The organism is Sporomusa sphaeroides DSM 2875 (assembly GCF_001941975.2).
Taxonomy (GTDB): Bacteria; Bacillota; Negativicutes; order Sporomusales; family Sporomusaceae; genus Sporomusa; species Sporomusa sphaeroides.
The window spans coordinates 1,211,200-1,268,870 of record NZ_CP146991.1 but is presented as its reverse complement, the minus strand read 5'-3'; the positions used below and the strand labels follow the sequence as shown (position 1 = coordinate 1,268,870).

52 protein-coding genes and 1 riboswitch (2 of these 53 only partly in view) are annotated in these 57,671 nt (G+C 48.7%); of the genes, 20 read left to right on the top strand and 32 right to left on the bottom strand.

The annotated features are described in order from the left end of the window. The 7 genes from SPSPH_RS05505 to SPSPH_RS05475 form a co-directional block, all read left to right on the top strand. Positions 1 to 35, top strand: the 3' end of a protein-coding gene (locus tag SPSPH_RS05505) for a malate dehydrogenase (protein WP_075753995.1). 871 nt of this gene lie to the left of the window's left edge; only the last 35 of its 906 coding nucleotides appear in the window; its start codon lies off the left edge, out of view; it ends in the stop codon at positions 33 to 35. A gap of 497 nt (positions 36 to 532) precedes the next feature. Then, on the top strand, positions 533 to 2,470 hold the full coding sequence (locus SPSPH_RS05500) for a TonB-dependent receptor plug domain-containing protein (RefSeq protein WP_233138666.1): 1,938 nt from the start codon (positions 533 to 535) through the stop codon (positions 2,468 to 2,470). A 147-nt stretch (positions 2,471 to 2,617) separates the two neighbouring features. Further along, a complete protein-coding gene (locus SPSPH_RS05495) occupies positions 2,618 to 4,345 on the top strand; it encodes an ABC transporter ATP-binding protein (protein WP_075753993.1) in 1,728 nt (575 codons plus the stop codon). Between the two features lie 44 nt (positions 4,346 to 4,389). Next, the gene (locus SPSPH_RS05490; protein WP_075753991.1) at positions 4,390 to 5,487 is read left to right on the top strand and encodes a FecCD family ABC transporter permease; all 1,098 of its coding nucleotides are present in this window, start codon (positions 4,390 to 4,392) and stop codon (positions 5,485 to 5,487) included. An 11-nt stretch (positions 5,488 to 5,498) separates the two neighbouring features. After that, positions 5,499 to 6,275 (top strand): ABC transporter ATP-binding protein, encoded by a 777-nt coding sequence (locus SPSPH_RS05485; RefSeq protein WP_075753989.1) that lies wholly within the window; start codon positions 5,499 to 5,501, stop codon positions 6,273 to 6,275. A gap of 12 nt (positions 6,276 to 6,287) precedes the next feature. Then, entirely contained in the window at positions 6,288 to 7,328 is a 1,041-nt protein-coding gene (locus tag SPSPH_RS05480) for an ABC transporter substrate-binding protein (RefSeq protein ID WP_075753987.1), read from the top strand. Between the two features lie 117 nt (positions 7,329 to 7,445). Continuing rightward, entirely contained in the window at positions 7,446 to 8,093 is a 648-nt protein-coding gene (locus SPSPH_RS05475; protein ID WP_233138665.1) for a TetR/AcrR family transcriptional regulator, read from the top strand. 139 nt (positions 8,094 to 8,232) lie between these two features. On the opposite strand, the gene SPSPH_RS05470 is transcribed toward SPSPH_RS05475, so the two are convergent. Further along, positions 8,233 to 8,997 (bottom strand): sulfite exporter TauE/SafE family protein, encoded by a 765-nt coding sequence (locus SPSPH_RS05470; protein WP_075753985.1) that lies wholly within the window; start codon positions 8,995 to 8,997, stop codon positions 8,233 to 8,235. Positions 8,998 to 9,169: 172 nt separating this feature from the next. Between SPSPH_RS05470 and SPSPH_RS05465 the strand changes: the two genes are divergently transcribed. Next, positions 9,170 to 10,078: a LysR family transcriptional regulator gene (locus SPSPH_RS05465; RefSeq protein ID WP_075753983.1), complete on the top strand. Its 909-nt coding sequence runs from the start codon at positions 9,170 to 9,172 to the stop codon at positions 10,076 to 10,078. A gap of 130 nt (positions 10,079 to 10,208) precedes the next feature. Here SPSPH_RS05465 and SPSPH_RS05460 read toward each other — a convergent pair whose 3' ends face one another. Together SPSPH_RS05460 and SPSPH_RS05455 are read right to left on the bottom strand one after the other, a co-directional pair. Continuing rightward, entirely contained in the window at positions 10,209 to 10,913 is a 705-nt protein-coding gene (locus SPSPH_RS05460) for an aspartate/glutamate racemase family protein (protein ID WP_075753981.1), read from the bottom strand. A 90-nt stretch (positions 10,914 to 11,003) separates the two neighbouring features. Then, positions 11,004 to 12,251, bottom strand: coding sequence for an NAD(P)/FAD-dependent oxidoreductase (locus tag SPSPH_RS05455; protein WP_075753979.1), 1,248 nt, complete (start codon positions 12,249 to 12,251; stop codon positions 11,004 to 11,006). A 229-nt stretch (positions 12,252 to 12,480) separates the two neighbouring features. On the opposite strand from SPSPH_RS05455, the gene SPSPH_RS05450 reads away from it, so the two are divergent. From SPSPH_RS05450 to SPSPH_RS05435, 4 genes are all read left to right on the top strand, one after another. Next, positions 12,481 to 14,469 (top strand): methyl-accepting chemotaxis protein, encoded by a 1,989-nt coding sequence (locus SPSPH_RS05450; RefSeq protein ID WP_083945418.1) that lies wholly within the window; start codon positions 12,481 to 12,483, stop codon positions 14,467 to 14,469. Between the two features lie 136 nt (positions 14,470 to 14,605). Further along, positions 14,606 to 15,067 (top strand): peroxiredoxin, encoded by a 462-nt coding sequence (locus SPSPH_RS05445; RefSeq protein ID WP_109298225.1) that lies wholly within the window; start codon positions 14,606 to 14,608, stop codon positions 15,065 to 15,067. Positions 15,068 to 15,370: 303 nt separating this feature from the next. Then, complete coding sequence (gene dnaK, locus SPSPH_RS05440) at positions 15,371 to 17,239, top strand: molecular chaperone DnaK (protein ID WP_075753975.1); 1,869 nt, start codon at positions 15,371 to 15,373, stop codon at positions 17,237 to 17,239. A gap of 38 nt (positions 17,240 to 17,277) precedes the next feature. After that, a complete protein-coding gene (locus SPSPH_RS05435) occupies positions 17,278 to 18,309 on the top strand; it encodes a DnaJ C-terminal domain-containing protein (RefSeq protein ID WP_075753973.1) in 1,032 nt (343 codons plus the stop codon). Between the two features lie 114 nt (positions 18,310 to 18,423). On the opposite strand, the gene SPSPH_RS05430 is transcribed toward SPSPH_RS05435, so the two are convergent. Next, positions 18,424 to 19,827 carry a PLP-dependent aminotransferase family protein gene (locus SPSPH_RS05430; RefSeq protein ID WP_075753971.1) on the bottom strand — a complete coding sequence of 468 codons (1,404 nt, stop codon included), beginning with the start codon at positions 19,825 to 19,827 and terminating at the stop codon, positions 18,424 to 18,426. Between the two features lie 133 nt (positions 19,828 to 19,960). Between SPSPH_RS05430 and pdxK the strand changes: the two genes are divergently transcribed. After that, positions 19,961 to 20,770, top strand: coding sequence for a pyridoxine/pyridoxal/pyridoxamine kinase (gene pdxK / locus SPSPH_RS05425; RefSeq protein WP_075753969.1), 810 nt, complete (start codon positions 19,961 to 19,963; stop codon positions 20,768 to 20,770). Positions 20,771 to 20,967: 197 nt separating this feature from the next. On the opposite strand, the gene SPSPH_RS05420 is transcribed toward pdxK, so the two are convergent. The 4 genes from SPSPH_RS05420 to SPSPH_RS05405 all read right to left on the bottom strand — a co-directional run bounded on the left by SPSPH_RS05420 (position 20,968) and on the right by SPSPH_RS05405 (position 28,663). Further along, entirely contained in the window at positions 20,968 to 25,791 is a 4,824-nt protein-coding gene (locus tag SPSPH_RS05420) for an S-layer family protein (RefSeq protein WP_338737027.1), read from the bottom strand. Between the two features lie 40 nt (positions 25,792 to 25,831). Continuing rightward, complete coding sequence (locus SPSPH_RS05415; protein WP_075753961.1) at positions 25,832 to 26,779, bottom strand: YadA-like family protein; 948 nt, start codon at positions 26,777 to 26,779, stop codon at positions 25,832 to 25,834. A gap of 393 nt (positions 26,780 to 27,172) precedes the next feature. Further along, positions 27,173 to 28,012, bottom strand: coding sequence for a Cof-type HAD-IIB family hydrolase (locus SPSPH_RS05410; RefSeq protein ID WP_075753959.1), 840 nt, complete (start codon positions 28,010 to 28,012; stop codon positions 27,173 to 27,175). A gap of 51 nt (positions 28,013 to 28,063) precedes the next feature. After that, on the bottom strand, positions 28,064 to 28,663 hold the full coding sequence (locus SPSPH_RS05405) for a flavodoxin family protein (RefSeq protein ID WP_075753957.1): 600 nt from the start codon (positions 28,661 to 28,663) through the stop codon (positions 28,064 to 28,066). Between the two features lie 236 nt (positions 28,664 to 28,899). Between SPSPH_RS05405 and SPSPH_RS05400 the strand changes: the two genes are divergently transcribed. Continuing rightward, on the top strand, positions 28,900 to 29,100 hold the full coding sequence (locus SPSPH_RS05400; protein ID WP_075753955.1) for a hypothetical protein: 201 nt from the start codon (positions 28,900 to 28,902) through the stop codon (positions 29,098 to 29,100). 176 nt (positions 29,101 to 29,276) lie between these two features. Here SPSPH_RS05400 and SPSPH_RS05395 read toward each other — a convergent pair whose 3' ends face one another. Together SPSPH_RS05395 and SPSPH_RS05390 are read right to left on the bottom strand one after the other, a co-directional pair. Beyond that, positions 29,277 to 29,969: an HAD family hydrolase gene (locus SPSPH_RS05395; RefSeq protein ID WP_075753953.1), complete on the bottom strand. Its 693-nt coding sequence runs from the start codon at positions 29,967 to 29,969 to the stop codon at positions 29,277 to 29,279. A gap of 20 nt (positions 29,970 to 29,989) precedes the next feature. After that, positions 29,990 to 32,602: an EAL domain-containing protein gene (locus tag SPSPH_RS05390; protein WP_075753951.1), complete on the bottom strand. Its 2,613-nt coding sequence runs from the start codon at positions 32,600 to 32,602 to the stop codon at positions 29,990 to 29,992. 577 nt (positions 32,603 to 33,179) lie between these two features. Here SPSPH_RS05390 and SPSPH_RS05385 point away from each other — a divergent pair. The 5 genes from SPSPH_RS05385 to SPSPH_RS05365 are packed head-to-tail and all read left to right on the top strand — an operon-like array spanning position 33,180 to position 37,088. Beyond that, positions 33,180 to 33,611, top strand: coding sequence for a DUF134 domain-containing protein (locus SPSPH_RS05385; protein ID WP_075753949.1), 432 nt, complete (start codon positions 33,180 to 33,182; stop codon positions 33,609 to 33,611). 54 nt (positions 33,612 to 33,665) lie between these two features. Continuing rightward, positions 33,666 to 34,517, top strand: coding sequence for a P-loop NTPase (locus SPSPH_RS05380; protein ID WP_075753947.1), 852 nt, complete (start codon positions 33,666 to 33,668; stop codon positions 34,515 to 34,517). Then, entirely contained in the window at positions 34,514 to 35,431 is a 918-nt protein-coding gene (locus tag SPSPH_RS05375; protein WP_075753945.1) for an ATP-binding protein, read from the top strand. Before SPSPH_RS05380 ends, SPSPH_RS05375 begins: the two co-directional genes overlap by 4 nt. A gap of 50 nt (positions 35,432 to 35,481) precedes the next feature. Next, positions 35,482 to 35,835: a NifB/NifX family molybdenum-iron cluster-binding protein gene (locus tag SPSPH_RS05370; RefSeq protein ID WP_075753943.1), complete on the top strand. Its 354-nt coding sequence runs from the start codon at positions 35,482 to 35,484 to the stop codon at positions 35,833 to 35,835. A 47-nt stretch (positions 35,836 to 35,882) separates the two neighbouring features. Further along, positions 35,883 to 37,088, top strand: coding sequence for an iron-sulfur cluster carrier protein MrpORP (locus SPSPH_RS05365; RefSeq protein WP_075753941.1), 1,206 nt, complete (start codon positions 35,883 to 35,885; stop codon positions 37,086 to 37,088). A gap of 164 nt (positions 37,089 to 37,252) precedes the next feature. Here the strand turns inward: SPSPH_RS05365 and SPSPH_RS05360 are convergent, their stop codons facing one another. From SPSPH_RS05360 to SPSPH_RS05255, 22 genes are all read right to left on the bottom strand, one after another. After that, positions 37,253 to 37,981: an MIP/aquaporin family protein gene (locus SPSPH_RS05360; protein ID WP_075753939.1), complete on the bottom strand. Its 729-nt coding sequence runs from the start codon at positions 37,979 to 37,981 to the stop codon at positions 37,253 to 37,255. A gap of 32 nt (positions 37,982 to 38,013) precedes the next feature. Continuing rightward, on the bottom strand, positions 38,014 to 38,565 hold the full coding sequence (locus SPSPH_RS05355) for a BMC domain-containing protein (protein ID WP_075753937.1): 552 nt from the start codon (positions 38,563 to 38,565) through the stop codon (positions 38,014 to 38,016). Between the two features lie 16 nt (positions 38,566 to 38,581). After that, the gene (locus SPSPH_RS05350) at positions 38,582 to 39,916 is read right to left on the bottom strand and encodes an SLBB domain-containing protein (protein WP_075753935.1); all 1,335 of its coding nucleotides are present in this window, start codon (positions 39,914 to 39,916) and stop codon (positions 38,582 to 38,584) included. Positions 39,917 to 40,016: 100 nt separating this feature from the next. Then, the gene (locus SPSPH_RS05345; RefSeq protein ID WP_075753933.1) at positions 40,017 to 41,456 is read right to left on the bottom strand and encodes an aldehyde dehydrogenase family protein; all 1,440 of its coding nucleotides are present in this window, start codon (positions 41,454 to 41,456) and stop codon (positions 40,017 to 40,019) included. A gap of 213 nt (positions 41,457 to 41,669) precedes the next feature. Continuing rightward, the gene (locus tag SPSPH_RS05340) at positions 41,670 to 42,647 is read right to left on the bottom strand and encodes a cob(I)yrinic acid a,c-diamide adenosyltransferase (protein WP_075753931.1); all 978 of its coding nucleotides are present in this window, start codon (positions 42,645 to 42,647) and stop codon (positions 41,670 to 41,672) included. Between the two features lie 6 nt (positions 42,648 to 42,653). Continuing rightward, positions 42,654 to 42,938, bottom strand: a complete 285-nt coding sequence (locus SPSPH_RS05335; protein ID WP_075753929.1) for a EutN/CcmL family microcompartment protein — start codon at positions 42,936 to 42,938, stop codon at positions 42,654 to 42,656. A 54-nt stretch (positions 42,939 to 42,992) separates the two neighbouring features. Continuing rightward, positions 42,993 to 43,781: a flavoprotein gene (locus tag SPSPH_RS05330; RefSeq protein ID WP_075753927.1), complete on the bottom strand. Its 789-nt coding sequence runs from the start codon at positions 43,779 to 43,781 to the stop codon at positions 42,993 to 42,995. Between the two features lie 12 nt (positions 43,782 to 43,793). Next, positions 43,794 to 44,441 carry a phosphate propanoyltransferase gene (locus tag SPSPH_RS05325; protein WP_342353235.1) on the bottom strand — a complete coding sequence of 216 codons (648 nt, stop codon included), beginning with the start codon at positions 44,439 to 44,441 and terminating at the stop codon, positions 43,794 to 43,796. A 43-nt stretch (positions 44,442 to 44,484) separates the two neighbouring features. Further along, a complete protein-coding gene (gene eutM, locus SPSPH_RS05320) occupies positions 44,485 to 44,763 on the bottom strand; it encodes an ethanolamine utilization microcompartment protein EutM (protein ID WP_075755971.1) in 279 nt (92 codons plus the stop codon). A gap of 2 nt (positions 44,764 to 44,765) precedes the next feature. After that, positions 44,766 to 45,356 carry a BMC domain-containing protein gene (locus tag SPSPH_RS23505; RefSeq protein ID WP_075753923.1) on the bottom strand — a complete coding sequence of 197 codons (591 nt, stop codon included), beginning with the start codon at positions 45,354 to 45,356 and terminating at the stop codon, positions 44,766 to 44,768. Further along, entirely contained in the window at positions 45,338 to 45,892 is a 555-nt protein-coding gene (locus tag SPSPH_RS05310; protein WP_075753921.1) for a glycerol dehydratase reactivase beta/small subunit family protein, read from the bottom strand. Before SPSPH_RS05310 ends, SPSPH_RS23505 begins: the two co-directional genes overlap by 19 nt. Before the next feature lie 5 nt (positions 45,893 to 45,897). Then, the gene (locus tag SPSPH_RS05305) at positions 45,898 to 47,721 is read right to left on the bottom strand and encodes a diol dehydratase reactivase subunit alpha (protein WP_075753919.1); all 1,824 of its coding nucleotides are present in this window, start codon (positions 47,719 to 47,721) and stop codon (positions 45,898 to 45,900) included. Positions 47,722 to 47,734: 13 nt separating this feature from the next. Further along, entirely contained in the window at positions 47,735 to 48,259 is a 525-nt protein-coding gene (locus SPSPH_RS05300; protein ID WP_075753917.1) for a diol dehydratase small subunit, read from the bottom strand. A gap of 20 nt (positions 48,260 to 48,279) precedes the next feature. Continuing rightward, complete coding sequence (locus SPSPH_RS05295) at positions 48,280 to 48,915, bottom strand: propanediol/glycerol family dehydratase medium subunit (RefSeq protein ID WP_075753915.1); 636 nt, start codon at positions 48,913 to 48,915, stop codon at positions 48,280 to 48,282. A 23-nt stretch (positions 48,916 to 48,938) separates the two neighbouring features. Further along, positions 48,939 to 50,609: a propanediol/glycerol family dehydratase large subunit gene (locus SPSPH_RS05290; protein ID WP_075753913.1), complete on the bottom strand. Its 1,671-nt coding sequence runs from the start codon at positions 50,607 to 50,609 to the stop codon at positions 48,939 to 48,941. 19 nt (positions 50,610 to 50,628) lie between these two features. Then, entirely contained in the window at positions 50,629 to 51,420 is a 792-nt protein-coding gene (gene pduB, locus SPSPH_RS05285; RefSeq protein ID WP_075753911.1) for a propanediol utilization microcompartment protein PduB, read from the bottom strand. Between the two features lie 23 nt (positions 51,421 to 51,443). Beyond that, positions 51,444 to 51,722: a propanediol utilization microcompartment protein PduA gene (gene pduA, locus SPSPH_RS05280; RefSeq protein ID WP_109298133.1), complete on the bottom strand. Its 279-nt coding sequence runs from the start codon at positions 51,720 to 51,722 to the stop codon at positions 51,444 to 51,446. After that, positions 51,723 to 52,154 carry a EutP/PduV family microcompartment system protein gene (locus SPSPH_RS05275; protein ID WP_075753909.1) on the bottom strand — a complete coding sequence of 144 codons (432 nt, stop codon included), beginning with the start codon at positions 52,152 to 52,154 and terminating at the stop codon, positions 51,723 to 51,725. It abuts the gene before it with no gap. 7 nt (positions 52,155 to 52,161) lie between these two features. Beyond that, positions 52,162 to 52,503 carry an ethanolamine utilization microcompartment protein EutS gene (gene eutS, locus SPSPH_RS05270; protein WP_075753907.1) on the bottom strand — a complete coding sequence of 114 codons (342 nt, stop codon included), beginning with the start codon at positions 52,501 to 52,503 and terminating at the stop codon, positions 52,162 to 52,164. A 280-nt stretch (positions 52,504 to 52,783) separates the two neighbouring features. Continuing rightward, positions 52,784 to 54,442: a response regulator gene (locus SPSPH_RS05265; RefSeq protein ID WP_075753905.1), complete on the bottom strand. Its 1,659-nt coding sequence runs from the start codon at positions 54,440 to 54,442 to the stop codon at positions 52,784 to 52,786. Positions 54,443 to 54,463: 21 nt separating this feature from the next. Further along, positions 54,464 to 55,678, bottom strand: a complete 1,215-nt coding sequence (locus SPSPH_RS05260) for a sensor histidine kinase (RefSeq protein ID WP_075753903.1) — start codon at positions 55,676 to 55,678, stop codon at positions 54,464 to 54,466. A gap of 134 nt (positions 55,679 to 55,812) precedes the next feature. After that, positions 55,813 to 56,847, bottom strand: coding sequence for a nicotinate-nucleotide--dimethylbenzimidazole phosphoribosyltransferase (locus SPSPH_RS05255; RefSeq protein ID WP_075753901.1), 1,035 nt, complete (start codon positions 56,845 to 56,847; stop codon positions 55,813 to 55,815). Between the two features lie 150 nt (positions 56,848 to 56,997). Further along, a riboswitch (cobalamin riboswitch) is annotated at positions 56,998 to 57,194 on the bottom strand. A gap of 332 nt (positions 57,195 to 57,526) precedes the next feature. On the opposite strand from SPSPH_RS05255, the gene SPSPH_RS05250 reads away from it, so the two are divergent. Then, positions 57,527 to 57,671 carry the start of an iron-containing alcohol dehydrogenase gene (locus SPSPH_RS05250; protein ID WP_075755969.1) on the top strand. It continues 989 nt past the right edge of the window, so 145 of the gene's 1,134 nt are visible here — the first part of the coding sequence; its start codon is at positions 57,527 to 57,529; its stop codon lies off the right edge, out of view.

Below are 57,671 nucleotides of genomic sequence, written 5' to 3'. Positions count from 1 at the left end.
ATATAAAAAGATATGTCGATGAATTAGAGGTATAATCTCCTTGTCTGGTGCAGCTGCCCCTTTGCTTTATCTGCCGGCAGCTGCACCGTCCTTTTAATGTCGGCAAACGAATGTCAACAAGCTATATAAAAACAGGTTCAAAACCCTTTCAGTAAATCGCAAAAAATGTCCAAAAAAAAGTATTGCCAATTTGACGAATGGCAGTTATAATCTTAATGATAATGATTTTCATTCCATGTAATACTTTATTTTATATTTGACTGTTGTCAGTCAAATATAAAATAAACCTGGTGACGCCCACCTATAAGTGCGGAAATCCTTAGCACGGGCTAGTCACCGGATATACACTGTGCACGGCGAATGCTTAAGAGAACCTGTTGCACCAAAAGCCCCGGCAACAAGGCTACCAAATGAAACAAGAAAGGAGTTTGAAAGTTGGCAGAGATGTTTTTTCAGGGAATTCATTGACTGATGTCAGTCGTTTTATCTTTTGATATTATACGTAATCCTAAAATCCTGGGAGGAATTTGTTATGAATAAGCGACAACGCCAAGTTATGTGTTCCCTTTTGAGCAGTGCCTTATTATTAGGGACACCGTTAGCCACACCGGCCGAGGAAGCCGCCGACCAGCACGAGTATGCCCTGGATGAATATGTTGTTACCGCCAACCGCATTCCTGTAAAACAGACAGAAATAGCGGCAAATGTCACGGTTATTACCCGTGAAGAAATTGAAAAAGGCGGCTACAGCAGTGTGCCTGATGTATTAAGGAAAAGCAGCATAACCTTAGAAAAAAACAGTGGGGCTACTATCCCTTTACTCAATGGTGACGAACGGGTGCTGGTATTGATTGACGGCCGCCGCATGAATTGGAGTCATCTTGTTGCCAGCGGCAGCAACTCAGGTGCAATCCTGGATCTGCTGGCCGTTGAAAATATTGAACGCATTGAAATTGTCCGCGGTCCGTCTTCCTCGCTATACGGCAGCGAAGCGGCAGGCGGAGTCATTAATATCATTACCCGCAAAGCCGGTGAAACCCGGACATCGGTGGCTTCTGAATTCGGCAGCTGGGGCTTTAAACGCTATAATCTTACCAGCCAGGGTAAATCCAGTGATATCAGTTATTTGCTGACAGCAGAAAAGAAACAGCAAGATAGCTTTGAGTACAAAGACTTCCGGACAGGTAAAATCAGAACCCATAACGATAGCCAGCTGGACCGGGAGTTTTTGACCCTGCGTCTGGACAAGGAGCTGAAGGGCGGACGCTCTCTGTCTTTGCAATTCGAGCATACCGAAGATGAGTCAGGATTTGCCGGTTACATACATCCGGACGGCAGATCAGAATACCCCGGGGGTTACCGTACCAGCCTGGACAACAACGTGGCACTTACCTACCAATGGGGAAAAGATACCGGAGCCAACAATTTGCTGCGCGTATATCGCAACCACTATGAAGCCACATATTATAATTCCCTGTTTGCTATCGATGAGTTGGAGGCTACCGGCCTTGACTGGCAGCAAAGCTGGAAACTAGGAGAAAAACACACCTTGGTTGGCGGTGGTGAATGGCGGCAGGAAACAATAAATGACAATAGCTCTATTGATGAAAGCGTTACTACCGGAGCCGTTTTCGCCGAAAATCGCTGGAGCCTCCCCAGCAATTGGACACTATCGGCCGGAGCGCGCTATGATCATCACAGTGTAGTCGGCGGCCACTTCACCTCACGGTTGACGGCTAACCGTGAAATTAATTCCACAACCAATCTTTATGCCTCCTGGGGGCAATATGTCAAAAACCCGACTATTGCACAGATGTACAGCAATACCATATACTGGAAAGGCAACCCTGATCTGGACCCGGAGAAAGGCCAGACAATAACTCTGGGTCTAAACACCGAATTGGGGCATGGAACAAAACTGCAGACCAGTGTTTACCGCAGCCAAATCGATAATGCCCTTGACTGGGCTTGGCGGGATTGGGATAACAATGGCATTGAATATACCAAATATATAAATGTGAATAAGCAAAAACGTCAGGGCTTTGACCTCACGCTGTCGCGGCAGTTATCGCCACAGTGGAATATAGCCGCCGGTTATACGTATGTAAAGATCCAAAACCAATCCAGTACGGAAACTGCTTATTCGAACGATCCGCGCACCAGTCAGCCTAACGGCTACCGTCTCAATGTTGAATATGATCAGGATAAGCTCAATACCGGCCTTACCCTCAGGAGCGTCACCGGCCGCGATACCAGTGTTTTTTCCGGCAAATCGTACCTGACTTTGGATATGACGGTCAATTATAAGTGCAATTCCGACACCCGCATCTATTTCAAAGGCTATAACCTGACCAATAAGGCGTACGAATCAGCAGCCAGCTATTGGTCTGACAGCTTCGGCCAACGCCATCCGGGACAATTCCCTATGCCGTCACGCAGTTTCTATTTTGGCCTGGAACACAAAATTTAGCCCTAAAGCAAACAGGAGATTGCCCCACAATCTCCTGTCCCCATGCCCGGCTGCCATTCTAAAATTAACCTGTGACATAGCTGAGTGGAGCAGCGTAACGGTGCTTACAAAAAATTAACCTCAATTACAGAGGAGAGCATGCATTTTATGAAATATATCGGAAGATTACTTTACGCATCAAAGGAATATTATTGGATGCTTGCCAGCGCAGTTGCCAGTATTGTCATCTACACCGCGCTCAACCTGATTGGTCCCGGTTTAATCAGTAATCTCATCGACTTACTGACAGGCAATTTCAGCAAAGCAAATATTCCCGAGGTTCAACGCCTCGCCCTATTGCTGTTCTGTACCTATCTGCTCCGGGCATTTTTTCGTCTGGGCAGTGACTATTGGGCACATTGTGCCGCCTGGAATATCGTTGCCAAAATGCGGATCAAGGTATATGATCATTTGCAGAAACTATCATTAGGCTATTATAGTGACAAACAAACCGGACAGATTATGAGCAGGGTGATGAACGACACAGCTCAGTTTGAATTGCTTATCGCCCACGCCATTCCTAATATTTTAAGCAGTGCACTTATTGTAGCCGGAGTTGCTATTTTGCTGGTACTGCTTAACCCCTGGCTGGCTCTTTTGACCTTTATCCCGGTTCCCTTTATGGTGGCTTTCAGCCTGTACTACAGTAAAAAAATTTATCCAGCCTACAGCCTGCATCAAACCTGTTTGGGCGACATGAATGCCGTACTGCAGGATAACCTCACCGGATTAAAAGAAATTCAGCTTTTTGGCCGGCAAAACAGCGCGTCAGAAGTCTTTAGTTTCCAGACATACAGATGGCGGGACGCAGTTATGAAGGTTGTCTGGCTAGGCGGTATCTATCATCCGACTGTGGAAGCCGTTCTATCACTGGGCACAGTCGTGGTGGTTGGTTTTGGCGGCATCATGGCATTAGAAGGAATTCTAAGTGTCGGCGATATTGTACGATTTCTGTTATATCTCACCCTGTTTTATGCCCCGATTGCCACCTTAGTTACCTCAGTTGACAGTCTCCTCCAGGCTGTTGCCGGAGCTGAACGCGTATTTGACCTTCTGGATGCCGAACCTGAGATTAAAGATAAGCCTGCTGCCCTCCGCCTGCCGGCCGCTAAGGGACACCTTGTTTTTGAAAACGTCACTTTTAGTTATGACAAAGCTTCCCCGGTATTAGAGGACATCTCGTTTACAATAGCACCAGGAGAAATGGTGGCTTTTGTCGGCCCCACCGGTGTAGGTAAAACCACCATCGCTTCATTAATTACCCGCTTTTATGACCCGAACTCCGGCCGGATTAAGTTCGACGGGGTTGATCTGCGCGATATTGAGCTTGCATCCTTGCGCAGCCAAATGAGCGTAGTGCCTCAGGAAGTATTTTTATTTAATGGCACGATTGCTGAAAACATTGCTTATGGGAGGCCGGATGCAACCCCGGAAGAACTGATACAAGCGGCAAAAAAAGCGTATATTCATGACTTCATTGCCTCACTGCCACAAGGCTACGCTTCCCTGGTAGGTGAGCGGGGAATCCTGCTGTCCGGCGGTCAAAAGCAACGTCTGGCAATTGCGCGGGCACTTTTGCGCAACACCCCGCTGCTAATTCTGGATGAAGCAACAGCATCTGTCGATATGGAAGCCGAAAAACAAATTCAAAAGGCGATCCAGCAGCTTGCCGGAACCAGGACCCTGCTGGTCATTGCTCACCGTCTTTCCACCGTACGCCGGGCAGACAAAATCATTGTGCTGGATGATACCAACATTGTTGAGCAGGGGTCGCATGAAGAACTGTTGGCAAAAGCAGGGCTGTATGCCCGCCTCTGTGCTTCTCAAATAGCGTGAAATACCACTACACCCAGGCAAAAACGAATAGGAGACCAGCTCACATGATGCAAGTACCCTCTCGGCAACCCTTTCCCTTTGATGCAGTTATCCGCAAAAAACAAGTTTTTCTCGGCTGGACAACAGTACTGATAACCGGCGTTCTAGTATCAGTGCTGCTGGCGGTTTGTTTTGGAACGGTAAAAATTGCCCCCGAAGCGGCCTTAAAGATTATTTTGTTCAAAATGTTCCACATGAATATTGGCGATATTGCTGCCCAGGCATCACGCGCTCATCTGGACATCATCTGGGAAATCCGGTTTCCCCGCATCCTTATGGCTGTTATTACCGGAGCCGGGCTGGCTATGTGCGGCACTGCCATGCAATCTTCGGTGCAAAATCCACTGGCTGATCCTTATATTTTGGGCATATCGGCCGGAGCTTCACTTGGTGCCACCTTTTCTATCCTGCTTAACGCGTCCGGCATATTTTCCGGCTTGCCAACCGCCTTTTGGGCTTTCATTGGAGCACTGGCTGCCTCTTTGTTGGTCATGGTACTATCAGGTATCGGCAGTCAGGTATCCACAGTCAAAATGGTGTTGGCCGGCACTATCGCCAATGCGTTATTTAGTGCCTTTTCCAGCTTTATTATCTACATTGCCAGCAGCGCTGAAGGCATCCGCACGGTAACGTTCTGGACAATGGGTTCACTGGCTGCCGCCAAATGGAACAATATATTGCTCCCAGGCCTGGGTGTACTGTTAGGTTCTATATTCCTCCTGGCACAGTCGCGTAATCTCAATGCCCTGCTGCTTGGCGAAGAAGCTGCCACCACCTTAGGCATTACGTTACAAACTGTGCGGCGAAATATCATTCTTGTTACCGCCCTGCTCACCGGCCTGATTGTTTCCTCCTGTGGGGTAATCGGCTTTGTCGGCTTAATCATACCCCATATTGTCCGTGGGTTTGTGGGTTCTGATCATAGACGGCTCTTACCATCTGCCATGCTGACAGGAGCACTCTTCCTCATTTGGGCAGATGTGCTGGCGCGAACAGCGCTGCCATCAGGCGAACTGCCGATTGGCATTATTACCGCACTGATCGGCGCACCTTTTTTCATGTATGTTTTATTTAAGAATTCGCTTGGATTTTCTAATAAGTAGGGGGGATCGGCATGGATTTATCACTGAAGAATATCAATGTGACCCTTTGCCAAAAAAACATCATCCAGGATGTCTCACTAGATGCTAAAAAAGGGCAATTTGTTGGGATTATCGGCCCAAACGGCAGCGGCAAATCTACCCTGTTGCGTACCATCTACCGGGTAATCCAACCGACAACCGGCACCATTCTCTTGGACGGTAATGACTACAAAAAAGTCAAACTGGCGGAATCGGCCAAAAAGATGGCTGTAGTCGGACAGTTTAATAACATAAATTTTGATTTTACCGTGTTTGATATGGTAATGATGGGACGAACACCTCATAAGAGCTTCCTTGGTACCAATAACCGTTCCGATTATGAACTTACACTGGAGGCAATCCGCAAAGTAGGTATGGAGCACTATGCCGACCGTAGTTTCTCAACACTTTCCGGCGGAGAAAAGCAACGGGTTACTCTTGCCCGGGCGCTGGCACAACAGCCCGAGATACTGGTTCTGGACGAACCGACCAATCATCTGGATATCAAGTATCAACTGCAGCTGCTTACCATTGTAAAATCACTGGGAATTGGAATTCTTGCGGCTTTGCATGACCTCAGCCTGGCTGCCATGTACTGTGACAAACTTTATGTGATGCAGGACGGCAAGCTGATTGCCCATGGCTCTCCCAAAGAAGTCTTGACTCCCGGTCTGGTACGGGATGTGTATGAAATTGATTGTGACATCCGGGAAAACCCCGATACCGGCTATTTGTCGATAACGTACTATCCTACCCACCGGTATGCATAAGGAGATAGAGCAATGCCGATAAGGCTGAATAGAAACATCAACTTCCTACTGATAAGCTGTTTACTCGCATTATCGCTCACAGGCTGCGGCACCCTGCCGCCAGATCCGTCGAAAGGTCTGCCTGTTATTTCCACCGGCACAGGCTACCCGTCTGTGACCATTACTAATTTTGATGCCGCCGGGAACCTGGTGGAATATACATACCGCCAGATTCCCACCCGTGTGGTCGTTACTCATCCGGGCGCAACCGAACTCCTGCTGGAATTAGGCCTCGAAGACCGTATCCTGGCTACAGTCGCACCCTATGGCCCTCCGTTGGAGCGATTGAGAGAAAAATATGCCAAAACAAAAATTTTGCAGGCCCAGTATGCCCCCTCCCGGGAGGAAATACTGGACCTGGAACCTGACATGGTGATTGGCTGGCCCCACCACTTCAGTGAAAATGTCTTTGGCGATATACAAAGCTGGCATACACGGGGCGTGGCAACCTTCATTGTCCCCAGTACCTTACGCCAAACAAAGCCCCTGCTGGAAAATAACGTCTACACTTATATTGCCGATATCGGTAAAATTTTTGGCATACCGGATCAGGCCAATCAATATATCCAGGACTGCCGGCAGCGTGTTGCCCGCGTAGAGGCAGCAGTACGGAACATCCCGCAAAAGAAAACCGTCTTGGTCTTGCAGGATCATTTAGACGGCAAGTTTTCCCTGTATGACAGCAGCTATCTTGTCAGCTCGCTGATTGCCAGTGCCGGCGGCCAACACATCGGCGACACGCTGACAGCTATCGTCGGTGCCGAAGAAGTATTGTCCCACGACCCCGATTTCATCCTCTTCGTATCCGTCAATAGGAAAGATGCTGCCAAAGATCTTACCGATCAGGAAGCGATAACTCACCTGAAAGGCATCCGGGAACTGCAAAGTATGCGGGCCATTGAGCAGGGGAATATCATCAATGTCCCTTTCTTTAGTGTAAATAACGGCGGAGTACGTATAATAGATGTTGTGGAAAAAATCGCCAAAACATTATATCCGGAATGCTTTGACTAGTGGTCTGTCTACGCAAAAAGCGTAGACAGACCACTAGCTTTTAATAAAAAGATGATTGACAATATTTTCTTTTTATTTTAATATTTTAACTGATGTCAGTCAGTTAAAATAAGGGGAGTGTTTCCTATTTCTAGAGTTACCAAAGATCCTCAGGTGCGCCAGGCTGAGTTAATGGACACAGCACTGGAACTCTTTCTTGCCAACGGATATCAAAAAACGACTGTGCAGGACATTGTCAAACACGTCAATGTGGCGCAAGGAACCTTTTACTATTATTTCCCTTCAAAAGAGGCCATTTTGGAAGCTATCCTGATTAGTCATGTGCAAAATATGATAGCTGAAATTCAGGCGTTTAAGCCTGACAATATTTTAGAAAAACTTCAATTTTTTATTAATCGCTTTTACCGGTTGAGCTACCTTGGCGAACCGGGATTAATCAGCAAGGTGTTGTATAAAGAAAAACAAGGGTTGTTAATCAATAAATTATGGCGCCAAACCATTACCATAACCAATCCGCTTTTGTCACACATTCTTGAGCAATGCAACCAGGCCGGAGTGACTCATGTTATTCACATAGATGAAACCCTCTGTTTTTTTGGCGGTGTTATGGCCGCACTGCTGGAAGCAAGTTCACCTCTGGAGTTTGGCCACGAGTCCAATCCCCAAATTTTGAGAGCCAAATTAACAATTGCCGAAAAAATGTTAGAGACTTTGTTTGGAGCCTCCCCCGGCAGCATTCATTTAGATGAACCTCAAGTTATTTAGCAACAACAAGAGATACATGGAAACTTGATTCAGCTGGGGTTTTAATCCCAGCTGAATCTTAGTCATCAGATAAAACAAGGGACAGGCCGGTGTTTCGTCCAACACTGAACCTGTCCCCTGCTATTTCTTATCATTTGGTTTATGGTAAAAGATCCCATAATTGTTTTCCAACCAACAGTGTTGTCACAGATATAAATAAAGGCTTAACATAGGCAGCACCTTTGGCAATGGCAAATTTTGAACCGGCAATCGCACCAATAATCATCGCAATGCCCATGGTAAAACCATATACAAAATTGACTGAACCAAACACCAGAAAAGTTGCGAGTGCACCAAGATTGCTCGCCATATTGAGCGCCTTGGCATTGCCGGCAGCCACAACAAAGTCAAAGCCCAGCATCAAGAATACAAAGATTAAGAAGGAGCCTGTCCCCGGTCCGAAAAAACCGTCATAAAAACCCAGCACAAAAGCAGCACAGCCGCTCAAGATACCCACTTTTTGATTTACCCCCTGATAAGTAGAGGTATCACCCCAGTCCTTTTTAAACACTGTATAAATGGCTACCAAAATCAGCATGACCACAACTAACGGTTTTAAAAATTCGGGCGGAATCAGTCTTACCGTGTACGCTCCCAGGATGGAACCAAGTAAAGACACCGGAAACAGATACTTAATTAAACCAAGATCCATCTTGCCTGAGCGCAAAAAGGATATGCTGCTTGTCGCAGAACAGCATATGGCGGCAAGCTTATTGGTCCCTAATACAACACTGGGCGGTAAGCCGGTCATCATCAGTGCCGGCATGGAGATTAAACCGCCGCCGCCAACAACCGAGTCGATAAATGCCCCGACAAAACCTGCTACCAGTAAAAAGCTAATCATTTCCATACTAATACTATCCATACTATTGACCTCCTATTTTCCATGCACAATTGCTTCAACTTATGTAAAAAATAAAAAAATGGCAAGTGCCGCCTCTTGAGTTCATTATAGCCAGTGCTTATACTTAAGTAAAACGAATTAATTTCATTAATAACATGCAAAACTTTAATATTCGGGCAAAAGGACAAAGATCATGAATATTGATGACATTCAAGCATTTCTCGCCATCGTTGCCAATCAAAGTTTAACAAAAGCGGCTGAATTTCTGCACTTATCCCAATCCTCCGTAAGCCACCGCCTCAAGAATCTCGAGCGGGAGCTCGGCCTGGTGCTGGTGGAACGGCGAAAAGGCCTAAAAACCGTCACCCTTACTCCTGCCGGTGAAGATTTCATTCAGGTGGCGGAAAAATGGATGCATCTGCTGCTGGAAACCCAATCGCTAAAATCACGTACCAGCTTATCACTGGCAATTGGTTCTGTCGACAGTGTCAGCACATATTTACTGCCTAATGTTTATCAGAAGATCATTAGTCAGCATCCTGCCATGCGCTTGCATATTTATACCAAAAATTCAACCGAACTGTATGATTTACTGGAGCAGCGCACGATTGACATTGCGTTTGTCCTGCAGGAAAGGCTGATAAAAAATATCGAGTTATCACCTTTTTTTGCAGAGCCTATGGTCGTCCTGCGTTTAGCCCTGCCGGAGCATCAGGCTGTTCAGTACATTCATCCCGAACAGCTAAATCCAAGTGATGAATTATACCATGAATGGTTTCCAACCTATCAGATCTGGCATAGCAAATGGTGGGACCCGCTCAAACCGCCTCACATTCAGGTAAGCAACGGTCCCATGGTATTGCCCTTACTGCGGACGGCACACCAGTGGGCCATTGTTCCCCTATCTATTGCCCAATCCGCAGCAGCAACCAGCAAATACACCATTCAAAAGCTTACCGATCCCCCGCCTGACCGGATATGTTATAAATTAACTCACAAAATGGCTAAATCCAGTACCAAAGAAGCGTTAGCTATTTTTGAAGCTTTTGCCGCCGAGCTATACACGCAATTTGACTACCTGAACCAAATTAAACATCGGTAACCGGAAGAAAGCTAACTTTGCCCGGTGCGATCCTAAAGAAAGAGCATTGCTAAAACGCAATGCTCTTTCTCTTATATGTCTAAGGGTTTTTCTTATTGCCGCAACATCGCTCAGCACCGCCGGACAGGCTTCACAGTAAAGCCTGCCGTACAACTTCCTGAGCCAACAGCCGTGTTGGGTCAATTCGGCAGCACTCCCTGCTGCTATATTTAAATAAGAGTGGAATTTCGGTACAGCCGCCGATAAAGGAATTGGCCCCTGCCTGTTGGTAGGCAAACATTATTTCGTCAAGTTGACCGAGATACGGGTTATTTTCCAGCTGTCCCGCCTTTGCCGCCGTTATTGCCAGGGATATAATCTGCTGCTCGTCAGGTTTCGGGATGAGCAAGGAAATGTTTTTAGCCAGAAATGCTTTTTGATACAGTGCGGTTTGAACTGTGCCGGCAGAGGCAAACAGCACAATATCTCCGCTATTTTCCCGGGAAGCTACAGCATTAGCCGTATTCTCAATCATATTGATCAGTTTGATAGTAATTGCCGCCTGAATATCCTGATACCAATAATGCGCGGTATTGCACGGCATGACCAGAAGGTTTGCCCCCGCGTTTTCCAGGAACCGGGCCGAATCAATAAGTGCTCCGGCAGGGCTCCTGCTGCCATTTAGGATCGCCTCGATCCGCGAAGGTATCTGAGGATTGTTATACACTATGATTTTGATATGATCCTGATCACAGGCAGCTGGCGTACACTCGACAATCTTAGCAAATAAATCAACTGTCGCCATCGGACCCATGCCGCCTAATATCCCTACTGTCAGCACATTATCTCCCCCCATCAGCTTTCACCTAAAGCCTTCATTCAATAGTAAGCTGCAATATTGGTTGGTGTGTTTTCAGCAGAATAAATAGCAAAAACATTGTAGCGATTAATTATTTTCGAGAGCCGCATTCTGTCCGGCAATAAAACCGGAAGACCATGCCCATTGAAGGTTGAACCCCCCGCACTGTCCGTCGATATCCATAATTTCACCGGCAAAAAACAAACCTTTTACCAGGTTCGATTCCATAGTATAGGGATTAATCTCGTCAGTGGCAACACCACCTGCGGTTACCTGGGCGCAAGGCCAGCCTTTTGTACCTGTCACCGTGAAGCGCCAATCTGTCAGTATTCCCATGATTTTTTCCTGTTCCCGGGCAGACAGGCTGGCAACAGGACGCTTTATCTCCTCAATACCGGCTTCCTTCAGTATTACAGGGATAAGCCTTTTATTGATCAACCCAACTAAACTAAATTCAATTGTTTTACTGGATTGCCGGTCGAAGCGTGCTGCCAGCAGCTTTTTGAGATTATCCGGGGAAATGGTGTCCAACATAGTAATTTTTAATTGAACTGCCTTTTTCTCATGAAGAAGCTGTGCTGCTGTTCTGCTCACCTGTAATACCGGCGGACCGGAGACACCATAGTTGCCAAATAAAATATCGCCCCGGTCTTTGGCTGCCGATTTGCCATTATGTAAAATTTCCACAGTACCGACAAACTTAACTCCATCAATTTGTTTGAAAAAAGGTCCTTCCAGCTTAAGTTGCACAAGCCCGGGAAACGCATTGATAACAGTGTGTCCCAGTTTTTCTGCCAACAAAAAGCCATTACCATCCGAACCGGTAGAGGGCATTGCCTTCCCTCCGGCAGCCAGGATGACGCTATCTGCCTGCAATGTCGCTCCGCTTTCCAGGGTAATGGTAAAGGTTCCTTGCTGTTTTCTTATTTCTCCGACATACGCATCACAGTTAATAGTGACCGCCCGTTCATTGAGCTCATGTCTTAATACATCCAAAACACTGGACGCCTGATCTGACATCGGGAACACCTTGCCGCCATCCTCCACCTTGTGGGCAATTCCTAATTCTTCAAAAAAGGCAATTGTTGCCTGAATGCTGAATTTTGCCAGTCCGGTTTGGGCAAAATCGGGATTAGTACCATAGTAACGGGTGCTATCGGCATAGATGTTGGTAAAATTACACCGCCCATTTCCTGTTGTTAATAGTTTCTTCCCGACACGGGGATTGCGCTCCAATATTGTCACACCGGCCCCCTGCCGGCTTGCTGAAATGGCCGCCAGCATCCCGGCAGCGCCACCGCCGACAACAATTACACGCTTTGTCTTTATTGTCATAACGATACCTCTACATTTCCAGATAGTAAGTGCTTGTAAATTAATACTATTTCCCATATGAACAGCAAAACTCCTGCCATAAATTAAAAAATTGCCAGAACAGGTACTGTTGTATCAATATGTGCCATATTGTCAATAAATTCATACTATTCATCAATATATTCCGGAGGTATATGGTTTTATTTGCCAAATATAATTCACGAGATGTCCAGGCATATTGTTGTAAAGGATGGAGATATTTTTGAATATTAGAAAAAAACTGACGTTCTTATTATTATTGGCAAGTGCAATACCTCTTATCATTTTCACTTGTATTAGCTTAAACAATTCCATACAGCTCGCGGAACAAAACGCGATGGCGGAAAATTTAAAACGGGCGGAAGTTGTTCACGAGAAAGTAGACAGTTTTATTAATAAAAATCTATTTGGGGTTAAAGTCATGGCGACCAATCCCTCGATTCGCGCCTATGGTTCGCGTGACCCGAAAGAAATTAAAACTCTGGTTACAGATGCGGTAAAGGTATACCCGGAACTTGCGCTGATGATTGTTACCGGTGCTTCGGGAACCCAAGTTGCAAGAAGTGATGACGGACCGCTAACAAATGTTTCTGACCGCAATTTCTTCAAACTGGGTATGCAAGGCCAGCCAGAGGTAATATCAGAAGTTCTTGTAAGTAAGGACAACGGGCATCTTATCGCAGTACTGGCTGCCCCGATACGGGATTTTTTCAACAATAATGTAACAGGGGTTATCCAGGGGACGGTTGAGCTTGCCGTATTAAACGACTTTGTTAAGACGTTGTCTAATGATGAAGTTACCGCTTTTATCCTGGACCAGGACGGAAAACTGCTGGCACATCCCACCAAAAATATGCAAAAGCCGGAAGAACGCACTGATTTTTCCAGCTATAGCTTTGCTAAAAACGGTCTGTCAGGCCAAAGCGGTTCCGAAGAAGTTACGATAAATGACCAAAAGCTGCTGATAAGCTATGTTAAAAATGAGAAATCCGGCTGGCTGATCTGCACCGAAGTTCCATACCATGTTATCAATGCCAGCAGCATAAATGGAGCCATTCAAACTTCCTTTATTGGCTTACTGTTGATAGCATTAACAGGTGCGGCAGCTTTCTATCTTTCAACCATTGCCACCAAACCCATTCTTGCCCTTGTCGCTGCCGCCAATCAGGTTGCTAAAGGCGATTTAACCATTAAAAGACTGGAAGCAACTTCAAAAGATGAGTTAGGTCTACTGGCAGATGCCTTCAATACCATGGTTCTCAACTTAACACAGCTGATCCGTCAAATACAAGGCAACGCAGAACTGGTTGCAGCCTCCTCTGAACAACTGAATGCCAGTTCTGAACAATCAGCCCAGGCCGCTAATCAGGTAGCCTCCTCCATAACCGAAGTGGCGCAAAGCGCCGAACAACAGCGCCTCGTAGTAGATTCAGCCTCCGGAATAGTAACCCGAATGTCTGAAAATGTTTCCTCGATAGCAGCAAATGCCGGTGCAGTTTCAGAGCAATCAGCACTGACTGCGGTAACCGCCCAGGAAGGTGGCATAGCCATCCAAAACGCGGTAAATCAAATGACAGAACTCGAGGCAACAGTGAACTCGACAGCAAAAGAAGTGACCGAGTTGGGAGAACGATCTAAAGAAATCGGCCAGATCGTAAATACCATTTCCGGTATAGCCGGTCAAACCAATCTCCTTGCTCTGAACGCAGCCATTGAAGCTGCACGCGCCGGCGAACAAGGACGCGGTTTTGCGGTAGTTGCCGAGGAAGTCCGCAAATTGGCCGAACAGTCCCAAGTGGCTGCCAAACAGATTGAAGCACTGATTCGAGATATTCAGAATGAAACCGACAAAGCAGTGCAGACCATGAATTCCGGCAACAGCAAGGTTAAAACCTGCACCATTGTGGTAAATGAAGCAGGTACTGCATTCCAAAAAATCATTGATATGATTGCTGAGCTTTCACAACAAGTAAAGGAAATTACCGTCGCCATCCAGCATACCGAAGGTGGCAGCCAGCAAATTGTAGCAGCAGTCGAAAATATTGCAGCTTTGACCAACACCATGACCGATGAAGCCCAGACCGTATCGGCAGCTACTGAGGAGCAGTCGGCAGCCATGCAGGAAATCGCTTCATCAAGTCAAAATCTCAGCAACATGGCTGCAGAATTACAGGAAGCCATTGGCAAATTCCGTATATAAGCGGGCAGCCGGCTGTATACCCATTAAAATATTCCCTGTAAAATTCTCCTGACTGTGTTGTAAAAGAAGGATTTTTAGGTGAGTTTTGTTAAATTATATAATAGGTAAATTTAAAACATATGTGGAGGCGATTGCAGTGGACAGAATTAAGGTTGGCGATTATGCACCCGATTTTCTTCTGAAAGACAACCGTGGAGAAGAAATTCGCCTGACAGACTATAAAGGCAAAAAAGTGCTGCTCTCCTGGCATCCTCTTGCCTGGACAAGTGTTTGTGCCGAACAAATGAAAGCATTAGAAGCCAATTTGGCAGAATTCGAGAGCAATAACACCGTTCCGCTCGGCTTAAGCATTGATTCCTATCCGTGCAAGAATGCCTGGGCCAAAGAATTAGGGATTGCTACGGTAAAGCTATTGGCTGATTTTTGGCCCCACGGCGAAATTGCCCAGAAATACGGTCTCTTCCGTCAACAGGAAGGCTTCTCGGAACGGGCAAATGTACTTGTCGGTGAGGACGGCAAAGTCCTTTGGGTCAAGATTTATCCCATTCCCGAACTGCCGGATATAGCGGAAGTATTGGAACAAGTCAAAAAAGCGTAATAAGTATTTAACAGTATAAAGACGCGACAGCAAGCAACAACACTTGCTGCCGCGTCTTTTGTCGTCTCGGTCCCCCTCTCCCGGCAGGCAAAGCACAAAGTCAAAAGGTCAAAAAGTCAAGAAAGGTCAAAATAATTAGCCTGCCTGTGAAAATTCACCATCATATCGCTAAAATGGCTAAATTGCTGCTAAGCGGGTATTTTTGAACTTTTTTCGTTTTTCTCTTAATAACGTCTATCTGGTAATATGGATTTAGAGCTAAGGTACTATCCCGCAATTTTTAATAAAGAGGAGGCGTGTATTATGGGAAAAGTAGTTGGCATTGATTTAGGTACTACCAATTCTTGTATTGCTGTATTGGAAGGAGGCCGTCCTGAGGTTATTGTCAATGCCGAAGGCGCCCGGACGACTCCCTCGGTTGTCGCCTTTCGCGATAACGAACGTCTTGTCGGTCAATTAGCCAAACGTCAGGCTGTCTTAAATCCGGCAAAAACATTTTATTCGGTAAAACGCTTCATCGGCCGCCGCTTCGATGAAGTCGATGCTGAAATGACATTAGTTCCCTACAAAATAGTTCAGGGTTCTGAGAATACCGTCAAGTTCCTGGTGGACGATAAACAATATGCACCGGAAGAAATCTCAGCCCAGGTACTGCGCAAACTGGTAGATGACGCCAGCAAATATCTGGGTGAAAAGCTAACCGATGCCGTTATCACAGTTCCTGCTTATTTTAACGATGCCCAGCGCCAGGCCACCAAAGACGCCGGACGGGTTGCCGGCCTTAATGTGCTGAGAATCATCAATGAACCTACCGCCGCAGCGCTGGCTTATGGTTTGGATAAGAAAAAGAACGAAACCATTTTGGTTTTTGACCTGGGTGGCGGAACCTTTGACGTATCCATTCTGGATGTTGGCGATGGCGTATTTGAAGTAAAAGCCACCAACGGTGATACCCACCTGGGAGGCGACGACTTCGATAAAGCAGTTGTCGAGTGGCTGGCAGGTGAATTCAAGAAAAATAACGGTATTGATCTGCTGCAGGACAAACAAGCCTTGCAGCGTCTGACCGAAGCAGCCGAAAAGGCTAAAATTGAATTATCTGCCGTTACCGAAACAACCGTCAATCTGCCCTTCATCACCGCCGATGCCGGCGGTCCAAAGCACCTGGATGCCAAAATCACCCGGGCTAAATTTGATGAAATCACCCGCAGCCTGGTAGAACGCTGCCGTATTCCGGTAGAAAAAGCGCTGGCTGACGCCAAACTAACAGCCGGCGATATCGATGAAATCATCCTGGTGGGCGGTTCCACCCGTATCCTGGCAGTACAGCAATTAGTCAAACAACTGACAGGCAAAACCCCCAACCAAAGCGTCAATCCTGACGAAGTCGTAGCCGTGGGCGCGGCTATTCAAGGTGCTGTCTTAAGCGGCGACCTTAAGGATGTCGTGCTGCTGGACGTTACCCCCTTATCCTTGGGTGTGGAAACCCTGGGCGGAGTAATGACCAGGATTATCGAACGCAATACGACCATTCCCGCCCGCCGCAGCCAAAGCTTCAGCACTGCCGAGGATAATCAGGCCGACGTAGAGATTCATGTGCTGCAGGGCGAACGGGAAATGGCCGGTGACAACCGTACCCTGGGCCGTTTCAAATTAACCGGTATCCCCCCGGCAGCTCGCGGGCTGCCACAAATAGAAGTCACCTTCGACATTGACGCCAATGGGATTCTCACCGTCAGTGCCCAGGACAAGGCCACCGGCAAGGAGCAATCCATCACCATCAGCGGTTCCAGCAACCTGGATAAAGCCGATATTGACCGCATGGTGGCTGATGCCAAACAATATGCAGCCGAAGATAAAAACCGCCGCCAATATGCGGAATTAAAAAATGAATTGGATTCCCTGTCCTATCAGGCGCAAAACCTGATAACAGAAAAAGGAGCTACACTGCCGGCCCATATCGGCGGACGCCTGACTGCCGCCCTCGAAGCCGCCAAGCAAGCCGGTGAAGACAGCCTTGACAGCAATAAGCTGCATCAACTCAAAGCTGAGTTAGAGCAAGCCTACAGCCAGGCCTCTCAGTGGCAGCCTGATGCTGCCGGGCAACAGCAAGGTACTACCGGCAAACAAGGCAAACCAGAGGATGACATCATCGACGTTGAGTACGAGTAAACCGTCGACTATTAATGAAGCAAAAGGGGTGATGGGTTATGAAATATATTGATTATTACGAAACACTGGGGGTTGCCAAAACCGCCTCGGAAAAAGAAATCAAGCAAGCCTACCGCAAACTGGCCCGCCAGCATCACCCTGATCTTCATCAAGGCGATGCCAAGGCCGCTGCGGAAGAACAATTCAAGCTCATCAATGAAGCTTATGAAGTGTTGGGAGACCCTGATAAGCGGGCCAAGTATGATCAATTAGGCATGAATTGGCGCTCAGGCGATGAATTCCCTTTTGACCCCGCTCAGGGTGCTGCCCGTACCTATACCTATCAGGGAAATGCCGACTTTGATCCCAATGGCTTTGAATTCAGCCATTTCTTTTCCAGCCTGTTTGGTCAGGATTTTGCGGCCAAACAGCACTATGAAAGCCGTACACGGCAAAGGAACAGCAAAGGCGAAGATGTCCAGGCAGAAATAAGTTTGGCGATAGAGGAGCTCCTCCGGGGAGCGGAAAAGGAACTGCACCTGGCAGCCTCCACCGTCTGCACCGCGTGCGAAGGGCGGCGCTTCAGCCAACGCGGCCTCTGTCAGGCCTGCGGCGGTACAGGCGCTATGGCAGGCAGCAAAACAGTTAAAGTAAAAATTCCTGCCGGACTCTATCCCGGGGCATCATTGCGACTGAAAGGCTTAGGCGGCCAAGGCTATGGCGCAGCCCCTGCAGGCGACCTCTACCTGCAAATCCAGGTTGCTCCCCATCCTGTCTGGCAAATACAGGGCAGTGATGTGGAAACCGATCTCACGCTTCAGCCTGAGCAAGCCGTCCTGGGCGACACCATCAATGTTACCACACCGCATGGTTCAGTCCAGCTTAAAGTGCAGCCAGGTACTCACACCGGTCAAAGACTCCGGGTAAAAAATAAAGGCCTGCCGAAAAAACAGGGGGTTGGCGACCTGTATATAAAAATCCGTATCGATATCCCCCGCGAACTGTCAGAAGCTGAAAAGGCACTTTACCGGAAAATACGGGAAACCAAAACAACCGCTGTCAATACAGATCAAGCGGGAATAGCTTCATAAGCCCCCGCGATTCAAAATCTGCATCAGGCTCTTGTCCAGCCACCGACCAAGCCACTCTCCTGTCCCGCGTTTGCGCCGGGTGAGCGGCTTGGTCTTTTTAGCTGCCGCTGCATACTACCCAAACCACGCAGCTTTTAGCAGCTTAACCGCGGGTTCTATTTCACCGGCAGGAATTTTCGAGAAATAAAGGAGGATACGTGACGTGTTTTCCGGTGTATTCTGCAAATAATAATCTTGAACAGAAGCCACCCGACAGCCTTTTGCCAGCGCCCGTTCCACCAATTGCCCGGCTTTTAGTTCCGATTTGACGTGCAAAATGGTATGAAGCCCGGAATCACTTCCCTCAAATTCCACATGATTGCCTAAAATGTTCTTGACTGCCTCTACCAGTATTAATTTTTTTCCATAATATAATTTACGCAACCGCCGGATTTGACGCTCTAAACAGCCATCTGCCATAAATTGAGCCAGTGCGAGCTGCTCAATGGTTGAAGCCGCCTGGTTGTATAATGCCGCGTTTTGCTGAAAAACGGCAAGCAGCTTCTCCGGCAGCACCATATAGCTGACACGGATGGATGGCGGTATTATCTTGGATAAGGACCCCAGATATACTACGGTTTCCTTGTTATCAAGGCCTTTTAACGCCGGAATCGGACGCCCGTAATAGCGAAACTCACTGTCATAATCATCTTCGATAATAATACCATTTACCCGCTCAGCCCAATTCAACAATTGTGTTCTTTTACCAACAGGCATAATATAACCGGTAGGAAATTGGTGTGACGGGCTTACATAAACAAGCTTCGCCCCACTGCCCAGCAAACTGTCCATATCAATGCCGTCTTTGCGCATCGGTATGGCAATGATGTTATACGAATAATTGGCAAAAATGCGTCTGCCATTTTTAAAACCCGGGTCTTCAAAGGCAATACTATTGGTTTCCGACTTCAATAAACTGCAAAGAGTATTTAACAAACTTTGCACCCCGGGACCGATGATAATTTGCTCCGGATAGGTATAGACACCTCTTGAATTACGGATATAGGCTGCAATCTCCCGGCGCAGCTCCGGCTCGCCTTGAATATGCCCGTACCCGACAAGGCGTTCTTTGTTTAAAAACACTTTGTTGATATAGCGTTTCCACAAAGAAAAATCAAAGCCATCAATGTCCATCCCGCCACTGGCAAAATCATATACTATGTTGCACTCTGCCGGCGGCTGCCTGTCAACCTCACGCTCAGGGATGAAGCCGGTACTTTTTTTGATACTAATGCCATCAAACTTGTTCACCAGATAGCGCGAACGATTGCAATTTAAAATATAGCCCTCGCTCATCAGCTGTTGATACGCTTTTTCCACAGTTATTTTACTCACCGAAAGACTCGCCGACAGTCCCCGGATAGATGGCAGCTTCTCCCCTTCGTGCAAGCGGTTTTGTTCAATTTCCTGCTTAAAGTAGTGATATAGCTGCATATACAGGGGGGCTTTGCTAGTAAAGTCAAGCATAATTACATCCATGACATCCTCCAAACTGTACCTATCAAAGTTATCTATTCTGTATATTTTAAAAGGTTCATTTTTATTTTATAATACAACTATATTTTTTGAAAGCTATATTTACAAATACACATAAACCAAAGGGGAGTTACTTATGAGAATATTCAAGGCACTTGCCGTAGCCGGTTCAGATACAAGCGGCGGCGCAGGACTGCAAGCAGACTTAAAAACCTTTCAGGAGCTAGGCGTATATGGCATGACTGCCATCACTGTCATTGTTTCACAAAACCCAAACAATAACTGGTCCCATGATATCTATCCCCTGCCGCTGGAAGTACTGGAAGCGCAAATGGAAACCGTACTTGGCGGAATTGGCATTGATGCCTTGAAAACAGGCATGCTGGCAACTACCGAAGTCATCTCGCTTGTCGCCAAAAAAATTGATAAATATGGGGTTAACAATGTCGTAATTGACCCGGTTATGGCCTGCAAAGGCACCGATGAGGTTCTCCACCCGGAAACAACGATTGGCCTGCGCGAAATACTGGCCCCCCGCGCTCGCCTCATAACACCTAATATTTTTGAAGCCACCCAGTTAAGCGGCATTCGTTCCATTCGTTCTGTTGAGGATATGAAGGCTGCCGCTGTCGAAATACACAAGTTGGGTCCCAAGAATGTACTAATAAAAGGCGGAGCCAAAATCGACACCCCGGATGCTGTCGATGTATTGTACGATGGCAACGAATGTACCATCCTGCGTTCCCCGAAATTCAATACAACTTACACTCATGGCGCCGGCTGCACCTACGCATCGGCGATCACCGCCGGACTGGCCAAGGGCTTGCCTGTGCACGAGGCCGTTAAACAAGCAAAAGAATTCATTACCGCCGCCATCCAGGCCTCATTCCCGCTGAATGCTTATGTCGGACCGACTTATCATGCCGCCCATCGTCTGAACAAGTAAGGCTTTAACTTAATTTCGCTGTCATTAGATACCTTGAACTCTACCCAGCCTGAGTTCAAGGTATTTTTCTTTTCTAACACGCCGTCAAAGGCTCGGCACAAGTACATGCCGGCAGGATCAAGCAAAAGATCGTTCAGCTACTAGGTCTATTAGTCCAAATAGCTGAACGATCTATAACTAACCTTAGCTAAAAGAGATTAGGCAGCGCCGGCCCCAACTTGCATGGCTCCGGCAAACCCTAAGCTTCCTTCGGTATTGTTTATACTTGCTGCTTCGACCAATCCGGAGGGTTCAGGTGTTGTAGTGATTTCAGCAACTTCGACGGTTTCTGTCTTTACCGTACCTGGGTCACTGATTTCAGTTTCGATATCTTTCTTATTGCTGCCGGTACTAAAGCGTAGTGACAAAGCAAAACGCCCCATCTGCTCATGTCCGGAGAAAGAGAAAGCGGCATTCAATAAAACATCTTGTTGGATATAGTGGTAAAAACCTAAGGCAAATGCGTTCTCGCCGGAATACGTACCCCAGGCAAAGGCTGCTTGGGTGGGCTGATCCGGCTTATAAGCCAACGGCGCTAAACCGGAGATAGCCGCTGTCATAGCACCTACCTTATCGGTCCGGCTATCCAGCCGGTCAAGCTGGCTCATGTTAATAACATCTGTAGGATAAACACCACTTTGTACATTAATAATTTGCCGTTCATTACCGGCTTCCCCAACAGAGACGGCATTACTGCGGCCGCCTGTTGCAGAATTATGGCCTACGGCAACACTATTTGAGCCGGAAGCCCTTGCTTGATTACCGATTGCAGTATTGCCTATCCCGCCTTTGCCATTGCCAGCCTGAGCCTGATAGCCAACTGCCGTATTACCTATATTGCCCTCACCGTTGCCGGCGGCGGCTTCATGACCAACTGCCAGGTTCCCGTCATTGAACTTGCCGTTGCCGGCTGCCGTTTGATGACCAATAGCTGCATTTTCGTTGTTATCATAGCCGTTACCGGCTGCAGCATTAACTTTTCTACCCAGTTTTTTCTCATTGACTTGGCTGCTGAAGGCTTTTGCTTCATTATCGAAGGTTGGCTGCTCATCATCACCGTAATTATTTATGCCTACTGCCAGGTTGTTATCATTTTTTGCGCCATTGCCGGCGGCTGCTTTTTCACCCACAGCTATGTTTTGATTATTATCAAAACCATTACCAGCAAGTGCTTTATAGCCAACTGCCACATTTTGATCATTGCCGGTGCCATTGCCGGCCGCTACTTTGCTGCCTATCGCCAGGTTGCCATCATTAAATGCGCCGTTGCCGGCATAGGCGTTTTGACCTACTGCCGCATTCCAGTTATTATCATAACCGTTACCGGCGGCAACGTCTGCCCGATTCCCCTTATGGTTTCCTTCCTGCTTACCAGCTTCGCCTTTTGTTGCATAAACAGGCTCCGGCTCTTCATTATGCTTTTCGCCGATGCCAATTGCGAAATTGTTATCGTTCTTCTTACCATTACCGGCAGCTGCTTCATGGCCTATTGCCTTGTTCTTGTCATTAAACGCGCCATTGCCTGCTGCCGCTTCATGGCCGATAGCTGTGTTACCATCATTGTCAATACCGTTACCAGCTGCAACATTCTTGCCTTTTGCCTGGTTCCGGTCATTTAACATGCCGTTGCCGGCGGCTGCCTCATGGCCTTTGGCGACATTTCTGTCGTTATCGAAGCCATTACCGGCCGCTACTTCGTGACCTACTGCCATATTCTTGTCATTTAGCGCACCATTGCCTGCTGCTGCTTCACGACCGATAGCTGTGTTACCATCATTGTCAATACCGTTACCGGCTGCAACATTCTTGCCTTTTGCCTGGTTCCGGTCATTTAACATACCATTGCCGGCGGCTGCTTTTTGGCCGATTGCGGTATTGTCGTCATTATCAATACCGTTACCAGCTACAACATTTTTGCCCTTTGCCTGGTTCCGGTCATTTAACATGCCATTGCCGGCGGCTGCTTCATAACCGATAGCTGTATTGTCGTCATTATCAATACCGTTACCGGCTGCAATATTCTTGCCTTTTGCCTGGTTCCGGTCATTTAACATACCGTTGCCGGCGGCTGCTTCATAACCGATAGCTGTATTGTCGTCATTATCAATACCGTTACCGGCTGCAATATTCTTGCCCTTTGCCTGGTTCCGGTCATTTAACATGCCATTGCCGGCGGCTGCTTCATAACCCTTTGCAACATTTCTGTCGTTATCAATACCATTGCCTGCTGCCACTCCATGACCGATAGCTGTATTGTCATCATTGTCAATTCCATTACCGGCAGCAGCCTTTTGACCCTTTGCCAGGTTCCGATCATTTAGCACACCATTGCCTGCTACTGCATTAACACCTACTGCAGTATTTTCAGCGTTGCCAATCCCATTGCCTGCTTGAGCATTAGTGCCATAGGCTTCATTTCCTGCATTGATTATACCATTGCCAGCTTTTGCTCCGTCTCCTGCTGCTTTGTTATCTTTATTACCAATCCCATTCCCAGCCTGGGCATTGTCGCCATAGGCTTCGTTTCCTGTATTGATTATGCCATTGCCAGCCTTTGCTCCGTTTCCTGCTGCCTTGTTATCTTTATTACCAATCCCATTCCCTGCTTGGGCATTGTCGCCATAGCCTTCGTTTCCTGTATTGATTATACCATTGCCAGCTTTTGCTCCGTCTCCTGCTGCCTTGTTATCTTTATTACCAATCCCATTCCCTGCCTGGGCATTGTCGCCATAGGCTTCGTTTCCTGTATTGATTATGCCATTGCCAGCTTTTGCTCCACTGCCAACTGCTGTATTATTTTCGTTGCCGATTCCATTCCCTGCCTGAGCATTATTGCCGTAGGCTTCATTTCCTGCATTGATTATACCATTACCGGCTTTTGCTCCGATTCCCGCTGCTTTGTTATCTTTATTACCAATCCCATTCCCCGCTTGGGCGTTGTCGCCATAGGCTTCGTTTCCTGTATTGATTATGCCATTGCCAGCCTTCGCTCCGTTTCCTGCTGCTTTGTTATCTTTATTACCAATCCCATTCCCCGCCTGGGCATTGTCGCCATAGGCTTCGTTTCCTGTATTGATTATGCCATTGCCAGCCTTCGCTCCGTTTCCTGCTGCTTTGTTATCTTTATTACCAATCCCATTCCCTGCCTGGGCGTTGTCACCATAGGCTTCATTTCCTGCATTGATTATACCATTACCGGCTTTTGCTCCGATTCCCGCTGCTTTGTTATCTTTATTACCAATCCCATTCCCCGCCTGGGCATTGTCGCCATAGGCTTCGTTTCCTGTATTGATTATGCCATTGCCAGCCTTCGCTCCGTTTCCTGCTGCTTTGTTATCTTTATTACCAATCCCATTCCCTGCTTGGGCATTGTCGCCATAGGCTTCGTTTCCTGTATTGATTATACCATTACCGGCTTTTGCTCCGTTTCCTGCTGCCTTGTTATCTTTATTACCAATCCCATTCCCTGCTTGGGCATTGTCGCCATAGGCTTCGTTTCCTGTATTGATTATACCATTACCGGCTTTTGCTCCGTTTCCTGCTGCCTTGTTATCTTTATTACCAATCCCATTCCCTGCTTGGGCATTGTCGCCATAGGCTTCGTTTCCTGTATTGATTATACCATTACCGGCTTTTGCTCCGTTTCCTGCTGCTTTGTTATCTTTATTACCAATCCCATTCCCTGCCTGAGCATTATCACCATTGGCCTTATTGCCTACATTTAGTGTACCATTGCCGGCCTTGGCATTGGTTCCGTTGGCCTCGTTCTGCTTATTAAAGCCTAACTCACCATTGCCCGCTTCTGCTCCGTTGCCTGCTGCTTTGTTATTTTCATTACCAATTCCATTTCCTGCCTGAGCATTATCACCAGAAGCCTTATTGCCTATATTTAGTGTACCGTTGCCTGCCTTGGCATTGGTTCCGTTGGCCTCATTCTGCTTATTAAAGCCTAACTCGCCATTGCCCGCTTCTGCTCCGTTGCCTGCTGCTTTGTTATTTTCATTACCAATTCCATTTCCTGCCTGAGCATTATCACCAGAAGCCTTATTGCCTATATTTAGTGTACCGTTGCCTGCCTTGGCATTGGTTCCGTTGGCCTCATTCTGCTTATTAAAGCCTAACTCGCCATTGCCCGCTTCTGCTCCGTTGCCTGCTGCTTTGTTATTTTCATTACCAATTCCATTTCCTGCCTGAGCATTATCACCAGAAGCCTTATTGCCTATATTTAGTGTACCGTTGCCTGCCTTGGCATTGGTTCCGTTGGCCTCATTCTGCTTATTAAAGCCTAACTCGCCATTGCCCGCTTCTGCTCCGTTGCCTGCTGCTTTGTTATTTTCATTACCAATTCCATTGCCTGCCTGAGCATTATCACCAGAGGCCTTATTGCCTACATTTAGTGTACCGTTGCCTGCCTTCGCATTGGTTCCGTTGGCCTCGTTCTGCTTATTAAAGCCTAACTCGCCATTGCCCGCTTCTGCTCCACTGCCAACTGCTTTGTTGTCTTCATTGCCAGTCCCATTCCCTGCCTGAGCATTGTCGCCATCGGCTTCATTATTCTTATTCAAATTACCATTGCCGGCTTGCGCATAATCTCCTTCGGCTTTGTTCCCTGTATTGCCTCCGCCGATATTGGGACCACCTTCATCACCAGGCCCGTTTCCAGCCCGTGCGTAATCACCAGTGGCTATATTGTCTTTATTATAATCACCATTCCCTGCTTCAGCCTTCTTGCCGGTTGCATGGTTATCTTCATTATGTCCTCCCAATAGTACAGACGTTTTACTGTTACCCGCCCTGGCCCCTTCACCGTCTGCCGAGTTGTTTTTATTAGTAGTCCACCCCAAGTTATACGGTCGCCCGGCTTTACCGCCATTACTTTCAGTGTTTCCATTTGGGCCCGCCCATGCCGGCACCACATAAAGCGTCTGCACAGCTACACATAACGAAATAACTGACACTTTACCCCATTTACTCAGTTTCATGTTTTACCTCCAATCAGAAACGCTGTTGTTAGCTGCATTTCTAACCTTTCACTTCAGTGTCGGCAGCAGCCGCGTCAGTAGTCTGATGAGCGGGTAAAGTTGCTTCAGAAATCACCGCTACAGGTTCCAGTTCCTGAATTTCCGTTGGAGTAGCCGGATCCACCGGAGCAACAGGTGCTGTCGGAGTAACGGGAGCTTCTGTTACGTTTTTATCTTTACCCTTGGGAAAACGGAAAGATACACCCATACGCCCCATTTTTTCACTGCCACAGATTGCGAAAGCAGCATTTAGTAAAACATCTTCATGCGTATAATGATATAAACCACCGGCTACCGCGGTTTCACCCGAATACATACCGGTAGCAATCGAGCCTTGCGTCGGTTCATCAGCCTTATAGGCCAGGGGAGCCAAACCGGACATGGCGGCTGCCAATGCACCTACGCGGTCCAGTCTCAGCGAGAGACGATTCAACTGACGGACGTTGACAGCATCTGTCGGTGCCACCCCGTCGGCAACATTGGTAATTTGGCGCTCTGCTCCCGGCGCGCCAACAGATACGGTATTTGTCCGATTACCCGTTTCTGAGCCGGCGCCTAAGGCCACACTATTCTCAGCCGTAGCTTTTGCATAGTCACCAATGGCTGTAGCGTTGTTGCCGGTAGCAGTCGCATGGGCACCAATCGCCGTAGTGTTTTCACCGGTAGCATTGGCATAAGTGCCAATCGCCGTAACGTTTTTGCCTACAGCATTGGCATTAGTGCCAACCGCTGTTGCATTTTCACCTTCAGCATTTGCATAAGTACCAATTTCCGTAACGTTACTATCTGCAGCAGTGGCTTTCGTATCATCCGAGCTAGCGGTTTCATCGGCAACAGCAGGGCTATTACCAATGTCCGCGTTACCCGCCCACACCGGAGCGGCGCTCATTAAAACTACACAGATACATAAAAGACCGATAAACCCCTTGCCCACATTGCCTAATTTCATTATTTTACCTCCCTCATACTCTTAGCAATTCCTTGGCTTATTCCCAACTAATGTAATCCCACCTCCAAGTCTCCCCGGACTACGATCGGCTAAATTGACTGGCAAAATAGCTGCCCGCTTCAACCCAGCACATCGACCGGTCTCCAGTATGAATTGTTACCATTTATTGGATGTCTACCAAAATATATTTATTTAAATTACCAAATATTCATAAACATAATAAAAAAAAACAGCCGGGCGGAGACTTGAACAAAGTCTTCGCCCGGCTGTTTTTTTGCCAGAAAACTGTATATCTTTTAATGAAAATCTATCCCGAAATTATGTTACTTAGTTAGCTCTATTGCCACCACTGCACAACCGACGTTTGCGTAAGCACAGTTTAAATATTGTATTTCAAAACTGTGCCCCTAAAACAAACCTGTTTATCGCGTTAGCTACTCCATCTTCATCATTAGAGTCTGTGATATAATCAGCGCATTGTTTTACACTAGCCAAAGCATTGCCCATAGCGATGCCCAAACCGGCATATTCTATCATGGAAATATCATTGGCGCTGTCGCCTATAGCAATTATTTCTTCCCGCTGCAGATTATACAATGCTGCCAGCATGGCTACCGCTTTTCCTTTTGAAACCCCTTTGCGGGTAATTTCGATATTATATTGAGAAGAATCAACAACTTCCACCTGTTCAATATTTGCCAGTTCCTGCCGCAACTGTTCAACCAAGGCTGCATCTCTATAGATAATCTCACATTTTACAATATCCTCTTTTTCCTGTTGCAATACCGTTTGCCACTGTTTCCAGGAAAAAACATATTCCATATCCAGGTTGTTGTTCCTCCTGCCGAATAATTTAGTGACAATATAAAAGAATTTAAACAGAATCGTTCCATAATAAAATTTATGCGGAGTACAAAAGTAAGGTGTTGTGCGATGTTTCCGAAATATCTCCAATAGTTCCAGGCATAAGCTTTCACCCAGAATATCTTTGTAAATTACTTGATCATTATCCTTTTCTTTGATAAAGGCTCCGTTTGATGCTATCACCGGGGATTTTACGCCAATGAGGTCAGCGTAATATTGGGCGTCGGTATACATGCGTCCGGTGCTTATCACCGTATGCAGTCCCAGCGCATGGGCCTTCTCTATTGCTTCTTTCACCTTTGGGGTAATTTCATGCTTACTATTTAAAAGCGTCCCGTCAACATCAATGCAAATTAATTTGTAGGCCATATTCCGGCGATACCCTTCCTTACTGATTATAATATCCGGCTTTGTTTGTGTTTACAGTATGCCCCCGCCCCCCTTACAATCTTCCATTAGCTTCCTCCCAAGTTCAAAGGCCTGTGCCAAATCGTCAGGCCGTTGTGCCAACGGTTTGCTATCTAGATTGTCCAGTGTAAGATTAGCAATACCCTTAACGCCAATCATCTTGAACAACAACTTCATTACATACAAAGAACCGATAAACTGCCCTTCGTAAGCTGCCTGTCCACCAGTTGCAACGAAGATTCCCGGACGCAGCCGGCCGGAAAAAACATCGTTTTTTCTCACATATTTTTCCGACCAGAAAGGCTGACAGCGATCAATCATAAGTTTTGCCTGGGCACTTATACCGCTAAAATAAATCGGAGCTCCCAAAATAAACGCATCCATCTTAATTATGCTTTCATAAATAATCTCCATATCATCCTTTAAATGACAGCGTCCTGTATGCATGCAAGCATCACAGGCCTGGCAAGGTATAATTTTGAGCTTATTCAACACCAGTTTCTGAACTTCAACGTCACCGCACGAAGCAGCTCCCCCCACTAATTCATCAATTAGCACACTATTGGTTCCATCAGTTTTTGGGCTTCCTAACAATGCCAAAATTTGCGCCATTATAAATCCCCCTTCATATCGCATTCATTAACAAATAAAAATTGTTGACTAATAACTTATTTCATGTTATGCTTTATGAGTTATTTACCATTGCATTCAAGTCAAGAAGCAAGTATTAGAATTAACTAATTCCTGGTTCTCTGTAATCTAATGTACATTTTGGTAATATCAGGTAATCGCGGCTGTAACGTTAGTAAACGTTAATTACCAATTTAGCCTTGGATTTGGAGGAAAATATGAATCAACGCATTGAACAACTAATAAACCGGTTGTCCTTTTTCGGGTATTGCAGTTTTGAGATTAAAAGAATCATCAAAGAGGCTGTTGGCATTGAATGTGTCAATGATCTTAGCATTACCCAAAGAGTTGCCGTTATTAACCACTTGGAAAAGTACGAACAACTTGGTTTATCCTATTTGCAAACATATAGTAAATAGAACTATCTGGAACGAGAGTAGCAATACTCTCGTTTTTTATTATCGGCGCCCTCCTTTTTTACATTTTACCATTTTCCGCTGCAATAAACACCAAAACCCGCTTAAAAATGATTAGTTTTAAGCGGGTTTATAATTATTTCTTATAGATGTTGCCGATGTGTAAAACAGCCGCAAACTTATGGTCTTGCGGCTGTTATTTTTTCCAGGAAGGCCTCTGCCGGCGGCAGTGTCTCTACAACCCACCACGGAGTGCAGTTTGCCAGCTCTGCTGCCGAATACCCGCCGGTAGCAATGGCAATAGTATACGCGCCAATAGCTTTACCGCATTCGACATCATGGGGCGTATCACCAATGACATAGATGGTATGCTGCCTGGAGTCTCCCCAGGTTGAACGCACCATTTCCAGCCCGCTGCGCGCAATGTCCACCCGCAGCTCACATTGTCCGGCAAACGCACTGCGGTGAAAGTCGAAATAGTGATCCAGGCCAAAATGCTTTAATTTAATCTCAGCCCCTTGCCGGCTGTTGCCTGTCAACAGCAGCATTTTATATTCAGTCTGCCCCTGAAGCCGGGATAAAATAGCTTTGACTTCCGGCAAAATCAAGCCCTTTCTATTTTCCAGCTGTTCTTGAAGCAGCGCTTCATACCTGCAGCACAACCGTGCAATTTCCTCAGAATTGGCTTCACGCCCGGACACAGACCGGATAATCTGCCTGGCAATGTAGTTATCGGTCATACCTGCGGCTTTAATGGCGGCAATATCCACAGGTTTGCCCCACAGTTCCTCTGTAGCCAGACAAAATGCATACAGTCCGGCTTTGGCTGTTCTGATTAAGGTTCCGTCAATATCCCAAAAAAGTATTTGCATCAGTTCCCCCTCCTTCCAGATTATACTGTGTTAAATTCCAGCATCTCGGCAGCCGGCGCAGGCCGGCTAATAATATACCCCTGAATAAAATCGCACTGGAACTCCCGCAGTAAGTCGCGCTGCGCCTCTGTCTCCACTCCTTCGGCCACTACGGTAAGCCCCAGGTTATGAGCCAGCGCAATGATCGACCCCATAATCAATTTATTTTTTCCACCTGCCGCCAAATCGTCCACAAACGATTTGTCAATCTTGACAATATCAATAGGTAACTGTTTTAGATAAGTAAGCGAAGAATAACCTGTGCCAAAGTCGTCCAGAGCAATACGGACTCCTGTCGCTTTTAACTCCCTGAGTTTGGCCACATTGTCATCAAAAAACTCGGAATCCATAAGAATGGTTTCGGTAATCTCAAGCTCCAGTGCCGTTGGCGGCACACCGGCCTCTGCCAAAGCCGCTTTAACCATGGATACAAAATCTCCATTGATCAGTTGTTTGACAGAAACATTAACAGCAACATAGCTGTCCAGGCAACCTCGGTCCATGAGTTTTCGGGCAAAAGCACAGGCTGTTCTCATAACCCAGGCACCGATTGGAACAATGAGGCCGGACTCTTCCATCAAGGGAATAAACCGTCCGGGTGATACCATGCCTCGCTGGAGATTATGCCACCGCAGCAACGCTTCATATCCGCCAATTTCCCCTGTTGACAAACTTACAATCGGCTGAAAATGCAACTGCAATTCGTCTTTGCCCATGGCTTCACGCAGACTACGCTCCATGCTAAGTTTCTCAATAATATCTTCCTGCATAGCCTCTTCAAAAAAACGATAGACATTCTTGCCCGCATTTTTAGCAACATACAGCGCGGTATCGGCGTTTTTAAGCAGCTCGCCTGCTTCTGTACCATCAAGCGGATAACGCGCAATACCGATACTCACCGATAAAGTAAAATGATGCCCGCATAAATTAACCTCACCAGCCAAACTACGCAGAATATTTGTGGCCATGTGAGCAATTGCAAATTCCTGAGTTATATCGGTCAGCAAAACGACAAACTCGTCACCACCCAAACGGGCTACCAGATGGCCGTCACCCACCACCAGTTCAACCAGTTTGTTGGCAATCTCAACAAGCAGCTGGTCGCCCTGCGAGTGACCGCAGGTATCATTAACAAGCTTGAAATTATCCAGGTCAAGATACAACATGGCCCCACAGGCTTCCCCCTGCTGCGCCAGCAGCAATTCAGCCCGCAAGCGTTCCATAAACAACTGCCTGTTGGCAAGGCCGGTCAGAGAATCCCGGTATGCCAACCACCAGATTTCTTCCTCCTTCCGTTTCTTATCGCTAATATTGCTAAAAGACCCTACCATGCGAATGGCATTGCCGGCAGAATCGAATATTGCTTTTCCCCGTGATAATATCCAAATATATTCTCCCGGCTGGGTCATAATACGAAATTCAGCAGAATACATGGGGGTTTTCCCGGCTAAATGATCGGCCAGCGCCTGCTCCCGTACGGCCTTATCCTCGGGATGTATCATTTCTACCCAGCCATCTTTACCATCCAGAACCTCACCGTCAGACACACCCAATATATCGCTCCAGCGCCCCGCCCATACCATTTTATTTTTACGCAAATCCCAGTCATAAACCGCATCATTAATGCCTTCCATAGCCAGGCGGTACCGTTCTTCACTTATCTGGCGCAATTCATCAGCTTCTGTTACTTGCGTATACAAAGCAAGCAATTCTTCATTGCTTGCTGTTATTTCTTCATAACTTTGGGTTAACTCCTCATGAGCCTGCTGCATGGCCGCATTTTTTTCCTGTAGCTCGCCAACCATGCTATTAAAACCGGCAATTAGCCGCCCGGCCTCAGAACCCTTACGGTAAAGGGAGGAAGGCAGCGTCAGTGGCTCCTCCGGGTCATTCCTTAGCTGGTCAAAAGCCTGGAGTAACAGCCGGTAACTGCTGAAAACCGGCTGCAGCAAGGTGTATTGGATACTCATTATCAACAAAAAAAACAGCAAACATATACTCTGAAATTGCTGACGAAAGCGATCATAGGTAAGTTGAATATCCTCAACGTACATACCTGTGCCAATATATGCTTCCAATTCAGGAATCCCTACCACATAGGATATTTTTTGCTGAGGCTGGCTGCGTCCGGGCGGATGATAATAATAAGTGACATACCCCTCACCCAGGCGCGCTTTGTCAATAAGCATAGTAATAATCGGCAAACCATAAGCATCAGTAAGCCGGCTTTGATCACTGCCTTCCAGCTTCTGCTCAAAAGGCTGCACCAGCATAATCCCTTCATATGTACTCATAAACACATAGTTTGGACCAAATATATCGTTATAGGTCATAGTGCGGATATTGCCCCGCACCATGTCTAGTGCCTGCTGCCGGGTCAATACTCCTGACCGGTACTGCTGGATAACAGGCTCTATTGAGTTCCGGGCAACCTCGGTAATACGTCTGAGTTCTTGCCGCCGGTAATTATACCCGTTTTCCTCAAATTTATCTGTTAAAAATCCGGCAGTAAGCACGAAACCCACAATGGATACCAGTAAGGCAAGTAAAATTCTGCTTAAGGTTTTGTCCAGCCAAAGCGTCAATGCCTGCACCCTTAATACCTCTTTTCGTAAAGCCGTCGCCTTAACAGCAGTGAAGCACACCACCGTTATTTTCCTTTTTACTTTTTTCGCTATTTAACAACAAATACCCTTGTATGGTAATTTTTTTTTTAGAAAAACACCGAGGGGAAGGTTTACACCTTCCCCTCTAACCAGAGCACCCATCCATATAGCATTGACTGTACACGGTTACTCACACATCCATTAACCACTCACACAACACGCTTGTCGAAAAAGGGAACTTACGCCTACTCTTTCACCAGATGGAAAACTCAGTCGGTAACGCTCTTACAGATACACAAAAAACACTATCCTGCCAATTCGACTAACCTACTTGCAACAAACGGAAAACAGAATGTTTCCTACCACTGCATTGGTCTTGAATCTACGGCGCTATAAGGATGGTGCTTACTTAGATAATAACATAAGGTTAGTGGTTTGGCAAGTAGCATTCGCGAAATATTTTGACATTTATCGTAACAAGACAGCAGAAGAATATTCCTTGACATACTGGATAAATTATTATATATTGATTTTGAAATATATCTCATAATTTGAAAGGATTACTATGGCTCGCCCACACAAAGAACGCCGTGTTGAACAATTACCACCGGTGACCCATTATAAGCCTGCAGGGGTCCCTTTACGCGATCTGGAGGAAGTTACCCTAACCATTGAAGAAATGGAGGCTATTCGGTTGGCTGATATCGAACAGCTTGATCAGGGAACAGCGGCAACAAGTATGGATGTTTCCCGCCCCACTTTTCACCGTATTGTCAACAGCGCCCATCAAAAAATTGCTGCAGCCTTATGGGGAGGCCATGCTCTGCGAGTTGATGGCGGCACTTTTCGCATCGCCCACCGCCGCACTATGTTACGGCATTTTGTCTGCCATACCTGCGGCCACAAATGGACATTGCCCCACGGCAACGGTCAGCGTTGCTACGACCTTTTATGTCCAGCGTGCCAAGCCTCAACTGTCAGTCACAACGAAGAATAATTTTTTTGTTTAAATTATGAAATATATTTCATACTATGCAAAGGAGGTTGAAATGTGCTAATCAGTATTGCCAGCGGCAAAGGCGGCACAGGCAAAACAACCTTAGCTTTATTGCTTGCTGCTGCCCATTCTCAAGTCACACTGCTTGATTGTGATGTCGAAGAACCAAACTGCCACTTGTTTCTCCAGCCACAGTGGCAGGCAGCCGGACAGGACATTACCGTCATGGTACCGCATATTGACAGTGACCGCTGCACTGGGTGCGGGGCCTGTTCAGCCGTTTGCCTGTTCAGTGCTATAGCCATTTCCGGTAATTCCGCCATATTGTTCGATGAATTGTGTCATAGCTGCGGCGGTTGCCTGCTCGCCTGTCAGCAGGCTGCCATCAGCGAAGAACAAAAGACCATCGGCACGCTTACGGCTGGAACAGCTGCCGCTCATCCTGGTATTTACCTGCTAAAAGGCACGTTAAAGGTGGGCACGCCCAGCGCCGTACCACTGATCAAGCAAATGAAGCAAACAGGTTTGCAGCTTGCAGGCGATATTCTGATAGATTGTCCGCCAGGTACTTCCTGTTCCATGGTTACTGCCGTCAAAGACAGCGATTTTTGCATCTTGGTTACCGAACCGACTCCTTTTGGCAGACATGACCTGGAGCTGGCCCTGAATATCACCCGCCTGCTCCGGCTGCCGACAGGTGTTGTACTTAATAAAAGTGACGGCGCTGCCGGCGATGAAAGTATTGAAACCTTTTGTGCGAGCCGCCAGGTTCCCATCCTGGCTAAAATCCCCCACAGCCTTGCCTTCGCCCGGCAATATGCCGCCGGCTGCATACCAGGCGAATTTCAAAGCATCGCCGCTTCCATCTGGCAGCAGCTTAAAGCTGAAAGGAGCGCGGGAACATGAAGGAATTAGTCATCGTCAGTGGCAAAGGCGGCACAGGCAAAACCAGCATCAGTGCAGCGCTCGCCTGTCTGGCACCACAAAAAGTGCTGGCAGACTGTGATGTCGATGCCGCTAACTTTCATCTGGTCAGCGGCGCCACCATCCGGGAAACGCATACATTTACTGCCGGGTTTGAGCCGCACATTGACGAAGCTGCCTGCAGCCACTGCGGCAAATGCACCAGCCTCTGCCGGTTTGGCGCCATTAACAGCGGGATTATTACCGCACCGCTAAACTGCGAAGGCTGCGGCGTATGTGCCTTTAATTGTCCGGAACACGCTATCGCCATGAAGGAAAAACAAGCAGGACACTGGTTTATCTCCCATACGCGCTTTGGCAGTTTAATTCATGCCGAACTCGGCCTGTCTGTGGAAAATTCCGGGAAATTAGTAAGCAAGGTCCGGCAGGAGGCTAAAAAAATGGCAGCAACAGAGCATCTGCCGCTTATTATCACCGACGGACCCCCGGGCATCGGTTGTCCGGCTATCGCCGCCCTATCTGGAGCAACCTTAGCACTGGCGGTTGTAGAACCATCGGTATCCGGCATGCATGACTTAGGCCGCTTGGCAGATTTAGCTGACCATTTCCGGCTGCCTTTGGCCATATGCATCAATAAAAGTACCCTTCACCAGGAAAATACAAACCAAATGATAACCTGGTGCCTCAGCAAAGGACTTCCTGTATTTGGTCAAATCCCCTACAGCGACACCTTCCGCACCGCTGCCCAGTCCGGACAAACAGTATTAGAGATGCCACACAGTGATGTCAAAAAAGAACTGACCATATTATGGCAAAACATTGCAAGCCACTTAAGGCTCCCAAGTCAGACCAGCACCTTGGACTTGCTATTGCAAAAACTCAACATCTTTCGTTAAGCAAACGGCAGACACATAACCTAATCAGTAAGAAAGCGAGGGTACATACCATGAAAATTGCGATTACCGCCCACGGCGAAGACTGCCAGGCAAGCGTCGATACCCGCTTTGGCCGGGCTGATTATTTTGTAATTTATGACCAGGAAAAAGACACCTGGGAAACTGTCGCGAACACGCAAAACCTGGAAGCCGCCCATGGCGCCGGCATTCAGGCAGGACAATTACTGGCAAAAACCGGAGCCGGTGTGCTGATTACCGGCCATGTCGGTCCTAAAGCCTTCAAAATTGTTAGTGCAGCGAATATTTCCATGTATTCATTAGGTACTGAGAACAATACCGTCAAAGCCGCCCTGGAAGCTTTCCTTGCGGGAAACTTGACACCGATCACTGCACCCAAATCCTAATTAACAGTTTTATACGATCAGATTAACAAAGGGAGATGAAGCTTAGCATGGCCTGTAATACTAATGATCAGCACGCAAAAGCACAAGATCAGCAGATTACTCGTTTTTTAGAGAATGTTGATCACAAAATTTTAGTCATGAGCGGTAAAGGCGGTGTCGGTAAAAGTACGGTTGCCACCAGCTTAGCAGTATTTCTGGGCAATCAGGGCTATACCGTAGGTCTGCTTGATGTCGACGTACATGGCCCCAGTGTCGCCGGGCTGTTAGGACTTACCGGCTTACCGCTCAACACCATTGGCACCCAAATTCAGCCATATTATTATACAGATAATGTAAAGGTAGTATCCATTCAGGGCTTATTGAAGCAGCCTGATGATCCGCTTATCTGGCGCGGTCCAATGAAAATCGGGATTATTCGCCAATTTTTAGCAGAGGTAAACTGGGGGCCGCTCGACTTTTTGATTATTGACAGCCCTCCCGGAACCGGCGACGAGCCGTTGACCGTAGCTCAGACAATAACCGGCTGCCAGGCTGTTGTCGTAACAACTCCGCAAGAAATTGCCCTGGCAGATGTGCGCAAATCCATCCAATTTTGCCAGACCGTCAAAATGCCGGTATTGGGCATTATTGAGAATATGAGCGGTTTTGTTTGCCCCTCCTGCGGCAATACCCATGCTATTTTTAAAAGCGGCGGCGGCGAAAAAACGGCGGCGAAATACCACCTTCCCTTTTTGGGACAGCTCCCAATTGATCCCGGCGTAGTCACCGCCGGCGATGCCGGCCAAAGTCTTGATACTCTGACCAGTCATACCAAAACGCAAATGCAGGAAATTGTTAGCCAATTGCTGCATAATCTGTCTCATCAAACTAAGCTGAAAGGCGGTAAAAGCAACATGAAAATTGCAATTCCGGTAGTCCAGGGAAAACTCTGTACCCATTTTGGTCACTGTGAACAATTCGCTATCCTCACCGTGGCGGATGGAGAAATCGTCAAACAGGAAGCCCTCACCCCGCCGCCTCATGCGCCTGGCGTTATTCCCAACTGGGTAGCCGCTCAAGGTTGTACCGATATCATTGTTGGCGGTATGGGGGAAGCAGCACAAGCTATTTTGCAGCAGCGTGGCGTAACAGTCGCCTGCGGCGCGCCTGTGGACACACCGGCAAACCTGGTTGCGCTTTACCTTCGGGGCGAACTTGTCAGCACCGACAATACCTGTGACCACGAACATGGGCATAGCTGTGACAGTCATTAAGTAATCACAGAGACAGCGCAAAAAAAGACAATGCTAAATCAATTTAGCATTGTCTTTTTTATCGGCTTGCACCGCCTGCCAAGGGCCCGGTGCAATCTGTATTTTCTTTATGTATGAAATTCCTGCCAAAGCAGCCAGCCTGGAGCCAATGGCAGGTTACTTGTTTAGAGAATGCCGGCACTTTTGGCGACGGCAAACGCTATACCACCGCCAATAAACGGTCCGACTACCGGCACCCAGGAATACGCCCAGTCAGAAGCGCCTTTGCCGGGAATCGGGCAAAGAGCATGGGCAATTCTTGGTCCCAAATCACGGGCCGGATTCATAGCATAACCGGTAGTACCCCCTAAGCTGGACCCCAGGCCCCACACCAAAACAGCGACCATGAACGGGCCAAAGCCCGGAGCCATCCCGCCTACGGGCTTGGAGAACATCGCAAAAATTACAAAGACCAGCATAAATGTCGCCATAATTTCACACAGCAGATTTTGACCATAATTGCGGATTGCCGGACCGGTGCTGAAGACGGCAAGCTTAATCCCCGGATCTTCAGTAAGCTCCCAGTGACCCCGGAAAAACAAATAAGTAAGACAACCGCCAAGAATGCCGCCGGCAACCTGGGCCACCATAATAATAAGCGCTTCCGGAGCGGCGTATACCCCATTAAGCAATTTGGCAAAGGTTACTGCCGGGTTAATATCGGCCTGGGGTGCACCGCAGGCAATGGCAACATACACCCCCATGCCAACAGCAACCATCCAGCCGGTAATGATATTAAACCAGCCTGAGCCTTCTGCCTTTGACAGTTTTAGCAGCGAGCTGGCCACAACCCCATTGCCAAGAAAACACAAAACAGCTACACCCATAAATTCACCGAAATATGGAGTCGACATAATATACCTCCTTTGTTCGTTATTCAGGTTATCTAAAATAAGGCTTGATGAAGCCCTGGGTGCGGCGCCGCAATAACCAGCTGATCTACCAGGAAACCAGTGTGAGCAATCGCATTGCTGCCAGCCCGGACAGCCGCTGTCACCGCGCCAATCTCACCAGTAACCGATACTACCGCCTTGCCGCCCATCCCGCGTGCCAGGCGCACTTCCAGCAGCTGCACGGCAGCGGCTTTAGCTGCCGTATCGGCGGCAACAATCGCCGAGGCTACCGAATAGCTTTCAATGACTCCCAGGGATTTTATCTGCTTAACCTCCGTACAGCCCGATAATGCCTGGAATACGTCAGGATGAATATTGGCCAGCACAAATTCGTCCACCACGTTTTCTGCGCCGCCAACACTCTTGCCGCTCCGTACTGCGCTTTGCACCGCACCGACATCACCGCCAACCATGACGACATATTTGCCCGGGCACAGGGGTTGGGAAAGCAGCAGCTCCACATTGGCGGCCTTCAACATTGTATCAGCCACCAAAATGCCTCTGGTAATATTCGTAAGTTCCACCAATCCTATGGCTCGTTTCATTGTCTTCCCCCCTGCTTCATGACATTGCCTGAATGACGATTGCGTCATCCACGGCAGCTACCTGTCCGGAAATACTGGCATGCAGATTGCATCCCACAGCTGCCCCTTCCGGTATGACAGCAATAAGGTCACCCTTATTGACCATGGCACCCACGCGCACAATAGGCTGGGCCGGAATACCAATATGCTGTAAAAGCAATATTCTGACCGCTTGGGTTGTGACCGGGTTTGTCACTAGGGGAGCGTTGCCATCATAGGCCTCCAGCCCCAGGCGGTAGAGCAGCCGTTTTGCCGGAATAAGGCGATACTGCCGGGTGGTACGGGGATATCGCGGTTTGGCATTATGTTGATTTTTAATCCCCGCCTGCCCAAATTGCCGCTTCAGTTCGGCATTGACCCGGCGCGGCGATAATCCCATCGTACAGCCAAAGGTATCACAAGCCCCGCATTCACAGCAGAGAAAGGCCTGGGTAACAACATCACCGGCATTACACTGCCCCCGGCCAAACGCCTGCATAATCCGGTGCGGTTCCAGGCTATGGCCTAAAAGATAACGGGGGCAGACATCGGTACAAGCCCGGCAATTGCAGCAAACCGCCTTGGCCCGGTTAGCGACAACCGGCCATGGCATACTTTTTCCACTGACCAGCGAATGTTCTGCCGGCAATACGATAATGCCGCCGGTGGTTTTAGTCACAGGCTGATCAACCGTAGTAAGCTTACCCATCATGGGACCGCCGTCAATAACGGCATAGTCCCGGACAGTGGTTCCACCCGCAAGCTCAATGAGTTCCCTGATAGCCATGCCGATAGGTGCTTTAAAGGTAGCCGGCCTGCCGACAGCCCCGGTTACGGTAACGTATTTTCCGGTCACCGGCTTACCGGCAAGCGCCTCCGCGATGTTGATCATAGTTTCGACATTGGCCACCACTACACCGACATGGAGCGGAATACCGCCTTCCGGCACAATTCTGCCGGTCACTTCATGCACAAGCACCTGTTCGTCGCCGGCCGGGTAGATATCTGCCAGAAAAAAGAGTTCCAGCTCCTGCTCTTTGGCCTGCTTAAATTCTGCCTGCAACTTGTCTACGGCAGCCGCATATTTGCGTTTGAGTCCAATAACCCCGCGCCGCGCACCGGTAGCCAGCATGACGGCCTTCAGCCCGATAAGCAGCTTGCTGCTTTCCGTGTCCATGAGGAGCTGATGGGCTCTTAAGAGCGGCTCACACTCGGCACCATTAACAATGACAGTATCCACAGCGGCGTTAATTTTGACATGGGTGGGAAAACCGGCACCGCCGGCTCCCACAACCCCTGCCGCTTTGACGGCGGCAATAATTTCTTCCCGCATACGTCTCACCTGCTTTCTTTGCCTAATGCCTTATCCAAACCGGCCCTTATCCGGGGACTTGACCGCCGCAACCTCTGCGGGAGTCTGCAGCGCAGGCCGGTCACACGATAGACAGTGCATCCACAAGCACGCAGCGGCGCTGGCGGGTAAAGCTGCGCGGTGAAGTGAGCCCTTCGCCTGTCGGACCGGCGATCGTAAAGGTAGTAAACCCTTCCCCGCCAACACCGATACCGGCATAGGACGGAGCATTTTTGACGAAAATGGTAGTCTCGATGGCTTTCGCCAGTTTGGTTAAGTTATCTACATTTTTGGAATGCATAATGGCTGTATGCCTGTTGCCATGCTCAACCTTAACGGCTAATTCGATGGCAGCATCAATATCTTTCACCTGCACAACCGGCAGCACCGGCATCATCAATTCTTCCACCACAAACGGATGGTCGGCCGGCGTCTCACAAATAACGGCACGAATGCTGTCAGGTACCTGAATGCCAATTTGACTTAGAATATACCGGGCATCCTTACCAACATAGTTTTTATTGACTGCATAGGATTTTTTCGGCTTCTCAGTGCAGCCGGCAGCAGCCAGTTCTGCTTTTTCTGTCAGGATAACCTTGGCCAGTCTGTCAACATCAGGACCTGAGATTAAATAAGCACCATACCGCTGCATATAAGCCATCAGCTTATCGGCAACACTGCCGACAACGATAACTTCCTTTTCGGCAATGCAAGGCAGATTGTTGTCAAAAGAGCAGCCGTCGATAATGTCTTTGGCCGCTTTTTCGATATCTGCCGTTTCATCAACAACAGCAGGCGGATTACCCGCACCGGCACCTATGGCTTTTTTACCGCAGGACATAACCGCTTTGACTACAGCCGGACCGCCGGTAGCTACCAGCATATTAATATCAGGATGCTGCATCATGGCGTTGGTTGCCGCCAGTGACGGCTCGGCCACGGCGGTCAGTAAATTGGGCGGGCCGCCGGCTTGGATGATGGCTTTATTTAATAGTTTTATTGTTACCAGCGAAGTATTTTTGGCTGTGGGATGCGGACTGAAAACAACGGCATTGCCGGCGGCAATCATTCCAATCCCGTTACAAATCACGGTTTCCGAAGGATTGGTTGTCGGCGTAATCGAGCCAATGACCCCATATGGCCCCATTTCAATCAGCGTCAGGCCGCGGTCGCCGCTCCAGGCTTCACTCTTAAGATCCTCGGTTCCCGGAGTTTTAGTGGCAGCTAACCGGTTTTTGATGACTTTATCGCTGACGCGCCCCATGCCGGATTCGCTGACACCCATTTCCGCCAGCAGTTCTGCATTGTCGCAAGCAGCCTGACGCATAGCCTGGATGAGTTCTTCCCGTTTTTCTATCGATAGTTTTTTCAACTGTTTTTGCGCGGCGCGGGCGGCAGCCACAGCTTCATCAACGGTTGGGAAAATACCTTCACCGGCTGAAACTGTTTCCGGCTGCCGTTCCTGTACTCTGGCCATTACTTCGGCTGCAATTTTTGCAATTAAATTTGGATCAATAGTCATGTATCTTCCTCCTTCCGTGCCCTGTTAACAAAACCCGCTTGCGGTCCTTATGACCGCAACATTGCTGAGGCGCGGGCGGCCGTTATGCATAAGCGGAGGTTAAGCGCCAGCGGCGCAGCATTGGATGACGGCCGCCCGCGCCGGGCCCTGCATCCGGCACCATTTGTTTGATAAGGACTCAGCGATTTAAGCAAGCTATGCGCTCCGTCTGGACTAAAAAGCGGCAAGACCGGCTTGGGCTACCGCCATATCTTCCTCAACAGAGCCGCCGCTTACACCAATGCCGCCGACTAAAGCGCCTTCTTCCCAAAGGGGGAAACCACCGCCAAAGACAACAATCCGGCAGTTGTCGGCAGTATTTATCCCATATAGCATTTGTCCGGGCTGAGCAACAACAGCAGCTTGGTCTGTAGACATTTTGAGGGCTACTGCGGTATAAGCCTTATTAAGCGCAATGGAGACACTTGCCAATAAGGCATTGTCCATCCGCTCCTGCGCAACAAGGTTGCCACCGGCATCAACCACGGCGATAACCATCGGCACACCAATCTCGACAGCTTTCTTTTCAGCAGCTGCTATCATTCTTTTGGCTCTTTCCAGCATATCACTTGTCCCTCCCTCATTTGGTCCATGCTTTTGCAGAACCCGCATTACGGCCTGAGTTACCTTCGCAATCAGAGCTTCCTGCTCCACACATCTGGCTAAAACAAACAGCAGGTCAGATAACCGGTTGAGGTACAGGGCAACCGGCTGGGACACGGTTTCTGTACGCCTCAGTCTGACAATACACCGTTCGGCACGCCGGACAATGGTCCGGGCCAGATCAAGCGCCGCACTGGCGGTTGTTGCTCCCGGGGTAATAAAATGCCGCTCAGGAATACGCTGCTCTTCCAATTTGTCAATGATGCTTTCCAGTCTTGCCACATGACTGGGAGTAATGCGATATTTGCTGCTGTCCGTCACACTGCCGTCTGTCGCCAAATCGGCATTTAGTGCGATAAGTTCTGCTTGAATTCCATGAATAATGGTAACAGCCCACTCTTTATCGGTCAGGGATTTTGCCAGGCCCATGGCAGCGTTGGCCTCATCCACAGTACCATAAGCATGTACTCTGACACTGTCTTTAAATACCCGCTCTCTGCTCAGCAGACTGGTTTTTCCTTCATCACCTGTTTTGGTATACACTTTCATCGCCGATTACTCCTCGAGTAAACTTTTATCTATTTCCATGGTGTCAATAATCCCCACAATAGCGGCATCCACTGCCGACCGGGGATTACCGGTTACCTGCCGGGCAGAACTGCCTGACACCACCAGCACGGTCTCGCCTGTCCCGGAACCAATAGTATCTACCGCCACAATGGGGGCACCGGCCGGCTGACTGCCCAGCGCAATTGGCTGCACAATCAGCAGCTTGCTGCCAACCAGACTGTCGTCTTTGGCTGTGGCCACAAGGGTTCCGATTATCTTCCCTACCCACATATTGCTTCATCCTCCTTACTTTTCAGGGATGGGATTGTCAGGTATTTCTCGTCCTCATGTGTAAACAATATGTAAGCCGGACTCTCTGGCGATATCACCGGCCAGCGGCGTGATAATCGTACCTTGTACAACAGTGATGGTTTTGTGGCCACCTTGGACCGCACGTTTTACGGCTTCGGCATCGAGGACTTGTTTTTTGGCAGACCTGGCCGCCATCCCTGGTAAAACAGACGGCACCTCCCGGCTCAGTGCTTCTCTGGCTACGCTGGCTAACTGTTCTACCGGTATAAGCCGGATACCGAAGGTTTCTATTTTTTTGAGATTGGCAGCCAATGCTGCTCGCAGCGCCGGCGCGGCATTGGCCATATTTTTTTGCATTCGCCAGCTATCTTCCGGATCGGCGGCATTGATTGCCGCAATTACGGGTTTACCAAGCATCAGGGCTTGAAGCAGCACGGTACAAACCATGGTATCGGACAGGGTGTGTGCCAGTCTTGCTGCCGTATTTTGTGTAAGTACAGGCACCAGCACCACATCGGCTGCACGCAGATGCTTTCCCGGATAAGGGGACTGGGTAGTGACAAGCTGTATGTGACTACCCAGTTTCTCTTTGATCCAGTTTTCTCCGACAATGGTTTCGGCTGCCTGTGACAGTACAACCGTGATTTCAGTACCTATGGCCTGTAATTTTTTCAACTCTTCCAGGCTTACCTCAAGACCAATGGTTCCACCCGTGAAAATAGCCAGCGCTTTAGCTGCGGGTTCTGCCGGTTTCGCCGGTATCCGGCTGAGCCGCTGCAATACTTCAGCGGTAATTAACTCCACAAGTTTTTCATTGTCCACATTAGTTCTCCCCTATTTGCACAGTGTGACCAAATCGCCGTTTGTGAGTCCCGCGGCATTGGCCTCATCTGTATCAATATGAAATTCCAGGCGGAAATCCGGATTTACCCGGATAAGTACATTATCAAAGGTTCCGCCCCGGGGGCCTGGTATTTTAACCGTGACACGGTCGCCGTCGGCTACCTGAAACGCCAGGGCAGCCGCTGCTTCCATGTGGATATGCCGGGCAGCGCAAATTACGCCTTGCGTAAGGGTAACCGCCCCCTTAGGACCAACGACAACAATGCCGGGCGAACCGTCAAGGTTGCCTGAATCCCTGAGCGGCGGCACCACCCCTAAGCCAAAGCCGTCGGTGCGGGATATTTCAACCTGGGTAAAGGCCCGTACCGGTCCTAAAACCCTTACATTCCTGATAATACCTTTCGGCCCGACCAGGGTCACGGTTTCTTTGGCGGCATATTCGCCCACCTGTTTGAGGTCTTTATCTTTGGTTAAGGCATAGCCGCTGCCGAACAGGGTTTCGATATGCCCGGCAGAAAGGTGGATGTGGCGGTTGGATACGCCTACAGGTATACCTTGCTCAGCTTTTGGGGCCTGCTGTAACTCAGGCAAGGAAGCCAACACCCGGCTTACGATTTGTTCAATTAGTTTTTGTTCCATCATCTCACCCCGGGATTGCCATAGATGAAATTACTACGCGATGTTACTCACCTTTGGGCAATATTTTTTCGATATCGGTATGGGGACGGGGAATAACGTGAATGGATACCAGTTCACCCACCCGCTGGGCGGCAGCCGCACCGCTGTCGGTGGCTGCTTTTACCGCGCCAACGTCACCGCGCACCATAACGGTTACCAAACCGGAACCGATTTTCTCATAGCCGACCAAAGTTACGTTAGCGGCCTTTACCATGGCGTCGGCAGCCTCAATAGCGCCCACCAGACCTTTTGTTTCTACCATTCCTAATGCCTCTCCGCGCATATTCATTCATCCTCCTTGTTGTTTTTATCATAATGAATGCAGGTAACTCTTGCGTCACCCTTTTTCCTTGGGCACACAGGGTCGCCGCATAAGTTGCAGCCTTCTGACGGGTTTTGCGGTTCTTGTTTAACTGCCGGCTCTGCTTCTGTGAACGGTGCCTGAGCAGGTTCAGGAACCGTTTCGGTTAGCGTATTTTCGTTAGCGGTTTCCGCCGGCTCTGCTGCCGGCTGAGACGAGGTTGCCGCATCCGGAGAAGCGCTTTGTTCTTCAGGCGCCACAGTTGTCAGTGCAGGCTGCGGCTTATAACCTGCCGTTTCCCGTGATAGTACCATTGTGCCTAATTCATTGTGCGGACGGGGTATGACATGTTTGGCAACCACTTTGTTTATCCTGGCGGCAGCGGCCGCACCTGCGTCCACAGCAGCTTTGACTGCGCCTACATCGCCGCACAGTTTAATAACAACCATACCCCCGCCTTTGGTAAGCTCATAGCCTATCAGTTCCACATTAGCCGCCTTAACGGCAGCATCAGCCGCTTCCAATCCGGCAGCCAACCCCACTGTTTCAATCAAACCTAAGGCGTTTTTGACCATGTATTCACCTCCCCATGGCCTTGCACATTTTCCTGCAATACTTTCAGGACAATTTTGCGAACGGTTGCGTAAAGTTCAGCCATATCATCATTAGCGGCAGCTTGCCGGCTTGTGCCTTGTTCCCAAGAGACTGCCTGTAAGCCATTGGCGGCAGGGGCTGCCGCCGGTTCGGCCTCAGCCGCAATGGTTTTAAACGGCAGACCTTTTACCAGCCGGGCTGCATTGTAGCCAAAAGTGCGCCACTCTCCCCGGGAGCCTGCTCCTGCCAGCACAAACAGCGGCTGGCTCTCCGGCAGCTTCTGGTAATGCACGCACAAAGAATCTGCGCTGATACCGATGCCAACGCCCAGCGGCGAGACCTGCGCTCCTTTGTAGGCAAGAGCCACAGCATCTGCTGCTGCAGCGTCTGCCAGCAGGCAGGGCACGCCTTCTTCTTCCATGCCGGCCCGAAGTTCCCGCAATTTAGCTTCATAGCCGGTATGCGGATAGGTGCAAATGATGATGCTGGGTTTGTTTGCTGCTTTATCGATCTGCATACTACTCACGCCCCGCTATCAAGATATGACAGTACTAGCCCGGTAGCCACGGCGTTTCTGGGGCCTTCACTGCCGCGGATATTGCCGCGCCCGCAGACAATACCATATTCGGCCAGCGCGTCTGATACCATGTCGGCCACCTCAAAGTCCATGGCCGAGCCGCCGACCAGCACGACAAACTCAATATGCCGGATGTTGCCGGTAGGCGCAACCCGCGCCAGCGAGCGCAGCGCATTGGTGACAAAGACGCGTTTCTTGGCTTCCCGCCGCACATGGCAGATGCGGTCAAGGGCATGATCTGACGGTATGGGAACCATGCCGCCGTCTTTTAAGATAACGACCCGGGCAAATACATGCGGCGGCAGATGATGATCATAAAACTGCACCGTACCGTCTTCCAGCCTGACATGATACAGACTTTCCACCTTGGCGAGCGGATATTTTTTGATATCTTCGGCCAAATCAAAGTCATTGAGTCCGAGTTCCGAGTTAATCAGCATGGTCGCCATGTCGCCGGCGCCGCCCAAATGAATGGAGTGAACCTGCCCATCTCTGGTAATGATGGCGGCATCGGTGGAGCCGCCTCCCATATCCAGGATGGCTAGCGGTTTATCGGTACCCGGTGTGGTTAGGGCACCATGAATGGCCATATTGGCTTCCACGCCGGCAATAACTACCCGCACCTGCAGTTCTTCCTTGAGCTTGTCGGCAATCTGCTGCATCGGCAGCCGGCTGGTTTTTACCATAGCGGCCAACGCTACCGCACTTTCCAGGGCAAATTCCCCGGCCAGACCGCCTTGAACTTTTTGCGGAACAAAGGTATCCACCGCCAGAATGTCCTGGATCTTCATCTCTGCTACCGGCTGGCTGGTCAGTTCGGCCATTACCTGCCGGACCCTTTCCAGCATGCCGTTTACATTGGTTCCGGCTTCGCCTTGTACATCAAGCACCGGCTGCACCCGTTCAACGGCTTCCATGATGGCCGCGGCACCGGCCTCAACATCGATGTCGGCTTTCCCCTTTTGTCCCACAACGGTGATGAAACCTGCGGGAATGGAACGGGCCTTCACATCGCCTGCCGGTGTCCGGACAACCACCGCCGAACGGTTGCCAATCAACGCTCTGGCAATCGGCACCACCATTTTGGTTTCCTCCGGCGTTAACTGAAAGACGGTAGCAATACCATAAGGATTGGATAAGGTGGTGATGGTCTGCCCGGCCTGGGCAACTTCAACGGCTGCCAGCATATTTACCGGCACCTTTTCGATCAGGGTTACTTCATCGACAACCGGTATTTTTTTCTCCAGCCTGTTAACGATGAGCACCGCATCATCCTGCCGCACGATGGCGCCCTGTATGGCGACACCTCTGGCCATAGCGGTATTGATCGCCCGGGCGGCGTCTTCAAAATCTATGCCCTTGGGAATGAGGCAGATGACCTGTTCCCCCGGGCTGGCGGCAGGCAGCTGGGCAAAGGGTATTGTCATCCCGACACCCAAACCAACGCCTCCCGGCGTAGAAGGGTTATGCCCAATCATAGTGGATTCGGTAATAATGGTTTCCGTAATGGTTTCCATCGCCAAATCCCCGATAACCGGTGTGGCTTCATTGAGCCGTATCTCATCAATCTGGTTCAGGCTCAGCCCGGCTTGCTGCACCGCCTCTTGCAAGGCGGTCACAATACCCGGTACATTGGCCAGGGTTCCCTTGATGCCGGTTGTTTTGATAATGCTGCTTGCCAGATATTTTTTTGTCCGGCCTTGTTCCAGTTGGGCCAAACATACTTCAGTTGTGGAATTACCAATATCCACGCCTGCAATGATCGGCATGAAAGCTCCCACCTTAATCCGCTCTGAGACGGTTCCGGCGCTCGTATACTTCTGCGGCCTCTCTCACGAAAGCGGCGTTAATCTTTGCGTTGTACTGTACTTCCATTTCTTCGGCAATGGCCAGCAGTTCTTGCTTAGTGGAACGATAAGGACGCAGGGAATTGTAAATTTCCAGTACGCGGGCATCGGGAATAGCCACAAGCTCAGCAGCACGACGAAGGTTGTTGGCAAATTGATTCCTGCCTACACCGTCAGCAATCTCGGCTTGCATTCTGAGGGTTTCCGGGGTAATACGAACATCCTCGGATTTTACCTCACCATTCATAATTTTATCTAAAGTAATGTCTGCCAGGGTTTTGCCTGTGGGTGTTTTCAGGAGATCAGGACGTTTGTTGGCCAGCGGATAGTCACGCTCCGGGCAAAGACCTGCGCCGGTCCCGGCCTGAACCTGGCCTGCTACCGGAGCCGCCTGCGGCGCACCGGCCATAGATTTTAATACTTCACGCACAATATCTTCAATCATTTTATTTTCAGACATCTTTTTTCACCTCCGCCTAGTTAAAACTGTACGTCAAGTTCAACCGGTTTAGCGCCGGGAACCACGTGTTCAGTTTCTTTAATATGAAGTACTGCTGCTTTGGCCTGATATTTGGGACGGGCCATTTGGTCATTTTTGGTAGGTACCGGCGTAGGGGACTGGCCTTTGGCATACTGGGCGGCGTTTTTGCCGATTTGCCGGTAGGCTTCCAGATCCAGCAGCGGGGATTGGGGGAACAATTCGAGGTTGCTCAGCGGCGGCAAATCCTTCTGATGGATGACTGTTGTTCCTCGGGATTGAATACCGATAGCAATACCGGAACCGCTGAGTTTGGTCGCATCATGGGCGGCAAAGGCCACATCCGAGGTTCTGAGCACCCGGACAACTCTTGCTTTTACCCCTTCTTCTTCGATACCGGCAATCATTTCGCGCAATACATCGCTGTGCGGAATATTGACAATGGTTTTATTTTGATATTTGCCAAAAGCCGGTGCCAGGGCGATGATCACTTCGTCGGTTCTGGTTCCGGGGCGGGCTTCCCCCTGTTCAACCAGGGTCATGGAGCGCCCGGTTGCTTTTGGCGCTGTTGGCTGCGACACCATGCCGGCAAGCACCTGGCCCACTATTTCGCGAATCAATTGTTCGTTAATTTGCATTTTCTCTCCACCTCTCCCTACAATCACACGTCAAAATCAGACGGTTTAATCGCCTGGCGTATATCTTTAATTTCATCCCAACGCTCTTTGCTGAGGCGATAGCCTGTGCCGGGGCCGCGGTAGTCGTTCCGGTTGTTTACGGCACTTACCACATTCAGATCCTTATCGAGAATGGCCGAGGTATGGAGATAGTCGCCGGAAATACGCTGTTTAAGGATTCCCAAGGTGTTTTGGGCAACATCGGCAAAACCGTTTTTGGCCAGTGCTTTAACAATATCCACTCCGGTGATACCGCGTTTCATCATGTCTTCGGCTGCCTTGATATCTTCCACTACATTGCGTTTAATAATCTCTTTGGTGCCATGGCAATAGGTTACTGCTTCCACTTCTTCGTCAGTGATGGCCGGGAAGCCAAATTCCCTGAATACGGCCTGCAGGGCTTTAGCCGCCTTGTTGCGCACGGCAATAATGGTTTCTTCAGCAACAGGCTTAAGGCCGCCGTCAACCATAAGGTCACGCTGGATGATATTCCAGTCGTCATAATCGTCGATATCCCAGTTGGAACCGGCAAACATGTTGTCATAGTTTGGCGAAGAGCTGTAGCCTGAGCAAATGAAGTCAGTGCCTGGCAGCATTTGCATCAGGGTACGGGCAGTCCGCCGGATATCGGAATGGGTAAAGGTCTGGTCATTACTGGAGGCAACTTCCAGATCCAGCATAGCGGCTGTCAGATTTTCGGCGAGAATGGCGCGGATGCCGGAAGGAACGGCAGCAGGCACACCGACGCAGCTTACCGAACCGTTTTGCAGGCCCTGTACGCCGGCGCCTCTGGTCAGCATGATGCAGCGCACTTCCAGGTACAGCATGGATTTGCCTTCAGCATAACCCATTTGCACTTCCGCACCGGTACCGGAGGTAAAGCGCATTTTAAGTCCCCGGGATGCATAGGCCGAAGCCAGGAAGGCTTTGGACCAGGGAGTATCGTCACCATCTACAAACACATTTTCTGTACCATATACGGAGATGGTTTCAGCATAAGCGGTAATCCCTCTCATGCCTAAGAGCAATTCGGTTGCTTCTTCGAGAGCGCACTGGGTAAGTACGCCGCCGCGGCCTGTCTGGGAACCTACCAGGATGGAAAGCGCATTGAACGGAGCATAACGGACAACAGCTACCGTTGTTTCCATTTCATCAAAACCGCGCAAAGCCGCTTCGGCTGCGTCTGCGGCAATAAGTACCGGATTATCCTGGGTATTGGTAACATGGCACTGGTTGGAAGGAATTTTTCTGGCCCGCATTTTTTGCAGCGCCATCATCATTTCCACGACATTCATCGTATTGAGTACGGCAACAATTTTGGCGGCAGTCAGACCGCGTACCACTTTAACCAGCTCGTCACGCGATACATTGACATCAACCAGCATTTTGGCAATTTCAGCATCGCTCATCGCCATGGCTTTATCGGCTACCGAGGTATCTATGGCATAATCGGCGATAAACTGATCAATAAAATCAAACTGGGAACGGGGAATGCCGTCCATCTCCACGACTTTACCATTTTCGATTTTGATGCTGGGTTTGGGATCGTTGGGGCTGCCCATAGCAATCAGGCCAACTTCCGGCCACTCGACCACGAAACCATCCTGGTTCACAGGGCGGGCTTCCAACACTTCAAAACGTTTTGATCTCTTCATCTTCATTTCCCCCCTGTTCTTAGATGTACGGCGTTGTTGCGGACGGAGCCGGACCAGCCATAGTTTCTAATACTTTTAGACCCACTTCTTTAGCCGAAATTACCGCCTGGCGAACAGCACCCGAATCACCGGTAATTTGCAGAATAACTTCATTCGAGTAACTGGTGCCGCCAGCCGGACTGGCATAGCCGACTACTTCCACACTGGCTGTTTTTACAGCCACATCGGCCATTAGGACACCAATGGCGGCCGGTGCGCCGACAATGAGGCCAAACGCTTTGCCCAAAGGTGCGCCAAAGGCTTTGTTAATGGCGTAACTGGCGCGGGCAGTATATTGCAGTTCCAGGTGTCCGGCATCATTGGCATATACGTCACCAAACGTACGGTTAAGCTCTTTGAGCGCCACTTCAATTGCCCGCCGGGCGTCAGATACTTCCTCCGCACCAAAGATAATCAGGGACCCATGGCCGGCGCCGCCTTTGGTGTCGCGGGGCAGTTCAATGGAGATGATTTCGGTATTGGTGGCTTTAACCGCTTCATCGGCCGCCATAATGTGCGGACCGGCACCGGTACGGGCACCCAGAATGCCGATAGAGCGGTATTTGGGATCAAGCTTCATTTTTTCATGCAGCATCGGATCTACATTGGCAATAACCAGACCAACAGTATCACCAATAGCCGTACCGACAAACTCGGTAATACCGGGACTAACGGCGGCTCTTACGGGTTCCTGGGCAGAGGCTGCCGGAGCCGCAGTTTCCATACGTTTTTTAATTTCATCCATTACTTTTTCAATCAGCTGATCTTGCATATAATTACACCTCCAAATTTTAACTATTTAATTTTAGGAAGAATTTTTTCAACATCGGTATGAGGACGGGGAATAACGTGAACAGAAACAATCTCACCAACCTGTTTGGCTGCCACTGCCCCGGCATCTACAGCCGCCTTAACGGCGCCAACATCACCCCGCACCATGACAGTGACCAAGCCGGAACCAATCTTTTCATAGCCTACCAAAATAACATTGGCGGCTTTTACCATGGCGTCGGCAGCTTCAACAGCTCCTACCAGCCCTTTGGTTTCAATCATCCCTAATGCTTCGCTCACTATTTACACCTCCTTTCCTGTAAGATAGGCGGTTAACTCAGCCACGCCTGTCCCGTCATAGGCGGAAACACAAAAGAAGGGTTCTTTGATTCCCGCTTGCCGGAGACGAAGTTTGGCTTTTTCCTGGTCTGCGCCAGGAGCGTCTATCTTAGTGACCACTCCCACTACCGGCCGCGGAAACATGGCGGCAAAACCAGGCGGAAGGGTTATCCGCAAATCGGTGGCATCCTGCACCATCAGCACGATATCGGCATTGGTGGCAGTCACCGCCAGCGCGTTGTAAAACCGGGGCATTTGCGCATATTCTCCCGGGGTGTCAATGGTGTCGTCATGAAAGCAAATGCTTGAAGTCTTGGCAGCCTTACGGCAATCGTGTTTGAGCGCATGAATCAGCGAGGTCTTCCCTGCGCCTACAGGCCCTACCAGCATAATCATGGCAGAGCTACGACCTTGTCAGTTTGGGCGCGGAAAAACCCAAGCCGTCAGCTAACAGGACAATTACTTGTCTCAAAGCAGCTTCCACCGCCGAAACCGTGCCGGTAATAACGACCGAGCCGGTGAATCTGTCCATAAAACCGATTTGCACGGCGGCTGTTTTGGTGGCCGCATCTGCCGCGATAATGGCTGCTTCACAAGGCGTGATGGTCAGAATCCCAATGGCCCCTGCATCCACAATACCTAGTTTTTCGCATAACTCTTTTTTCGGATTGGCAATCAAGTGGGCTAAGGTCACCTGTTTGCCTGGTACATATTCCTGCACCACTCTGGGCTTTTCCTGAACCATAGGTTTTCCCTCACAATCCTGTTGGTCTTGTTCTTTCCTGGTAAAATATTAGATTTTTTTGCATTTTTACCTTGAGATGAAGTTGCGTTATCACAGGACATATTTGCGAGTATTCCGTCAAATAGTTACTTTTTGCACAAAAGCAACTGTTTGATTATGGTAATTATTTGTGATCTCTTCTTATTTTTGCGGACAAAAACAAAAAAAGACTGTTTTCACAGTCTTTTTTTACTATATTGATTGCTTTGCTGCCCCGCAAAAAAGCAGTTGTATTTTTTTGTTATGTTTTAGAAACTTGTTGCTGTTTGCCTAAAGTTCCCCGGCTTGTTTTCGGCTGCTTAAATTGTGTCCGGTATTGGTTGGGAGTAACTCCCACTTCCTGCCGGAATACCCGGCAAAAATAGCTGGCATCCTGGTAGCCGGCTTCGGCGGCCACACGCACTACCGTCTGTTCAGGGTTTTGCAGCAGTTGCTTGGCCTTATCAATTCTGACTTTGGTTAAGAAGTCGACAAAATTACAGCCTTGCTCGGCTTTAAAAATACGGCTGAAATAATAGGGACTCAAATGTACGGTCTGGGCAACTTCTTCCAATGAAATACTCTTATGGAAGTTTTCCGTGATATAAACACACGCCTTGTTAATCAGCCTGACATTCATGCTGGTGCGATTCTCCAGCATATTGTCCATAAACTGATCTAAGGCGTCGAGAATCCAGCGGCGTACTTCCTCCCGGTCGGCACAGCCTGTCAGCTGATTAATACAGTTAAAGTTAAGCAGGGTTAGCTTCTCCAGACTGGCACCGCCTTCCACAGCCGCCCTTGACAGCACAATCAAAAGCTCCAGCACGCAGGCCTTTACCATCTCGATACTGGCTTTCGCCGTGAAAATTTCATGCAACAGCTGGCGGAGAATTTCCTTGGCCTGCTGGCGTTCACCACAACGGACTTTGTCTAAAAGATTACGTTCATAATGGAAAGGGTAGCGAAAAGCCACTTCGCTTAAGTGGGGAAGATCATCGATATGAATGATTTGATTATCCCCAATGTAATTTTTTTGCTGCTGGGCGCTGCTGGCCTCAAGATAGGACTTATGAATCTGCAGGGGATCATCATAGTAGCGGCCAATGCCAATCGTCAGGCTAATGCCCAATTGCGTGATCCCGTCTCTGATCTTCCGGGCTATTGCTCTGACATGCGTCTCTACCTGGGCCTCTTCCCTTGCTGCCTCATAACCGATAAGAATAACGATCTCATCGCCGCCGAACGGGACGACCAGCATTTCTTTGCCGACAAATTCGCAAATATGCTGATAGACACGCTGCTTGACAATCTGCCTTTCCAGCTCTGATGCACTGCGGGTGATCTGTTTAAAATTATCGATATTGGCAACCAGGATAACGCCCGACTCTGCTTTAATTCCCAGAAAACCGGCCCTGTCCCGGAAGTTGCTTAACTCACTGATTTTGCCGGAAAGCAAATCTTGAATAAACGAGTGCCTGATAAAGGGCATCGCCTGTTCCACATTTTTTCTCAGCTCAGCTTCTTCCTGTTCCCGGCGTTTGCGTTCACCGACTTTGGCAGTAACAGCCGCCAGGGTCTGCAGTAAATCGTTAGGATGCAGCGGCTTTAGTAAATACTCCACCGCCCCGCTGGAGAGCGCTTCTTTCGCATAGCTGAATTCATCAAATGCCGTCAGGATGACAATAGCCGTATGCGGCAGCATTGTCCGGATAGCGCGGGCGGCCTCCAGTCCGCTAAGCTCCGGCATGCGAATATCCATAAGCACAATATCCGGTTTCTCCCTGGCAGCTATGCCCACCGCACTGTTGCCATCGCCGGCCTCGCCAATGATCCTCACATCCGGACATCTTTTTTCAATAATAAAGCGTAACGCCTGCCGTTCCAATTGTTCATCATCGGCAATCAATAGTGTATACATAGCTGTGTCTCCTCTATTTTATCAACAATAAGACGGTAACGACAGATAAACCTCGGTGCCTTCGCCAACTTTGCTTTCAATGCGCAGACCATACTGCTCGCCAAAATAATGCTGAATGCGCTGGTGAACATTAATCAGTCCGATTCCTGTCAGATGACCTTTGCTTGACCGCTTTTCGCTTTTTAAAATAGCGCCGATCTGTTCCTGAGGAATTCCCACCCCGGTATCTGACACCCTGATGATTATATTGTTATTGGCAACATAGCCGCTGATATAAATATGTCCGCCCTCTTTTTTGGGTTCAAGTCCGTGAATGATGGCGTTTTCCACCAAGGGCTGCAAGCTAAGGGCCGGAACCGATATTTTCATCAATTCAGGCTGTATCTCAATGGTGGCCTGAATCCTGTCACCAAACCGCACCTGCTGAATACTCAGATAATCCTCAATAGACTTGATTTCCTGCTGCAGGGTGCGCATTTCCTCCATATCCCGCAGATTGGTGCGCAACAGAGCTGACAACGAATGGACAACTTCCTGTGTGCGCTCCGCACCTTCGAGCAACGACAAGCGGGCAATGGTGTTGAGGGCATTAAACAGAAAGTGAGGGTTAATCTGTGCCTGCAGTGCCTTCAGCTCGGCTGCCCGGAGCAAATTCTGCAGCTCGGACTTTGCCTTCAGCTCGGTCATCAGCTGTTTTTGCACCAGATTGGTTGCGCTCATTTCCACAATATAATTAGCCATAAGATGCAGCAAATCAGCCGCTGCCTGCAAACGATGCTCAGGAATAATAGCAATTTTATCAAACAGTTGGGATAGAATCTCTTTATCCATGCCCAGAGGTAAGAGCTGGTTGAACATTTCCTGCTTGGCATCAAAATCCGGATTGGGTAATACAACCTGGCCTGCCAGTAATGCCCCTACATATTCGTTTTGGACGATAATGGGAGCGGCAAAATCGGTTAAACCGCTGTGACAATGATACACAACCGGCCGCTGCTGTTCCATAGCGTTGCGTCCGCCCCGGTCATCACAAGCCTTGCACCGCTCAAACCCGTCGGGAAAGGAACGAACATAACAGCAAAAATCAGTAAATTTGCTGGGTTTGGTTACAGGTGCACCGTTTGCATCAACAGTAACAGCAGCGATACCGGTGGCTTCCGAAAATTTATTTTGTATCTCCTGCAGGCTCTGAACATTAATAATCTCGTCAAGGCTAAACCGTTTGCCGTTATGCACAAAACATCCCCCCTACCCAAACTATAGATAGCATAAAAGAAATCAGCATTGTAATTTTCCTGATAAGGGGATATTTTGGCTATTAGCACTGTCAATTCCTGCTATAAATTGACAGTGCTCCACCAAAAATAATATCATATGGCCGTCAAATGCTGCGAATCCGGGTTGCTGACCGCAAAATCGGCAAGCCTGGCCATAGTATACATGGTATACGCCATCGTCCTGAGCATTGAGACCATTAAAACAGCTCCCGTCCCCTCCCCTAAAGCCATGTTGGCTCGAATTGGCACATCATCGGCCAAAATATTGCCTAACAGCAGGGCATAGCCCATGCCCGGCTCTTTGGACATATGAGAAGGCAGGCCATAGGCTTCCACTTCTCGATTTATCCGGGAAGCACAGGCAAAGGCTACCGCGGTGATAAAGCCATCGATAACAAACGGAATCTTGCGCCTGGCGCACTCTGTCATCCCGGCACAGATAGCGACAATATCAAAACCGCCCACACACCGCAGGATATCTTCAATCCTGCAGAAGGTTTCCCGGTGACGCTCAACTCCTTTGGCCACAACCACGCATTTTCGCTTTAACATATCGGTAGTCGGAGCGCTGGCACCATAACCGACAACAAACTCAGGGAGTATCCCGGTCATTGCATGCAGTACGGCTGAGGACGTAGTGGTATTGCCAATCCCCATTTCACCAAAGGATACTAAATTAGCACCCTGAGTATCAATAGCATACCCCGCCATTTCCTCGCCAACCCGCCAGGCCTCGTCAAATTCGGCTTGAGTCATGGCTTCTGTTTTCATAAAATTCCTGGTTCCCGGCGCCACCCGCCGGTATATGCCTGCTGTTTTTGTATTGTTGATGCCGATATCAATTACCGAATACGGAACATGATTGGCCTGGCAAAAACAACTGATCGCCGCCCGGCCATCCACCATATTTTGCGCTTGCAGGTAAGTAATCTCACTGGGAAAGTCCACTACCCCCTCTTCCACCACGCCGTTGTCGGCAGCAAAAATCAAGTGATATGGTTTTATTTCCGGATGCATGGTCCCCCATGCAAGCAACAGTTTTTTAAACAGCTTCTCCAATAGTCCCAGGCTATCCGGCGGCTTTGCCGCACCATTGATTAAATTGTCTACTTTAGCCCGATAATCCATACTTACGCCCCCTCATTTTATACTTATCCGGAAGAACCGCTGATGCACGCCTTATAACCTCCAGCATTTAAATTAAAAACCCAGCCCCAAAGGGCTGGGTTTTACTTTCATAAAATCCTGTCCTTCCGGTACTACCTCTGGCGCGGAGGTAAATAACAGCCAAAACAGGCAGGTCTCCTGGCTTACGGATAATCAGAACCCCTGGCCTTCCCGATTACCGGTGGCTTGGTTTGGGTGTTCCTCCCCGATTACAGTGGCGCGACCGCGTCGTTTAAGGATTGTGCATCCTTCCGAGCTTCCCTATTCTCCTCTTACTGCTAAGAGGCACCTGTATGGTGGCAGATATGCAATTATCCATCTACTTTTTTTGCACACTTCTACAGTCAAAACCATTCTCCTGTCAGTATATGCAGGGTTCGCAAGATGTTAAAGCATTTAGTCAAAATAGTTCTATTTTCCCCCGCTGTCCCGGCCTGTCCGGTTGTCCGGCAAACAAAAGCGCTGCCGCAGGCATTTGCCTGCCAAAATAGTTATCCCTCGTCATAGTATGTCATTTTTTTGCGGTCCTTTCGCTGCCTGTCCTTCACAAGCTTGCACAAACAGCAAAATGATGGTATCGTTTTAGAAAATTACAGAGCAAGGGGAGGCCGTTGCCGTGCAAAAAATCCATGAATATTTTATGACACCCATTAGTATTTTGGGCACAGGCTGCACAGAACGGATTGCCGGTTACATTAAACCTATGCTGTTTAGAAAAGCACTGATTGTCAGCGACAAAACACTCGTTGAAACCGGGCTGATTGACAAGCTGCTGGCATTACTTG

Coding starts and splice junctions, on each gene's coding strand:
- SPSPH_RS05500 (WP_233138666.1), top strand. CDS start 533: ATGAATAAGCGACAACGCCAAGTTATGTGTTCCCTTTTGAGCAGTGCC.
- SPSPH_RS05495 (WP_075753993.1), top strand. CDS start 2,618: ATGAAATATATCGGAAGATTACTTTACGCATCAAAGGAATATTATTGG.
- SPSPH_RS05490 (WP_075753991.1), top strand. CDS start 4,390: ATGATGCAAGTACCCTCTCGGCAACCCTTTCCCTTTGATGCAGTTATC.
- SPSPH_RS05485 (WP_075753989.1), top strand. CDS start 5,499: ATGGATTTATCACTGAAGAATATCAATGTGACCCTTTGCCAAAAAAAC.
- SPSPH_RS05480 (WP_075753987.1), top strand. CDS start 6,288: ATGCCGATAAGGCTGAATAGAAACATCAACTTCCTACTGATAAGCTGT.
- SPSPH_RS05470 (WP_075753985.1), bottom strand. CDS start 8,997: ATGGATAGTATTAGTATGGAAATGATTAGCTTTTTACTGGTAGCAGGT.
- SPSPH_RS05465 (WP_075753983.1), top strand. CDS start 9,170: ATGAATATTGATGACATTCAAGCATTTCTCGCCATCGTTGCCAATCAA.
- SPSPH_RS05460 (WP_075753981.1), bottom strand. CDS start 10,913: ATGGGGGGAGATAATGTGCTGACAGTAGGGATATTAGGCGGCATGGGT.
- SPSPH_RS05455 (WP_075753979.1), bottom strand. CDS start 12,251: ATGACAATAAAGACAAAGCGTGTAATTGTTGTCGGCGGTGGCGCTGCC.
- SPSPH_RS05450 (WP_083945418.1), top strand. CDS start 12,481: ATGGAGATATTTTTGAATATTAGAAAAAAACTGACGTTCTTATTATTA.
- dnaK (WP_075753975.1), top strand. CDS start 15,371: ATGGGAAAAGTAGTTGGCATTGATTTAGGTACTACCAATTCTTGTATT.
- SPSPH_RS05435 (WP_075753973.1), top strand. CDS start 17,278: ATGAAATATATTGATTATTACGAAACACTGGGGGTTGCCAAAACCGCC.
- SPSPH_RS05430 (WP_075753971.1), bottom strand. CDS start 19,827: ATGGATGTAATTATGCTTGACTTTACTAGCAAAGCCCCCCTGTATATG.
- pdxK (WP_075753969.1), top strand. CDS start 19,961: ATGAGAATATTCAAGGCACTTGCCGTAGCCGGTTCAGATACAAGCGGC.
- SPSPH_RS05420 (WP_338737027.1), bottom strand. CDS start 25,791: ATGAAACTGAGTAAATGGGGTAAAGTGTCAGTTATTTCGTTATGTGTA.
- SPSPH_RS05415 (WP_075753961.1), bottom strand. CDS start 26,779: ATGAAATTAGGCAATGTGGGCAAGGGGTTTATCGGTCTTTTATGTATC.
- SPSPH_RS05410 (WP_075753959.1), bottom strand. CDS start 28,012: ATGGCCTACAAATTAATTTGCATTGATGTTGACGGGACGCTTTTAAAT.
- SPSPH_RS05405 (WP_075753957.1), bottom strand. CDS start 28,663: ATGGCGCAAATTTTGGCATTGTTAGGAAGCCCAAAAACTGATGGAACC.
- SPSPH_RS05400 (WP_075753955.1), top strand. CDS start 28,900: ATGAATCAACGCATTGAACAACTAATAAACCGGTTGTCCTTTTTCGGG.
- SPSPH_RS05395 (WP_075753953.1), bottom strand. CDS start 29,969: ATGCAAATACTTTTTTGGGATATTGACGGAACCTTAATCAGAACAGCC.
- SPSPH_RS05385 (WP_075753949.1), top strand. CDS start 33,180: ATGGCTCGCCCACACAAAGAACGCCGTGTTGAACAATTACCACCGGTG.
- SPSPH_RS05375 (WP_075753945.1), top strand. CDS start 34,514: ATGAAGGAATTAGTCATCGTCAGTGGCAAAGGCGGCACAGGCAAAACC.
- SPSPH_RS05370 (WP_075753943.1), top strand. CDS start 35,482: ATGAAAATTGCGATTACCGCCCACGGCGAAGACTGCCAGGCAAGCGTC.
- SPSPH_RS05365 (WP_075753941.1), top strand. CDS start 35,883: ATGGCCTGTAATACTAATGATCAGCACGCAAAAGCACAAGATCAGCAG.
- SPSPH_RS05360 (WP_075753939.1), bottom strand. CDS start 37,981: ATGTCGACTCCATATTTCGGTGAATTTATGGGTGTAGCTGTTTTGTGT.
- SPSPH_RS05355 (WP_075753937.1), bottom strand. CDS start 38,565: ATGAAACGAGCCATAGGATTGGTGGAACTTACGAATATTACCAGAGGC.
- SPSPH_RS05350 (WP_075753935.1), bottom strand. CDS start 39,916: ATGCGGGAAGAAATTATTGCCGCCGTCAAAGCGGCAGGGGTTGTGGGA.
- SPSPH_RS05345 (WP_075753933.1), bottom strand. CDS start 41,456: ATGACTATTGATCCAAATTTAATTGCAAAAATTGCAGCCGAAGTAATG.
- SPSPH_RS05340 (WP_075753931.1), bottom strand. CDS start 42,647: ATGAAAGTGTATACCAAAACAGGTGATGAAGGAAAAACCAGTCTGCTG.
- SPSPH_RS05335 (WP_075753929.1), bottom strand. CDS start 42,938: ATGTGGGTAGGGAAGATAATCGGAACCCTTGTGGCCACAGCCAAAGAC.
- SPSPH_RS05325 (WP_342353235.1), bottom strand. CDS start 44,441: ATGGAACAAAAACTAATTGAACAAATCGTAAGCCGGGTGTTGGCTTCC.
- eutM (WP_075755971.1), bottom strand. CDS start 44,763: ATGCGCGGAGAGGCATTAGGAATGGTAGAAACAAAAGGTCTGGTGGGC.
- SPSPH_RS23505 (WP_075753923.1), bottom strand. CDS start 45,356: ATGGTCAAAAACGCCTTAGGTTTGATTGAAACAGTGGGGTTGGCTGCC.
- SPSPH_RS05310 (WP_075753921.1), bottom strand. CDS start 45,892: ATGCAGATCGATAAAGCAGCAAACAAACCCAGCATCATCATTTGCACC.
- SPSPH_RS05305 (WP_075753919.1), bottom strand. CDS start 47,721: ATGCCGATCATTGCAGGCGTGGATATTGGTAATTCCACAACTGAAGTA.
- SPSPH_RS05300 (WP_075753917.1), bottom strand. CDS start 48,259: ATGTCTGAAAATAAAATGATTGAAGATATTGTGCGTGAAGTATTAAAA.
- SPSPH_RS05295 (WP_075753915.1), bottom strand. CDS start 48,915: ATGCAAATTAACGAACAATTGATTCGCGAAATAGTGGGCCAGGTGCTT.
- SPSPH_RS05290 (WP_075753913.1), bottom strand. CDS start 50,609: ATGAAGAGATCAAAACGTTTTGAAGTGTTGGAAGCCCGCCCTGTGAAC.
- pduB (WP_075753911.1), bottom strand. CDS start 51,420: ATGCAAGATCAGCTGATTGAAAAAGTAATGGATGAAATTAAAAAACGT.
- SPSPH_RS05275 (WP_075753909.1), bottom strand. CDS start 52,154: ATGATTATGCTGGTAGGGCCTGTAGGCGCAGGGAAGACCTCGCTGATT.
- eutS (WP_075753907.1), bottom strand. CDS start 52,503: ATGGTTCAGGAAAAGCCCAGAGTGGTGCAGGAATATGTACCAGGCAAA.
- SPSPH_RS05265 (WP_075753905.1), bottom strand. CDS start 54,442: ATGTATACACTATTGATTGCCGATGATGAACAATTGGAACGGCAGGCG.
- SPSPH_RS05255 (WP_075753901.1), bottom strand. CDS start 56,847: ATGGATTATCGGGCTAAAGTAGACAATTTAATCAATGGTGCGGCAAAG.